The sequence below is a fragment of the Marcopretia estuarina LEGE 06307 genome (assembly GCF_056633115.1).
Genome location: NZ_JBSJOY010000002.1, coordinates 415,489 through 473,159 on the forward strand (window position 1 = coordinate 415,489; position 57,671 = coordinate 473,159).

The following is a 57,671-nucleotide window of genomic DNA, read 5'->3' on the forward strand; positions in this document are numbered from 1 at the left end:
CCTCTAGCGGGGAAGACACTGGTGCTCACGGGCACGTTGCCCAGCCTGACCCGGCACCGTGCCCAGGAGCTGATCGAGGCCGCCGGTGGCAAGGTGACAGGCTCGGTGAGCCGGAAGACGAGCTTCGTGGTGGCTGGCGAGGAGGCGGGAAGCAAGCTCGGCAAGGCCGAGAGCCTGGGTGTGGCCGTGATCGACGAAGCGGGTCTGCAGGCCCTGCTCGCTGCAGAGCCACCACGGTCCTCCGAGTCGGACTGAGCGTCTCACCTCACCGGTCTCCTCAAGCCTTCGGGGCAGGCGACAGGCGCGTCAGCAGCTTCGCTGGGACGGTCACGGCCGTTGCTGTGCGTGACCAGGCTGGCAGGCGCACCGCCCTCCGCAGGACAGGGCGGATGACGCCACGACCTCGCTGACGCAGGGGGACGTTCTCACCCTGTGCCGACATAAGAGTTTTCTTGCCAATTTCCTTCCGTCCTCTTACCGCCGAACTTTTACTGTTCATTCAGTTCAGCCATTCAAACTGAACAGGTGGACAGATGGCTCGTCTGTTGACTGCACGGCTAATCATGCAGTACAGGCAGAGGCGTCGACTGACCATCATTATCCCCGTCCCAAATTCTAACCAGTCAAAGGAGAACATCATGGCAACTGAATCTTCGACCAATGCAGCCCTGTTGGGCCTGAATCTGCTGTCAGGGGCAGATAGCTTCCTCACTGATCTCACCCCAGAGGATGAGGCCTCCATTTCAGGTGGCAATGGCAGGCGCCGTCGCAGCCGCCGCAGCCGCGCCAGCCGTCCCAGCCGCGCCAGCCGTCCCAGCCGCATGAGCGGATTGTCCTGACGTTCCCCTAGGCCGATGATCCAGGGCTTGCAACCCCTGTTGGGGAAACCGACAGTGGCGCATCCCTGAGAACAACTTTGGGACCTGTCGAGGTTTCGAGATTGTCAAGTGGCATTCTCGAAACCTCGACTTGGAGCAAGTCTCAGTCCATGTTGGATGCGCTTGGATTTATCAACGTCTGACGATGGCTCTACGCCTGGAATCTTCTACCATCCTTGATTACTTGGTTCAGCAAGGCCTTTGCGGCCCTGATGATGAAGTACTGAGTGTCAAGGCACTCTCAGGCAAAAATCTCAATCTCCTGGTGCAGCTTTCTACAGGCGGCAGCCACCATGGGATGACAACCAGCCTATTGGTCAAGCAAGCACCGTTTCGGGATGAGGAAGGACCTAGGCAGAGTTTTCTCGAAGAGTGGCGCATCTATCAATTGCTTGATGCCACTAATCAGCTCCGCGAGCTGCAACCCATCATGTCCGAAGGGGTGAATTTTGATGCCACAAATGGCATCCTGGTTCTCCGATTTGTAGAAGGATATTGGGATCTTGGCAAGTTCTACGCGGGTGCCCAGCAGTTTCCCGCGCACATCGCCACCGCACTCGGAATCGGCCTGGCCACGCTTCATCAAGCAACATTTCAACGTCGGGACTATCAGCTCCAACTCGCTCCGGAATGCACCCGTATGGAGGGAGACAGGGGCGACGGGCCTGACTTCTTCAGTGAATTGGAGAATCTGACGCCTGATCTCTTTCGGCGAGTGTCGCTGGATGGCCTCATGTTCTACAAGCTTTACCAGCGCTCTGCCCACCTTTCGGAAGCGCTCTCTCGTCTGCAAGCAGATTACACACCATGCTGCCTGATTCATAACGACCTCAAGTTTGGAAACATCCTGGTTCACCAGGAGTGGCCTCGGTGGGAGCCCTCGCCCCTGCCCACCTCCATGGCGGCTCTGCAACTCCCTGATCAGCAAGGAGTCATCCGGGTGATTGATTGGGAGCAGTGGGCATGGGGCGATCCGGCATTCGATGTAGGGGCGATAATCACTGAGTATCTGAGAGTCTGGCTTCAGAGTCTTGCCCTCAGCAGGGATATTGATCTTGCTGTCTCGCTGCAATTGGCGGCAGTGCCTTTGCAGACACTTCAGCCCTCACTGGCCGCCTTGATCAAGGCCTATCTGGCACAGTTCCCTGCAATTCTTGAGGTTTTTCCTGACTTTCAGGAACGGGTGCTGCGGTTTGCTGGCCTGGGGTTGATCGAGGTGATTCAGGAACGGTTGTTTTACCGAGAACCATTTGGCAATCTGGAGATTTCTATATTGCAGGTTGCAAGGTCGCTGTTGTGTCAACCTGAAGCCGCCATGTCAACGGTGTTTGGTGACCTCGATTCGCACTGCTCAGGCATCGAGCCTCCAGATTCCCCTCCTAGTGAGATGGTTCACGTTGCCTTCAGCAAAGCCCATTGCACCAACAGCCATCCAGCTTCGCGCTCAGAGGTGTTCTTGCCCCGTTGGCTGCAGCACTATTCCCTCGATGCAGCGCTGACCGATTTGACTGAGAATGTTCGTATCGATCCTCCTCTGATTGAACATCCATCTTACGCACTGCTCGATGTCACTCAAATGCGAGGCAGTGCTGCCTCTGAAACGGAGGCAGAACGGTACAATGCTTTGCCAGATGAGCTAAAGCAGGCGGATCTATTGCGTCAGCTCAGGAATTATCTGCATGACATCTACTTCAGCGGTGAGCAAGAATGGCGATTGTCAATGCCTACGCTTAAAACAGAGTACAAGAACAGCACCTATGCAGGCTTGGATCTTGATTTCATTGGCCAGATCCAGGCGGCCAATAGCGGCACAGGGTGCGTCGACCCCAACTGGGTCGTGACCCGAGTGGAGGGAAGTCGTTACCAGGTTCAGAAAGATGGTCTGCATCTTTGGATTGATCCCACTGCCGATCTGGCGTTGGGTTCGTCCGAGGGATCTGTTGGCACTCGATTGTCCTTGCGTCTGCCCAATTCTTCTTTCGTTGGGGAGTACTACATGGCGGTCGGCAATGGTGGACAACCTGCCACTGATCAAGTTTCTTTTCACCTCTTCTTCCATGTCACCGTGGAGGGGGCGATCCTGCTGATGGACATCTTGAGCTGCGAGCTCAATCGCGAATCCTGTCCATTTACCTTGAAGGTCCTCACCGAGCCTTTGTCCTATGGGCGCTTTGATGCTGCAATTCTGACTCTGGAATCCAGGCACTATGTGAATCTGCGGGCCGTCTTGCAGCATCACTACCCCAGGCTCCGCCCTCACTTACAAGATCCGATCCCCCTCTTCACCGCGCCACTTGCCCCTGGCATCGGACTCGCCGAAGCCCCTGGAGATGCACAAGGTTTTGGCCTGGGCCGCTGCCAGATCCTGGCGCGGGCACTGCTGGCTGCTGAGCCCTTCCCCAGGCCTCGGCAGTGGGCCATACAGCAACTCTTTGCTGAGCACAATCTGGATTGGCAGCGTCCCCATCTCAATCCGGGATCCCGTGCTTCCTATCCACCACTGGATCTCCGTGACTGTGGTGAGGTGGCCGCTGCGAGCGATGCTCCGTGCCACCCTCACTGACCCCATCACGCTCTCACGGCCTTCCACTGGAAAGTGGAACAGGCTTTGTGTCGTGGAAGCTCTGGAGATCAGGCTGCAGTGCCATTTCTACGCTGAGGACAGCATGAATGATCATCTCGCGGCGGTACCATGACGGTTAGCCCATGCCCGCCTTTCTGTTGCCATGACTCAGTGGAGGTTCTTTGCCGATCTGCTATGCGCGTGTTAGTAGTTGAAGACGATGCAGGTATCTCCAGGTTCATCCATCAAGGGCTGGGGGAAGCGGGGTACGCCGTTGATCTTGCCTTGAATGGCCGCGATGGCGTGAACTATGCAATGGCAGCTGATTACGATGCTGTTGTTCTCGACGTCATGCTTCCTGTACTGGACGGCCTGAGCGTCCTTAGGGAGCTGCGCAGACAGGGATTAAAAACCCCAGTTCTGTTGTTGACGGCGTTGGACACCGTCCAGGATCGTGTGATGGGTTTGGATGCTGGTGCAGATGATTATTTGGTCAAGCCGTTTGACTTCACGGAGCTGCTGGCCCGGTTACGAGCTCTATTGAGGCGGCCTCCCCTTCAGACAGACGTGTTGCTCAAGGTGGGGACCCTTGAGATGGATACCGCCCAACGGGTGGTGAAGCGTGGCAATCGGCTCATTGATCTGAGTCCACGGGAGTTTGCTCTCTTGGAGTACTTGATGCGTCACTCCAACCAGGTGTTGAGTCGGACGCAAATTGCCCAGCATGTCTGGAATTTTGACCATTATGGAGATTACAAGGTTATTGATGTCTACATTGGCTATCTCCGGCGAAAGCTTGATCAGAATGAGCCATTCTCTTTGATTCAGACTGCTAGAGGAGTGGGTTACTGCATCAGGGCTGATGGTGAGGCTCCGCTTTCTGACCCATAGCCCCAACGTTTAAACCTCCATGAAGCTTTGGAAACCCTGGCAAAATCTCAGGTTTCGCCTGGTCGCCTGGTACAGCCTTCTGGCGGGTCTATCTATGCTGGGCTCCGATCGCTTGATCTATCACGAGTTTCAGCGAACGCTGCTTGAGCAGGTTGATGGCGCCTTGAAGGTGAATGCCCTCCAAGCCTTGAAGTCCCTTGATGACGAAGTTAACACCTTGGTGTTCGATCCACGTAAGGATGCGCCGATCATTGCGTCATTATTGAGTGATGCTGGTGTTGTGATTTTGTTGCTTGGGAATGATGGCGCTGTGATGGAGCGTTTCGGCGATTCGTCCATGCTTCCGGCTCACCAAGTCGTAAAACCTGGCTTTGAGACCGTGCTGACTGGGGAAGGGCGCTGGCGAATGTATACGAAGGAAATCCTTACGAGCCGTGGAAGGCCATCGGGATGGCTGAAGGTGGCTCGCTCTCTTCAGCCCATCGACACCACCCTGCAGAACCTCTCGAATCGCTATCTGCTCAAGCTTCCTATCCTTCTTGGAGTGGTGGGATTGGGAGGTTACTTCCTTGCGAGCCGTGCGCTTAAGCCGGTTGTGCAGATTACGCAGATATCGAAGCAGATCAGGGTTAGCGGAAACCTGGCTCAGCGCATTCATTACCGTGGAACTTCTAATGATGAACTGGCTCGCCTGGCCATGATGTTTGATGAGATGATGGATTCACTGCAGTCGGCTTTTGAGTTCGAAAGGCGGTTTCTGATGGACGCTTCTCATGAGCTTCGAACCCCGCTGACGGCTCTTAAGGGCCGGCTGCAAGTGACGCTGCGTCAACCCCGCAGCGTCGCAGACTATCAAGAATCTCTCCACTTGATTGATCATGATGTTGATCGTCTGATTCGTCTTAGCAGTGATCTTCTGCTGCTATCTCGGCTGGAACAGGGCCACCGGTATGCTGATCAGGATCTCATTGATTTGAGCGATCTGCTGGCTGCAGTTGCTGTGCAGGCTCAACCTTTGGCTGATCTTGCGGGCCTTTCTTTCCGCACATTCATCGTCCCTAGTCTGTTGATCCAAGGCAGTCCAGATCATCTGATTCGCCTCTTTCTCAATCTTATTGAAAATGCCATTAAGTATACACCTGCTCCGGGCCGCGTCAGCGTGGTTGCTGTCATTCAGCAAAGCTGCATTCGTGTTGACATCAGTGACACTGGGGTTGGAATCGCGCCGGAACATCTACCCCATCTGTTTGAGCGTTTCTATCGTGTCGAGAAGTCGCGCTCGCGCGCGACGGGTGGCACAGGCCTCGGGTTGTCCATCGCCCAGGAAATTGTCCATCACCATCACGGCACGATCACAGTCCAAAGCCAACCTGGCCATGGCACCACCTTCACGGTCAGTTTTCCGCTCGACGGCAAACGGGATGGTTTGGCATCAGCCTGATGGATGACCTCGGCGGTTCGCTGGATCTGTCGATCCAGATGCATCCCTTGCCTTCCAGTCGGTCCGATGGGATGCAATGGCTGCGGCAAGCTGGCTTGCACTGTCAAGGTTCTGATCGGTGTGATTGAGCTGTGGCCGGCTATCGATCCGCGGCTGGTGTGGGACACCGAGATGGTCTACTGACACCCCAGCACTTCCTTCGGTCGCAGCTTCCTGCACGCACTGGAGCCGAGGCTTCCAGGTTTGCTCCACGTTGCTGATGGTGGAGATGACTGCCCAGCTGCTTCATGCCGCGGTGGCCACGCTCGCACGTCTGTGGCACCAGCTGGTCTACAGCTTCCATGCGCAGAGGCTCTGCTCAGGACGGACTCAACGGCTGGCGATCGGTGGCTGCAGAGCGGCCACCGGCTCACCCGCAAGGCATGGAGCGAGCGGAAGGCCAGGACCCCGGTAGGGGAGTGCAGGCCGGGCACTACGGGCAGCGCCCTCGCAGGAAGGCCAGGGCCGCTGGGTCCGTGGTGAGGGCGATGGCCCGCCCATAGTTCTCCCGCGCCTCAGGCCAGCGGCCGAGCCGGGTTAGCAACTCGGCCCGCAGCGCCCACCAGGGTTGATAGGTGGCCGTTGCGGGCACGGTGGCGCCGAGCGCCTCCAGTGGCTCCAGCCCTGCGGCAGCACCGCGCAGCTCGGCCAGCACCGCCAGCCGGCTCACCTGCGCCCCCAGGCTGGGGGCCAGGCGGATCAGGCCGTCATAGAGGTGCAGCAGCGCCGGCCAGTCGACCCGGCCGTGCACGGCCCGCTGGGCATGCACCGACTGGATCGCCGCCTCCAGCTGGAAACGCCCCATCCGCCCCTGGGCCGCCGCCAGCCGCAGCTCCGCCTCGGCCTCCGCCTGCAGCGGCCGCGACCAGAGCCGCATGTCCTGCTCCTGGAGCGGAACGTAGACGCCGTGGCGGTCGCGCCGGGCGGGCCGGCGCGCCTGGGCATGCAGCAGCAGTGCCAGCAGCCCCCGCCCCTCCGGTTCCTGCGGCAGCAGCTCAACGCAGAGCCGCGCCAGCTGGACGGCCTCCTCTGCGAGCCCGTCGCTGCCGCCGCCCGCTGCGCCGGGTTCCTCCCAGCCCGTGCCGAAGGCCGCGTAGATCGCCTGATGCACCGCCGCCGCCCGTGCCGGCAGGGCGTGGGCGGGGGGCAGCACGAAGGGAATGCGGGCCTCGCGGATCTTCGCCTTGGCACGCACCAGCCGTTGCCCCATGGCGGCGGGAGCCACCAGGAAGGCGGCCCCGATCCGGGCGGCATTGAGGCCCAGCACCGTCTGCAGCATCAGCGGCGCCTGGATGGCCGCATCGATGGCGGGGTGGGCGCAGAGAAACAGCAGCCGCAGGCGGTCGTCGGGGATGGCCGCCGCTTCGCCCGCGCCGGCACTCGGATCGGTGGGCATGGTGAACGCCTCCTCGAGGAGGAGCGGCAGCAGGCGCTCCTGGGTGCGGGTGCGCCGGTGGCCATCGAGCCAGCGCCGCCGGGCGGTGACCAGCAGCCAGGCCTCCGGACTGCGGGGCACCCCCTGGCGGGGCCAGTCGGCCAGGGCCGCCAGGAAGGCCTCGCTCAGGGCGTCCTCCGCCGCGGCGGGATCGCCGCAGCGGGCCGTGAGCCAGGCCACCAGCTTCCCGTAGGAGCGGCGGGCGGCCTGCTCGGCGCTGCGCGCCGCCTCCACTCAGCTCCCCTCCATCGCGAGCACGGGCCGCACCTCCACGGCGCAGCGGCCGGCGGCGGGACAGCGCGCCGCCCAGGCCAGGGCGGCATCGAGATCGGGAACATCGATCAGGAAGAAGCCGCCCAGTTGCTCCTTGGTGTCGGGGAAGGGACCGTCCTGCACCTGGGCGGTGCCGCCCTGCAGCCGCACGGTGGTGGCGGTGTGGGTGGGATGGAGGCATTCGCCACCGCGATGGGCGCCGGCCTCCGCCAACGCCTGGGCGTAGGCGGCATAGGCGGGCATCAGGCTGGGGCGATCGGCGACATCCTGCTCGGTTTCGTAGATGAGGACCGCGTAGTTCATGGGACGCGAGAAGAAGGGGATGGCCCCGGGTCGGGGTTCACCTCCATGACGGACGGCGGCGTCCCATTTCGACAGGATGGGAGGGATGGAGCGGGTTGGGGAGTGACGGAGCAGGTTGGGGTGGGGTAGGGGACGGGTGATCTGCTGGCTCACACGTAGGTTGTCGGCGACCCTCCGCTGTTCCGTGATGGCCCCGCGCCGCTCCAGTTTCCTGGCCGATTTTCAGGCCTTCATCAACAAGGGCAATGTGGTCGATCTCGCCGTGGCGGTGGTGATCGGTGGCGCCTTCGGCAAGGTGGTGGATGCGGTGGTGAGCCTGGTGATGGGCAGCCTGCTCACGCCTGCCCTGAAGGCGGCCAACGTCGATTCGATCAATGCCTGGCCGGCTGGCGCCGTGATCGTGGCGCTGATCAACTTCCTGGTGATCGCCTTCGTGGTGTTCCTGATCGTCAAGGCCATCGAGGCCACCAAGCGCAAGGAGGAGGCCAAGGCCGAGGCGGCCGCTGTCCCCGATGTGCAGGCCCAGCTGGCCTCAGCGGTGACCCGCCTGGCGGACGCGCTCGATCGCAAGGGGCTCTAGGCCATCGGTGTGAGGGCCGTGGGCAGCCCCAGGCAGATCTGGCCAGCCTGGGGCCAGACTCCCAGGCCCGAGGCTTTACGCAATGGCGAGCAGCAGCAGCGGCGCCCGTGTCAGTGCCCGCAGCGGCGCTCGCAACACCGCCTTCCAGGCACCTGGTGCCACGGTGTTTGTGGGCAGCCAGCGGCGCGAACTGGCCACGATCGAGATCATCCGCTTCAGCGCTGAGGCGATTCAGGAGTGGCAACAGGCGGATGTGGACACCTGCCTCGGCTGCCTGTCTGATTCCGCGGTCACCTGGATCAATGTGAACGGCGTTCATGACACCGCGCTGATCGAACAACTGGGCACGGCCTTCGGGCTGCACCCCCTCACCTGTGAGGACATTGCCAACACGTCCCAGCGGCCGAAATGGGAGGAGTTCCCGGCCTACGGCTTCGTGGCCATGAAGATGCTCGATGACGGCGGCCCAAGGCGGGGCGTGACGATCGAACACGTGAGCGTGATTCTTGGGCCCAACTGGGTTCTTTCCTTCCTGGAGGATGAAGGGGATGTGTTTGAGAGCGTGCGTCAGCGGCTGCGCAACGGCAGTGGTCGTGTGCGCAGGCAGAAATCCGATTACCTGGCCTTCTGCCTGATGGACGCGGTGGTGGACCACTACTTCCTGGCGATGGAGCGGATCGGTGAGGGGGTGGAGTTGATTGATGAGCGGGTGATCAGCCAACCCCGCCCGGATGACCACCAGGAAATGCACCGCTTCAAGCAACAGTTGCTGATCCTGCGCCGGGCCGTGTGGCCGTTGCGGGATGTGGTGGGGGCGATCCAGCGCAGCGAATCACCTCTTCTGGATGAGCACAACAAGATGTTCTGGCGTGATCTGTACGACCACACCGTGCAGGTGATTGACATGGTGGAAACGTCCAGAGATTTTCTCGCCAGCCTGCATGACACCTACCTCTCCAGCCTGAGCCATCGCATGAACGAGGTGATGAAGGTGCTGACCGTGATGTCTTCGATCTTCATCCCGCTCACCTTCCTCGCCGGGATGTATGGCATGAATTTCAAATATATGCCGGAACTCGAATGGAGAGCCGGCTATTTCATCGTGTGGGCGGTGATGCTGGCGATCAGCGGGCTGCTGATCGCGTACTTCCGCAGCCGCCGCTGGATCTGAGCCAAGCCTCGCAGCGTCCGACGGTACTGGCCAGGTTGGGTGGCGCTTTTCCGGCGAAGGGGGGTTGGCCAGGTGCGCGCTGAGGTCCTTGATCTCAGCGTCGGCCTTGGCATCATCGTTTTCCAGCTCGCCGCCCACCGCCCCAATCCACCGAGTGGCCGAGCCGCCCCAGCTGGCCCACGATCGTGCTGCCACCCCCCATGCCACAGGGGCTGGCGTCCCTGGCCGGGGCCCGCCCGGAGCTGACAGTGATGCTGGACGGTTCAGCCCGATCGAGTGATGCTCGGCTTCGGCGGCAGCCGAGGGCCCCTGACAAAAAAGGCCCCTCACAGGAGGGGCCGAGGGCTGGGCTCGCGACGGGCCGATGGGATCAGATCACCGGGTCGGTCTGGACGATCAGATCGATCTGGCCCCCTTCCACCAGGTAGCCGGAACCGTTGATGTTGCCTCCACCGAGGCTGTGGGCCTGGACGTTGGCCAGGAAGACAGTGCCGGGTGCGGCGCCGTAGATCGACGAGACATCGATGATCCCCGAAGATTCCCAGTTGCCGACACCGCTGCTGCTGGGGTCTGTGACCACACCGGGTTGGCTCTGGCCGTAGGCCGTGGGGACGGCGGTGCGGTCGATCTGGGCCCACCGCTCCGAGGGCACGCCCGTGACCGGATCGACAGGCCCGCTGGGGTTCAGCTTCCAGATCGAGGCCTCCTCGGTGCCGAAGTTGCCGTTGGCGATATCGAGTCCACCGCCGTTGGCCCGGTCCTCCTGCAGGTAGAGGGAACCATCAGCGCTCCAGGTGAGGTTGTCGGGGTTCCGCAGGCCCGTGGTGGGGTCAGCGAGGCGATCGGCGTCATAGATCACCCGCAGGCTGCTGGAACCGCTGCTGGCCAGGCGGCCATCGGCGGTGAAGGCGTCGGCGAAGCTCAGGGTGTAGACGTTGCCGTACAGGTCACCGCTGCTGAAGTCCTTCGTGCCCGTGGAGACGAAGGCCACCTGCTGTCCGTTGAGGGGGTTGACCTCCCCGTCCTCGATGCGGCTGAGCTGCAGGGCCCCGAGGTCGGTGGCCAGGGTGCGGATCTCGGCATCGGTGAGGTCGGCGTAGCTGGCCTTACCCGCCGGCTTCTCGATCTTGACCCAGCTGCCGGCCAGGGGAGCCCCAAGGGCCAGGGCCTTGAGGTCATCCGAATCGGGACCGGCGGTGGCGTCGACACCGGATTCCGCCAGGCCCGTGGGCACGAAGGTGTAGAGGGCGCCGTTGGCTTCCGCCAGGCCGTTGCGCTCCAGGAAGCCACCGGCCGTCTTCTCGCCGACCCAGAGTCGCAGGGGAGCCTTGGCGTCATCGAGGAGCAGCACGGCGACCGTGTTGGCGTTGCCGGTGTCGATCAAGGTGGCGGATTCCCAGGTGCCTTTGCCGAAGGCATTCACCTGAATGAGGTCGTTGCTGGCCGTATCGAGGGCATAGAAGGCGCCGCCGCCACCGCCGAACACCTCCTCACCGGTGAGGAAGATCCGATCAGCGAAACCGCGGCCGGCGCCGAAGCTGTTGGCCTCCACCAGGTTGGCGGAGCAGAAGCGATCGAAGCCGTTGGTATCGGTGCCGATCACCCTGTCATAGGCGAGGCCGCCGCTGAGGATCCGTGACTGGAAGCCGTTGGCTGCGTTGTCGTCGGCATCGATGTCAACGATGAAGCGGCTGATGCGGGCACCGGTGACGGAGGAGTTCAGGCCTTCGGCGGTGTAGGCGTAGCCCGCGCTGGCGCCGAGTTCGCTGTTGACGAGCAGGGTGTAGGTGCCATCGCCATTGCTGTAGGCGCCCTGTCCATCGAAGATGCCCGGCGGCACATAGACGCCGCTGCCCGGCGCGGTGCCGTTGGTGAACTCGCCGTTGGTGATCAGGCTGGAGATCGTCAGCTCCGCCCCACCGGCCACGTCCTTGAGCATGGTGGAGGTGAAGCTGCCGCCGCCGGCCACCGGGGGCGCGGCGATCAGGGCGCCGAGATCGAGGATGTTCAAGGTGTTGGACACCTCGTTGGAGACCACCAGCAGGTCCCGCCTGGTGGGGCTGTCCTTCGCGTCGATCACGAGCAGGCCCTCGGGGGACACGCTGCCGGCCAGCACGGTGCTGGTGACGAAGCTGGCCTGGGCTGGGTCGGTGATGTCGAACACCGCCAGCAGGCTGCTGGTGCCGCGTTCGGCACTGACGATCGCGTAGGTGCGGCCGTTCAGCTTCGTGACCACGACACCTTCGGGCTCGACGCCCTTGTCGTCGCTGCGGGTGTCGTCGTAGACGCCGGCGGCGATGGCGATGGTCTGCAGGGTGTTGCCGCTGTCCCAGACGAGGGCACCGGTGGTGGCATCGAAGATGCTGACGCTGCGGCTGCCGAAGGCGGTGAAGGGGGCAGTGGTGTCTTCACTGAGAGTCTTGAGTCGACCCAGGCGCCGGGTTTCGTCGAGGTAGAAGCCCGGGGTTCCGGCGGTGCCGTACTCACGGCCATCCCCCTCATTGGCGGTGATGAAGTAATCCTTGCCCCTGGTGCTGAAGGCGGCGATGCCGTCCGCCATCCTCAAGCCCACCACGTTGTTGCCGAGAACGGGGTTGATCAGGGGCGTTCCGGTGCTGCTGCCAGCGGGGGGGGGGCCGTCCCGATCGCTGATGTCAACGAGCTGGGTGCTGAAGTCGACGCTGCCGAGGGCGAAGATCGCCTCGATCGTGTTGGTCCTGAGGTTGATCTTGGCGACGCCGTTGTTCTCCTGCAGGGTCACGTAGGCGGTGTTCCCCAGGATCGAGACGTACTCGGGCTCGATGTCGGTGGCCTGGGTGGTGCCGGCTGGCCCGGAGATGCGGATCCCGCTGGGCAGGGTCAACCCGGCGAAGCTCAGGTCGGTGTAGCTGAAGGTCTCCTTGCCGGGCCTGCCCTTGATGTCGATGATGCCGATGCTGCCGGGGCGGTCAATCGCGTAGTTCGCGATCGGCTCACCCTCGTTGGCGATCACCAGCTTCTTGCCGTCCTTGCTGAAGGCGATGCCATCGGGCAGGTAGCCCACCTCCACGTCCTTCACCAGGGTGAGGGTGCCGGATCTGTCGATCCGGTAGAAGCGCACCAGCCCCTTGCCGGCACTGGTGCCGTAGTCGTTGGGGGAGAGGGCGACTGCCACGAGGTCGTCGTAGGTCGCCACCGACTGGCTGATGTAAGCGCCGAGGGACACCCGCTGGAGTAAGCCCGGTGCCAGGGGGTTGCTGGCATCGGTGACCTGCAGGGTGCTGCCGCCACCGGAGGAGAGTAGGAAGAGCTTGCCGCCCAGCCTCACGTAGGCGGAGATTTCGGTCTGGAACTGCTCAGTTGGTGCGGCGCCTGGGGCCGGAGGCGTCGGCGAAAGGTTGAGGCTGGCCAGAAGGGGGTCGGCCGGTGCCGGGGGCCTGCCGCGCCCGCCACGCTCGCCGTCACGGCCACGACTACTGCTGCTGCTGCTACTGCTGCTACTGCTGCTGCTGAGGCGATCGTCATCGCCGACGTCATCCTGCACATCGTTGAAGCGGGGCTGCCGGGAGGCGGCGAACCCTGCCGGGGACTCGGCGGGAACCTTGGGCTCCTCCTGCGTCGGGAATGGCGTCAGGGAGGGAAGCTCCGGGTTGGAGGAGCGGTGGAAGGAGCCGGAATCCTCCAGGAAGGGGAACTCGGATCGGGTCGCGGCGGTAGACACGAACGTGATCGGCAAGGGGATCCCTAGAACCCTCAGCCAGCCACGGCCCCAGCTCGTTAACGACGGCTTATGAGGGCATTAGCACGTGCATCAGGCTCCAAGATCCGCCAGCCGCTGCCGGGCCAGGGCGGCCTGGGCTTCGGCTTCGGCCAGGTTGGCCTGGCACTCGGCCACCACCTCGGGCGGCGCCTTGCCGGCGAAGTTGGGGTTGGCCAGGCGGCCGGCCAGGCCCTTGATCTCCTTCTCGGCCTTGGCGATGTCTTTCTCCAGCCGGCCGCGCAGGGCGTCGAGATCCACCAGGCCTTCGATCGGCAGCAGCACCTGCAGCTCGCCGCTCACCGCCGCCAGGCAGCGGGCGCTGGCACCACCGCTGGTTTCGCGCACCTCCACCGACGCCGCCCGGGTGAGGGCGGTAATGTCGCCGCTGCCGGCGCGCAGCACGCTGGCCAGCTCCGGCCGGCCGGTCACGAACACCACCGGCGCGGCCTGGGAGGGCTTGAGCCCGGCCACGGCGCGCAGGTTGCGCACCACCCGGATCGCTTCGATCAGCTCGGCGAACTGGGCTTCCAGGGGGGCGTCGAGGGCGGCGGCGTCCAGCGCCGGCCAGGCCTGCAGCGCCAGGAAGGTGCCCTCAGGGGCGCCGGTGAGCCCGTGCCAGAGCTCCTCGCTCAGGTGCGGCATGAGCGGATGCAGCAGCACCAGCAGCTCGTTCAGCACCTTGGCCAGCACCTGGCGGGCGACGCGCTGATCCGCCAGCACCTCAGCGCTGAGCGGCTCGCCCTCCACGGCGGGGCGGGGGTTGAGGCGCCGCTTGAGCAGCTCGATCGTCCAGTCGCACACCTCGTTCCAGGCGAACTCGTAGAGGCCCTTGGCGGCCTCGCCCAGGGCGTAGCTGCCGTAGCGCTCCGCCGTTTCGCCGTTCACCCGCGCCAGTCGCGACAGGATCCAGCGGTCGGCCAGGGTCAACGCGGCCGGATCCGGTTCCCCCAGGCTGGCGGGCGTTTCGCCGCCCAGGTTGATCAGGGCGAAGCGGGTGGCGTTCCAGAGCTTGTTGGCGAAGTTGCGCGCCCCTTCCACCGTGGCCGAATTGCCGCTGGCGCGGTCGTAGTCGAGGCGGATGTCCTGGCCGGCGCCGGCCACTTCGCGCACCAGGGCGAAGCGCAGGGCATCGGCGCCGTAGCGCTCGATCAACGGCAGCGGATCGATGCCGTTGCCGGCGCTCTTGCTCATCTTGCGGTTGTTCTCATCCCGCACCAGGCCGTGGATCATCACGTCGGCGAAGGGGATCCAGGTGTCGCGGCCGCCCACCGGCACGCCGTCTTCCTGCAGGAAGGCGCCGGCCAGCATCGTCATGCGCGCCACCCAGAAAAAGATGATGTCGAAGCCGGTGACCAGCACGCTGGTGGGATACCAGGTGGCCAGATCGGCGGCGTTCGCATCGGGCCAGCCCAGGGTGGAGAAGGGCCAGAGGCCGCTGGAGAACCAGGTGTCGAGCACGTCGGGATCCTGCTCCAGCTGCAGCTGCCGCCCTGCCGCGCGGCTGGCGGCGCCGAACTGCGCCTCGGCCTTGGCCTGGGCCTCCTCGGCATCGCGGGCCACAACGTAAGGAGTGGCGTCACTGATCACACCACCGGTTTCACTCACCACGAACCAGGCGGGAATGCGGTGGCCCCACCAGAGCTGGCGGCTGATGCACCAGTCGCGGATGTCAGTGAGCCAGTCGCGGTAGACCTTCTCCCAGCGCTGCGGCACGAAGCGGGGTTCGCCCTGATCGAGCGCTGCGCGGCAGCGGGCGGCCAGCGGCTCGGCCCGCGCGAACCACTGCGTGGAGAGCAGCGGCTCCACCGGCACCTTGCCCCGGTCGGAGAAGGGCACGCTGTGGCGGTGCGGCTCCACCTTCACCAGGAACCCTTCCGCCTCCATCGCCGCCACCACCGCCGCGCGCGCCTCGAAGCGATCCAGCCCGGCGAAGCGGCCGGCGGCGGCGTTCATCGAGCCGTCCTTGGCCATCACCGTGATCAGCGGCAGACCGTGGCGGGCGCCGATCGCGAAGTCGTTGGGGTCGTGGGCGGGCGTCACCTTGACGCAACCGGTGCCGAAGGCCGGATCCACGTGCGCATCGGCCACGATCGGGATCTGACGGCCCACCAGCGGCAGGGTGATCGTGCGGCCCACCAGGGCGGCGTAACGGGGGTCGTCCGGGTGAACGGCCACACCGGTGTCGCCCAGCAGGGTTTCGGGGCGGGTGGTGGCCACCACCAGGTGATCCAGGCCGGCGGCGTCACCGGCCGCGTCACCCGCCGCACCATCGGTGAGCGGGTAGCGGAAGTGCCAGAGGTGCCCGTCGAGCTCCTTCATCTCCACCTCCAGATCGCTCACCGCCGATCCCGAGGCCGGGCACCAGTTCACCAGGTATTCGCCCCGGTAGATCAGCCCCTGCTCGTGCAGGCGCACGAAGGCTTCCACCACTGCTTTGTTGAGGCCGGGATCGAGCGTGAAGCGCTCGCGGCGCCAATCCACCGAATAGCCGAGCCGGCGCAGCTGGCCCACGATCGTGCCGCCGCTCTCGGCCTTCCAGGCCCAGGCGCGCTCAAGGAAGGCGTCGCGGCCCAGGTCGTCCTTGCTGCCGCCTTCCGCCTTGATCTGCTTCTCCAGGATCGACTGCACCGCGATCGAGGCGTGGTCGGTGCCGGGCAGGCACAGCACGTTGCGACCGCGCAGCCGCTGGAAGCGCACGATCGTGTCGATCAGGGCCGTCTCGAAGCCGTGACCCATGTGCAGGCTGCCGGTCACGTTCGGCGGCGGGATCACCACAGAAAACGGCTCGCCGGGGGCGTTGGGGTCGGGGTGAAAGGCGCCCGCCGCCTCCCAGGCCGCCTGCCAGCGGGTTTCCGTGCCACTCGGGTCGTAGGTCTTGGGCAGGGCCTCGGCGGCAGCGGCGCCATCAGGGCTGGGTGCGGCGGAGGCCTCGGTCACAGCTGGGGTCAGGGAGATCCGTCCATGCTCTCAAAGGATGGCGAGCCCACCGGCGGCGGTGGCCTGTGGGGGCGCCCGGTGAAGCCGCGCCAATCCGGTGTTGGCTGCCAGCGGTAAGTAGCTCGGGAGCGCAGCCGGGCAAGGCGCGCGCTGCCCACGACCGCCCCTTCCCAGCCTCCTGACGGAGCCTTTCGACCATGACCTCTTCAGCTGCGAAAACCGCCATGAACACAGCCCTCGCGGGCGTGCTGGCCCTCGGCCTGGTGGGTGCCACCGGCGGTGAAGCCCAGGCGGGCAAAGCCGGCATGGAAAAGTGCGCCGGCATCGCCAAGGCGGGCATGAATGACTGCGGCACCAGCAAGCACAGCTGTGCCGGCAAAGCGAGCGTGTCGGGAGATCCCGAGGAGTGGGTGTTCGTGCCCACCGGCACCTGCAACAAGATCGTTGGTGGCAAGCTCAAGACCGCCAGCTGAACCCGAGCGCCGGAGCCAGCCGTGACGACGCTTCAAGGGGTGGGCCTGGGCCTGCGTTCCCAGCACTACGCCACGATCTTGAGCACAACGCCGCCGATCGGCTGGTTCGAGGCGCTTTCCGACAACTACCTCGGCGGGGGGCTGCCGCTGCACCATCTCTGCCTGATCCGGGAGCGCTATCCGCTCACGCTGCATGGCGTGGGCCTGTCGATCGGCTCCGCCGATGGGCTGAATTGGGACTATCTGCAGCGGTTGAAAGCCCTGGCCGAACGGGTCGAGCCTGTGCACGTCTCCGATCATCTGGCCTGGGTGTCGTGCGACGGGCACTACTTCAACGATCTGGCCCCCTTGCCCTACACCGAGCCGGTGCTGATCTACGTGGCTGATCGCATCCAGCAGGTGCAGGAGTTTCTCGGACGGCGACTCCTGATCGAGAACCTTTCGCCCTACCTGCAGTTTGCCGGCAACGACTTCAGCGAATGGCAGTTCCTTGCCGAGCTGGCCAGGCGGGCCGACTGCGACCTGCTGCTGGATGTGAATAATGTGTATGTGAATGCGGCCAATCACGGCTTTGACCCGCTGGACTATCTGGCAGCCCTGCCAGTGGAGCGGGTGAAGGAGATTCACCTGGCGGGTTATGAGCAGCAGGGTTCCTTTCTGTTTGACACGCACGGCCGGCCGGTGCAACCCGGCGTGTGGGCGCTGTATCGCCAGGTCCTTGAACGCTTTGGCCCGGTGCCCACCTTGATCGAATGGGACACCGACATCCCCAGCTTCGATCAACTCCTCGACGAAGCCCATAAAGCTGAGCAGTGCTTATGCCAACGCCAGCTCCAGGCGATCTGATCCAGCTGCAGCTGTTGTTCCACGCAGCGATCAGCGGCGGGGGGGATCCGGCCAGCCTGAAGGCGCTGGCGCCGCGGCTGCTCTGCACCGGCAGCCTCAGTGTGCAGGAGGGAATCGCCGCCTATCAAGGTAGCGTGAAGGGCAAGTTGCTCCGTTGCCTGCAGGAGATCTATCCCGTCAGTGAGCGCCTGGTGGGTGAGCCCTTCTTTGCGGCCATGGCCAGCCGCTACGCGAGCGCGCACGCTTCCACCTCACCGGATCTGGGGGATTACGGCGGCGAGCTGCCGGCCTTTCTGCGTGCCTTCACACCTGCCGATGGGTTGCCCTACCTGGCCGATGTGGCCCAGCTGGAATGGCACTGGCACCGGGTGTTCAACGCCCCCGATGAGCACGGACTCGACCTCACAGCCCTCTCCGGCGTGGCTCCAGAGCAGTGGGAGCACCTGGTGTTCCAGCTGCCTCAAGCCAGTGCGCTGCTGGCCTCGGCCTATCCGGTGGACCGGATCTGGGCCGCCAACCAGCCAGACGCCACGAATTCCGAACCGATTGATCTGGATCTGGGTGGCGCGACGCTCCTCATCTGGAGGGATGGCGTGGACACGCGCATGGAGCGGCTTGATGCTGGAGCGTGGCAGCTGTTGCAGGGTTTTGCCGCCAGAACGACCTTTGGCAAGCTCTGCAGTGAGCTGGATTCAGGCAGGAACCCAGTGGAGGCGGATGGGCAGGGGCGCGTGGATGCCGCTGTGTTGCTGCCGATGGTGGTGGCGCGCGGTTGGGTGAATGGGTTTGAGGTGGGCTGCGGCTGATGACCCGTCGGTGGGGAGTCGCCGGAGTTCATGGTCTGAACGGGTGTCCCTCTGGGGGGGGCGCCCGCTATGTAAGCGAGCACGCTTCCACCTCACCGGATCTGGGGGGTGACGGCGCCGGAACTGCGAGAAAGTTGCCTGCACGCATCCGATTCAATGCAAGAAGTCCGCCATTATGGACATTTGCTCTGGAGAATGTCCATAATGGCTAAATGCCAAGCAAGTCCCCGGTCGTCTTCCCGCAGGAGCAAAGGCTGCTTTCCCAGTTGGGCGAGCGGCTGAGGCTCGCACGCCTGCGGCGCAAGCTGAGCAACGCCGTCGTGGCGCAGAGGGCCGGCATCTCCAGAACGTCGCTCTACAAAGTGGAGGCGGGCGACCCGGGAGCCACCTTGGGCACTTACCTGCGCGTGATGGCGGTCCTCGGCCTTGAAGCCGACTTCAATGCTTTGGCGGCAGACGACAAGGTAGGCCGCAGGTTGCAAGACCTGGTCTTCAAACCGCCCGCATCACTGGCGCGGCGCAGACAAGCCTCCGCCGATGCACCCAAGGCTCCTGGCGGCCGCGCGAACGGCACGGGGAACTCATCATGAGCGGCCAGGACAACGCCGTAGAGGTCTGGCTCGACTGTGACCTGGGGCCGCCATGCCGGGTCGGGACCCTGGCGCATGACCGTGGGCAGATCCGCTTCCAATACGAACAAGCGTGGCTAAACGACGCCCGCGCGTTCTCGATCGACCCGGACCTGACGCTGGACAAAGCACCGTTCTTTCCCAATCCCGAGTTGGGTAACTTCGGCATCTTTCTGGACTCATCGCCGGACCGTTGGGGCCAGACATTGATGAAGCGTCGCGAGGCCCTGCAAGCGAAGGACGAGAAACGTCCTCCGCGGACGCTGTACTCGTGGGACTTCCTGCTCGGAGTCCAGGACTTCACCCGGCAAGGCGGCCTGCGCTTTCGGGGGGTCGGAACGCAGGAGTTCCTGGGCAACGAGACGATGGCCGCACCGCCCGTCACCACGCTGCGGGATCTGGAGGCGGTCGCGTATCAGCTCAGCGACCGGCGCATCGACGACCTGGACGCGCTGCGAAAGTGGTTGGCCGTGCTGGTTGCACCGGGTGCGTCCTTGGGTGGTGCACGCCCGAAAGCCAACTTTAAGGACGCAGACGGTTCGCTTTGGATCGGCAAGTTCCCGGCGCGAAACGACGACCGGGACGTCGGCGCCTGGGAACACGTCGTGCACGACTTGGCGCAGAAAGCCGGCGTGGACGTGCCACAAGCCAAGGTCGTGCGGTTGAGCAACGCGTTCCATACGTTCTGCGTGCAGCGCTTCGACCGCGCCAAGGGCATGCGGCGCTTCTATGCCTCCGCGATGACCTTGCTTCGCAAGGAGCAGAGCGAGGGCGCAAGCTATCTGGAACTGGCCCAGCTCCTTCGGACGCGAGGCGATGGTGCGCATACGAGTGCTGACCTGGAGCAGTTGTTCCGCCGCGTCGCATTCAATGTGGCGATCGGCAATCGCGACGACCATCTACGCAACCACGGATTTGTGCTGGCCGATAACGGCTGGCGTCTCGCACCTGCATTCGACGTGAACCCCAACGTCGATAAGGCCGAACACGTCCTCAACATCGACGACTCGGACAACCGGCCGAGTCTCACAACGGTGCTATCCACCGCGCTGTTCTATGGGCTGGATGAAGAACGCGGAGGGCAGATTGTTGAGGATGTTGTGAGTGCCATCGATGGATGGAAGCTCGCGGCAAAGAAGGCCGGCATCGCGCGTAGCGATATCGAACTCACCGGCAGCGCGTTCTCTGCGCATGCGGAGTACAGGTCAGGCTCTGCAGCTTGACGCGTCAGCCGATCGCTCGCCATCACCTGGCCGGAAGAGGCCTTGGGGCATCCAAGGGCTCCTTTGGAGATCTATCCCATCTGTGAGCGCCTGGTGGGGGAGCCCTTCTTTGCTGCCATGGCCGGCCGCTACGCGAGCGCGCACGCTTCCACCTCACCTTCACCCCAATGGCACCGGGTGTTCAATGCCCCCGATGAGAACGGCCTCGACCTGACGGCCCTCTCCCGCGTGGCTCCAGAGCAGTGGGAGCACCTGGTGTTCCAGCTGTCTCAAGCCAGTGCGCTGCTGGCCTCGGCCTATCCGGTGGACCTGATCTGGGCCGCTAACCAGCCAGACGCCACGGATTCCAAACCAATTGATCTGGATCAGGGCGGCGCGACGCTCCTCATCTGGAGAGATGGCGTGAACACGCGGATGGAGCGGCTTGACGCTGGAGCGTGGCAGCAGTCGCAGGGTTTTGCTGCCCGAACCTGCTTTGGAAAACTCTGCAGCGGGCTGGATTCAGGCAGCAACTCGCTGGAGGCGGATGGGCAAGTGCGAGTGGATGCCGCTGTGTTGCTGCCGATGGTTGTGGCTCGCGGTTGGGTGAGTGGGTTTGAGGTGGGCTGCAGTTGATGACCCATAGGCGGGGAGTTGCTGGGGGTCATGGACTGAGTGGGTGTCCCGTGACCATCAGGTTGATGGGTGGAGGTGAATTCGGGGCGAGGCTGTATTCCATGCACATGGGCAGCATGGAGGCCCGAAACGTTTTTCAGGAGTCTCCCGGCTGTGTAGTGGCGCCTGCTTAATCGATCGTCAATGAGCGGAGCTTGATTCAAGCGGCCTACGGATAATGGAAGATCTTGCTTTGATACCCTGCCCTTGTCGGAGAGGTTCTGGGGTGTCTGAAAGGATTAGGTCTTCTTATGATTTGAGAGAAGGGTGAGCCTGGAGAGCTTGTCAGCGAGAGAATAGCCGCAAGAAAGCGATATAGGCCTCATGGCTCGGTGTCTCCAAACACCAGGGCGATCCAGAGCCACATAGACACTAGAATTGCGATCTTGACAAACAGATCGGGACCAGCCGCAGGAGGCTAAGGCATTGAACAAAGGCAACAACACGGGAAATGGAGTGGCAGTAATCGCTGCATCCCTCGGTGTGGGTCTTCTACTGCTGTCTATCCCGCAAGTAGTGCTGATCTTCATTGGCTTGTTAGCGCTGGTCGGCTTCCTCGTCTATTTATCTTCCAAGCCCAAGAGTAAAGATTCAAGCGGCAGCAAGCCACAAGCCGAGCAAAAACCACTTCCCTCGCCCGAACGAGCAGCGACGCCCCTACCTCCACCGCCCCCACCACCGCCACCTGTTCAGGAGGCTATAAGCAAAACACTTCAGCAGGAGTCACGAATTAATGATGTTGCCGAGCGAACACAAGTAGAGCCTTCCCGAGAGAACTTGCTGAATGGAGATAATCCATTGCCGGCAGAGGCTTTGCTGCTTGAGGAGCCGGCTCTAGTAGAACCACTTGGCGTAAAAGGAACTGGGCCGCTGGCTGTTCAGATAACAGGCACACCCACTCCTTTGCCCCTCAAGCAGGATGACCGTGATGATCCCGTAAGTGTTGGATATGCCCAGCCATCTACTCGGGTCACCTTCAAGGTTCCTAGAGCGCCTGAAAGCCACAGGAAAGGCCGATGGGTCCCTTTTGGAGAGTCAGTGACCATCAAGAGCATAGCCATCCCAGGTGGCATGATCTATGTTGGCAGCAGCTTGAGGAATGATAACGGTCTAATCGACCCCTGTCTTATTGATCCGACGAAGCCTATTGCGCAGGAGGGCGACTACACCGAAAGGCAAATGGGCTATTGGCCCAGTTACTCGGATATCTCTTCTAGTGCTCGTCGCGCTTACCTTGACTGGCTATCGGGTGGCCGCAGTGATCCAGCTGCGGACATTGGATTTGTCTTCCTGTTCTTTTATGGGCTTGAGCGTCGAGCAATCGTCGACGCTTTATGCGATGAGTCTGCAAAAGAAGACTTGCCTATCATTGCTGCTGAACTGAGGCGTCTTCTTGCTATCTACGGCGGCAAGTCAAATTCATTTTATGGATATGCCAGCGAGTTCCTAGATTGGATAACACTGTCCTCATGCACCTCACGTCTCTATGAGCAGCCCCTGCCACAACTAAGGAAATCATTTCATCTGCCTCTTCACATTCGCCTCGCACTTGGACAAGCAGCGAAGGACGGTAAACCAGTACCATCTACCCTGGCTCTGGGTTGGGCGAAATTAGAGCGGAATGTTACTTTGCGAACGCCAGCGATTCGCTGCCCAGAAGAGTTTGATCAGCTTTTCCAAGTGAAGTATGCTGAATTGTTTGATCAAGGCCTTGTTCTTCCTCGCAACAAGACAAGACTGAAGGCTGTATATCGTCCTGCTTCTGCGGGGTTCCGTTCAGGAAGTTCACTCATCAAGGTCTTCGATGATATTCCTGATGTCACGATGCTTGCCGCGCCACTCAAGAAGATTCAAGAAGTTGTGGAAGCATCTACCAAGGATCTTGAGCCATTCAGCAGGCTGATAGCGAGAAACCCATCGGTAAAGAATACGTTTGAAGGGCTGCTTCGGCTTCCATCATCTCTTTGGCCTGAGAGTTCGAAGAAAAGGCTTCTGCAGCTTAAGAATAGAGTTGGAGCAGGATTGCTATCGATCACGTACCAGGAAGCTCTCTGCTCACTGTTTGAAGAGGCATCAGCAAGTAAAGACTCCATAGTGCCTCTGGCACGGATCCTTGAGTCTGCCTGCGTAGGAGTTGAGCCCAATGTGCTTACCGGTGCAAAGCCCCCTAAGCCAGACGAACAAATCGTTCTCTTTGCAATGCCTTCCTCTGAAGTACCTACGCGTTTAGACGGACCATTCTTGCTTGCTGAGCTCACTCTCCAACTCGCATCTGCCGTGGCTGCAGCCGATGGCGACTTCAGCGTGGGAGAGGCAGAGCATCTGCGCGAGCAAGTAAACTCTTGGGGTCATCTTACCCAAGGGCAGAAGTGTAGGCTCTTGGCCCACATCGAGTTGCTCTCAGGGGCGCCGATGCCACTGGCTCCACTCAAGAAGAAAATTGAAAGATTTGCTATCAGTGACAGAGAGATGATCGCCGAGTCAATGGTAACAGTTGCACATGTGGACGGAGAGGTTTCCCCAGATACCATTCGGATTCTTGAAAAGATCTACAAGGTCCTAGGCGTAAGCGCATCGAAGGTGTTTTCTGACTTACACGTTGCTGCTTCTGAGTCAGAAGAGTCCAAGCCACAAGCTACCAAAGCAGTAGAGCAAGACGGTCGCTTTACCCTTAATCGCGAGCGGATTGCTGCTCGGCAAGCGGATACGGAAAAGGTTCAAGTATTGCTCGCTACTATCTTTAACGATTCTGACGAGCCCGAAGCGGAGACTGTTGAAGCCCCCAAGCCGCCTGATCTTCCAACCGATGCAGCATCTGCTGGGACGCTGCTGGGCCTTGACCAAGCTCATTCCTCACTGGCTCTGAGGATGGTGACAAGGCAAGAGTGGAGCCGCGAAGAACTGCTCCAGGTGGCTGCAGAGCTTGACCTAATGCTTGACGGCGCGTTGGAGCATATCAATGATGCAGCATTTGAAACCTTTGACATGCCGCTTATCGAAAGCGATGATCCCATAGTGCTCAATGCTGAGCTTCTGGGTATACTCATCAAATGAATCCAGTCATTAGGCCCAAGGACCGTGGCACGGTTCTTCAAGCATTGCGCGCAGGCGTTGTCCCTAGAACTGGCCAACACCTCATACAGGTCGGGCGCAACAGCGAGATACAGTCGCTCGTCGCCGATATCGACCGCACTGCTGATGGTGGATCAACATTTCGCCTAGTTATCGGCGAGTACGGCTCAGGAAAGACTTTCTTCCTGAACCTCGTGCGTTCCGTGGCAATGGAGAAGAAGCTGGTTGTTGCGAGCGCCGACCTTAATCCTGATCGGCGTCTCCAAGCAAGCGGGGGCCAAGCCCGATCGTTGTATGCCGAGCTCATGCGGAGCCTCTCCACACGCACAAAGCCAGATGGTGGAGCACTTGGCGGGATCGTGGAGAAGTTCATTTCAACAGCGAGGCTGGAGGCCAAGGCCAGTGGACAGAGCACTGAAGCTATCTTGAGCCAGAAGCTCGATCAGTTAATTGAACTGGTCAACGGGTATGACTTTGCCAGTGTGATTGCTGCCTACTGTCGTGGATTTGAAGAAGGTGACGAGCAACTCAAGTCTGACGCGATTAGGTGGCTTCGAGGGGAGTTCTCTACCAAGACCGACGCGAAGAAGGCGCTCGGTGTTCGAGCAATTGTTGATGACGCTACGATTTATGATCAGCTAAAGTTGATGGCCCGTTTCATTCGCCTTGCAGGCTTTTCTGGCTTGTTGGTTGGCTTAGATGAAATGGTCAATCTGTACAAGCTCGCGAATACACAGGCTCGTAACTCAAATTACGAGCAGATACTGCGCATCCTTAACGACTCCCTCCAAGGCGACTCGGTTGGACTGGGTTTCATCTTGAGTGGCACACCTGAGTTCCTATTGGATCCGCGACGGGGGCTTTATAGCTACCCGGCGCTTCAGAGCCGACTGGCGCAGAATACATTCGCGACCAATGGCTTGGTTGATTTCAGTGGCCCAGTTCTTCGGCTCTCCAGCCTTACCCAAGAAGACTTCTTTATCCTGCTTCAGAAGATTCTTGACCTCTATGCTTCTGGCGACAAGGAGAAATACTTGCTTCCCGAGCAAGGAGTGGAGCGCTTTATGGAGCATTGCCACAAGCGTATAGGTGAAGCTTATTTCCGAACACCAAGAACAACAATAACGGCATTTCTCAGTCTCCTTGCAGTCTTGGAACAGAATCCTGAAGCTTCCTGGGAGCAACTGGTCGGTTCAGTTGAAGTTCTTTCTGACCCAGGTGGAGCGGCCGATCATGAGGTGATTCCTGATGCTGGCGATGAGTTTGCCTCATTTAAGCTCTCGCCTGCTACACCAAGCGCTGATTTAAGTGTCTGAGTCCAGTTCCTTTCTGAAGCTTGATGAACGCATCCAACAGTTCATCTGGGCTGAAGGGTGGGAGGAGCTTCGCGATGCCCAGGAACTGGCTATTCCACCCATCATCAACTGTGATCGCGATGTAATTGTGGCGGCAGCTACTGCAGCTGGCAAGACAGAAGCAGCCTTTTTGCCAGCGCTGTCTGTTTTGCTAAAGAGTAGCAAACCTGGTTTAGTTGTTTATATCAGTCCGCTTAAGGCCCTGATCAATGATCAGTTTGCGCGGCTTGATCGACTGTGTGAGCAGCTAGAGATTCCTGTGTGGCCATGGCATGGCGACATCTCCTCATCTACCAAAATGCGCTTTCTGGATAAGCGAGAAGGCGTCCTCCTAATCACTCCAGAGTCCCTGGAAGCGCTGCTGTGCAATAGAGGAACCTCAGTCTCGGCAATATTTGAGCACTTGCGTTTCCTTGTCATTGATGAGCTCCATGCCTTCATCGGTTCCGAGCGAGGCAAGCAGCTTCAGTCGCTCATGCATCGAGTAGAGAGCGTCATTCACAGATCAGTTCCCCGGATCGGCCTGTCCGCGACGCTGGGGGACATGCGGTTGGCCTCTGACTTCTTGCGGCCATGCAAAGGTGATGACGTGGTCTTAGTGCAGTCGAAGACCGCAACTGGAGAGATCAAAATCCTAGTGAAGGGCTTTGAAGAACCCCTGGTTGTTGAGCAAGAAGATGGCGATGAACAGCCAGAGCCAATTACACCCGGCCAAGTTGCAGCCCACTTGTTTAGGGCGCTCCGAGGCTCTAACAATCTCGTGTTTCCCAATTCACGATCCGGGGTTGAAGAATATACTCACCTGCTGAATGAGATGTGTGACGAAAACTTGGTGCCGATGGAGTTCTGGCCTCATCACGGCAACCTAGCAAAGGAAATTCGTTTAGAGGCAGAGACTGCACTTAAGCAGAAGGAAATGCCAGCCACTGGCATTTGTACAAATACCCTTGAACTTGGTATTGATATTGGTGCTGTAAAGAGTGTGGCTCAGATTGGTCCTCCACCGTCGGTGGCAAGTCTTCGTCAGAGGCTTGGACGATCAGGGCGCAGAAAGGGTGAGCCGGCCATCCTGCGTGGCTATTGCATTGAAGAGGCTATTGGGGGGGGATCGTCGATTTGTACTGAATTGAGGCTTCAGTTCCTCCAAATGACCGCAATGATCTCTTTGCTGTTGGAAGGTTGGTTTGAACCTCCAATTTCTCATGGAGCTCACCTCTCTACACTGATCCAGCAGATATTGTCGTTTATCGCTCAAAATGGTGGTTCGACGATTCAAGGGCTCTACGCTTTGTACTGTGCTCCTTCTGCCCCATTCACGGGTTTGTCCAAGGACGACTTTATTGGGCTAATTCGTAACTTAGGTGATAAGGGGCTTTTGATCCAAGATTCCGCTGGGACACTGCTTCATGGCCCCGCAGGTGAAAAGCGTGTTAACCACTATACATTCTATTCGGCCTTTGTTAGTCAAGAAGAGTTTCGAATTGTCAGTGGTGGACGTACCTTGGGGACCCTGCCCGTTTCCCAGGCTCTAGGCATTGGCCAAAGAATTCTGTTCGCGGGTAAAACTTGGATAGTTGAAGAGGTAGATGAGGAGCAACATACTATCTTCGTTGTGCCTGCTCGTGGAGGTGCTCCGCCATTGTTTTCTGGCGGTTTTGGTCGAACCCATACAAATGTACGGCTTCGCATGCGGCAGCTGCTGGAGTCTACCGAGATCCCGCTTTATCTCGATGATGCCGCCAAGCGGTTTCTAGCGGAAGCGCGGAGAAATTATGCGAGGCGGAATCTATCGCATGAAGTAATGGTGGACCAAGGGGATACACTTCTCCTGTTGACATGGCTCGGTGATGCTGCCAATGAGGCTATTGCATGCCTGCTTAGCTGCCATGGCTTTCCTGCGAATGCTGCCGGACCTGGTGTTGAAGTCCGCAAGGGCCAGCGATCAATTCCAGAAATCTTTCAAGCTCTACGCGATATAGCGGATGAGCAGGTGCCGGACCTCGACATTCTTCTGGCTGATGCAAAGAACTTGCAGCGAGAGAAGTGGGATTGGGCTCTTCCTGCCTGGCTACTGCGAAAGGCATATGCGAGTCTCTATCTTGATCTTGGTGAAGCTGTGGCCTGGATTAAGGCCGTAAAGAATGTTATTTCCTGAACCTCTGGCTGAAGTTGTGCGACAGGTCAGCGGTCTGTATCCTGCGGCATTATTGACACCCTGAGAGCTGCCAGATTGGCTGAGACCTAACGGATCCTTTGAATGATCCAGATCAGCGGCGGGCAGTTACCGAGGTCTTGCAGATTAAGTTAAGGTTCCCGTCCGCTGCATCTGGTTGTTCGACAGCTAAACAGCCTGCAGAGGGGGGAACAGGATCAACTTTAAGATGGCTTAAGGCTTACCAGAGTGAGCCCGTCACCATCAAGCCCTGGTGCCACGAATAACTCAGGTGTGTTCTCCTCCGGGATTCCCTCCAGCATCATCGCCGCACGCGCTTGCTGGAACGCTCGTGTGATCGAGTGCCCGAACCCGATAGCCGAATAGAACTGCGCTGCGAAGACTCGTGCTGCATTATCACCGATCGCTGCATTCATCCCGATTGCAGCAGGGATATGAGTAACGACCGCTTCAGCCTGTCCTCGAGAATAGCAAGCATTGAAGAAGACAAGCTGTATATCGTCGGACGCAGCAGCAAGCGTCTGAACAATCGCCTTCTTGGATACAGGTTTGGAATTCCCAGAATTATCTTGAAAAATGATCTCGTCCTGATTTGAGCCATGGCCGCTGAAGTGAACAATGCCAGGGCGGCATTCATTGATTGCTTGAAGTACATCCAAGGGACGTACAGCCCAACGCTACTCCAACCGCACAGAGTCACGATGCTCTGCCTTTCTAATCATTTCTCCAATCGATCGAACTTCTTCATCAAGCCTAAGCTCCGCTTGATCTAGTGGATTTGCAGCTAAGAACAGCACTGTTATAGTCTCAGGTGGTTGCTGCAGCTTCTCAAGCGTCGAAAGGGCTATGTTGTGGAGTCGTGTATGTTGATCCAACTTGCTTCGTATCGTCGTTAATGCTCGCTGATTTTCGCGTGCGGCACGCTGCTGGTCCTCTGTGCGTCGCTTGTCGAGCTGTCTCTCCGCGTCGCTGAGCCGACGATGAGCATCATTGAGTTTCCCCTGCTTCTGGGCAATCCGGTTTTCAATATCAGCAACGTTTTGCTGAGATCGAACGGCGTTAGCTTCGTATCTTTGCGCCTCGCGGATTTTGGACTGGACAGTGGAAATGCTTGTTGATCTACGAGCCGCATCTGCCGCTGTACCAGCTTTTTTAGTCTCTGACGCCGCCTTGGCCACCTCACGAGCCTTCATCTGTTGAAGCTGTGCAATCTCCTTCTGATATCGCTGAACTTCGCGTCGGTAGCTGTCTGGATTCATGGAGAAATGAGTTGCATACTTTCAGAATACAAGTGGCGTGTGAGGTCCGGCGAACGCTCGCCATCACCGGGCCGCAAGGGGATCCGAATTTAGACAAGACCTCATATGGTGGGAGCTTAGGTGAATGGCGATGTTCGACAGCACGTCAATGTGTGCAAATCTGTTTAACGCATCAGCTTAGGTGAGGCTTGAAATGGCATGCAGGCTATTGCTCACAACTTATGCCAAATGTTTGCCGCCCTTCGCCAAGCCCTGTGTCGTAATATTCACTGATTCATTCTGAGGTGATCAGTGACCGACGAGGAACTGCAACGTCGAAGTGAGGCTGCATATTCTGAGCTTTACATCTCCCTTGGTAGATGTGCTGTCCGACTTCAGTTTGTCGAACTTGCGCTCACTCAGCTGCTGGCAGTCATTGCGATTACAGATAAGCCTGGCATGGATCACACGCCTAGAGGATTACGACTAGACACCGTGCAACAAGGATTCAGAAGAAAGACACTTGGGCAATTAGTAGGCGAGATACAGAACCTATCGGCTAGTCCCTCCTCACCGCTGACCGATGAATTCCGTGAGCAAGTGAGACACCTAAACAAGAAACGCATATGGGCTATCCATTCGTGCACTGACGAGATTGATGAGGAGATTGTTGATGATGACACCCGGCATGCCTTTTGCAACAGAATCGACGAAGTCACTTTCGATGCGGGCCAACTACAGGAGCGCATCGCCACTTTATTGGCTGACTTCCTTGCTCGCCAAGGAGTTGACGTGGATGGCGCAAGGGAACGCGCCAACGCTAGAATTAAGAATGCAATGGGAGTCAGCTTCGAAACATAGACGAAGAAGGCAATGGCGCGAGGCCATCCATTCTTGATGAGGCTTGCTCCTTGATAATTGCAGCAGACCATCAAGGCTGGTTGTTCTCTATATCCTTTGAGCTGTTATTCTATCGCGTTACTCCCTGAGCAGCCTGTCGAACGCTGCCCCTGAGTGGCAGGCGGGGTGGCTTTGGTGGCGAAGCAGAGAGCTGTTGGCTGCCTGTCCACTCAAGGGGCCTGTTAGATCATCCTTTTGCAATAGTCCTCATCAAGCTTGTGAAGAATAGCCTCTGAGTAAAACCACTTTTTGCTGCTCTTCGGATTGCCTGGATCAAGAAACCGCATCTTGGCATACTTTAAATCCGCCTCAAGAGCTTTCTTGGTTGCAAAGAACTTCTTGTCAAGCTTAAAGTCTGAGTATCGTTTCTTGCACTCGTTAACAAGCTCGTCGTACGTCAGTCGGTATTTCTGCCTAATCTGCTCTTCTGTCAGGGTTATCGGAGTAGCTCCTGGATCGCCTGACAGCTGAACCTGCAGTGCATCCTTAACTTTTGATCTACTAAAGGTTACGTTGACGTTGACTGCAACGCTATATCGCTCCTTCGGGTCATTGGCTGAGTCGGCTGAATCAATATACTTGACAAGATTTGCTTCTTCCTTGGAGAGGACAATCCCATCTACAGATGAGGGAGGCGCCACAAAGGAAAGGGGCATTAGAAAAAAGTTAAACTCTGTTAGATCCTCGTCAAACCAGTCTTTGATAGCAGAGACATAGTTTTTGACCGATGCAGACCCTACCTCCTGAAGCCTCCTAGAGAACAGGTAACTCTTATTGTAAAAGTGAACTGCATTGTCGCGTATCTCAATCACAGCAAGTATGTTCTGCCATGCAGCCTTGTTCATCAAGCCCTGCGAAAGCAATTGCGATCCGAGATACTCAAGGCTGTGAGTAAATGGATTTCCGCTCCGAGTAAGCTTGATTCTTTCCTGCTTGCCTTTGGTCCCATCCTTCTTGGTAATCTTCTCGTAGACATATAGGCTCTTGATCTTGTTTGAGTTCTGCTTCAGCCAATACGCCTTGATCAGGAGCTCCCATGAATTAACGCTAAGCACGCTGAATGTTTCTTCGCGATACTTGAAATCTGGCTTGTTATAGATTTCGATTGCGGCAATCATTGCTAAAACACTTTTGTCAACCAATTCAAGGCATCGTGCTCTCATGGTGAATTCTGAGTAGTTCTAACGCTCACGATCAGAAGCATGCAGGTATCTTGAGAAGTGATGGTATCCTCTTGCTCCCACCCTCTGCATCTTGATGTTAGATTTCTAAGCGGAGTGCAATAAACTCGCTCTCATCCCATTGAGGATTCCTCCGCAGGTTCTCAATCGTAGACCTAAGAAACTTCTTTCTCGTGTCAGGATTATCATTACTTGTTTCGAGGTAGCCAATGAAGCAAGTTATGGCATCCAACAAGACTGTTGCATCGCCAACAAGGTTTTGGATCGAATCAAATCCAAGAAATCGCCAGTATACGTTTGTCCCAAAATACTTTCCAAAGAACTCGCCTAAAACGGAATTCCATACTGCTTGTATCCCTATCTCAACCAAGCCTTCTAAGGGAAAGCTAGTCAGATACGATTGTAGACTAGGTGGTGCACTTGGCTGGAACATCAATGAGGACCAGTCAAGGCTGGAGAGCCTTTCCCTGTTTGCTTGGAGAAACGGTAGAAGCTCCAGGGCATTGCTCGTAGGAATATCCAAATCAATCTCAAGTTCTTTAATGAATAGATAAACAGCTCCGCCCGTACCACGCAGTAGTTGCAGGACTGCTTGCCGAAGTGCTTTGAACTGAAGTATGGCCCGCCTCAGCTCCTGTTCTGCAACTACTGATGGCTCCTTTTCAAGGACAGTCAAGACTGGTGACTTGAATACTTTGACGCCTGATTCATAGTCTTTGATTAGCTTGACGATGTAGTCTTCTAGCTCGGGGTATCGTAGGGGTGAGTATTCCATGGTATAAAATGTAGAAATGTCAAAAATGCGACTATTATCTGATGACTGTTCTCGAAATAAAATCACAGGCTTTGATGTAGTGGATAGGCGAATACCGAGCTCGAACATTACATTCGGATTCCCGTGCTCGCCAGACAGGTCGCATAAAACAATATCGGCAGCATATACAGAGCGAATGATCTGAGAATTGATATCAAAGCTATCATCTGACCTGCTCACCCTGTACTGATGCCTAAGATCTCCGCATTCTTCAATCGCCTTTTTCAGGTTGCATGCATAGAAAATGTCAAGTTCTTCCTTCCTTCGTGTTGGGGTTTTGCTGAATGGCATGATCACAAAGACGTCTCGAACACGCATCGCTATCTAGGGATTGATTTCGTAAATCTAACGCTTAATGGGCGGGTCCGGTATCCAGGACTGGCAGTTATCTTTGACAGTATAAGCGCCCTCGCATTCCCTTCCTCTTGTCGTTAAATCCGCTGCGGAGCAACGGTTTTGCCCCTTGAAGCGAATGCGTGATGGGATCTTATGCGGATCCGTTAACCACCAGTTCGCTTTCATCCATTGGGAATGCTTGCCCCGCCGTTGCTTGGCTCGGTCCATCCCAAACGGCTGATCGGATGCCCACAGCTCAGCTCACACGTGGGTAGCCGGTCTTGGGCTGTTGGGTCACACCCCTCCCACCCATGCCAAAGCCTTCCCATCCCCCACCAACTCACCCTGCCGCAAGCCGAGCGATGTGATCCTCCCGCCGGCCAGCGTTGATCCAACCCGTGGCGATCGTTTTGGTGAGCTCGTTGCTCACCCGGCCGCGGTGGATGTGGGAGATGCCCGCCGGGAGGATCGCCAGGGTGCCTTTCCCGGGTTCCACGTGGTGGTCTTGCCAGTGGAATTCGGTGCCGCCGTCGGGCACGTCGTTGCAGTAGAGGATCCAGGCGAGCATGCGGCGGATCGGCTCGGTGGCTTCGTCGCTGGTGGTCCAGTCGCAGTGCCAGGCGTGGAAGGCTTCGCCGGGGGCGTAGTGCTGCAGGTTGAAGATCGGCAGCACGAACAGCGACTCGCTGCGGTCGATCGCCACCATGCTGATGGCGGTCGACACCTTGGCGGCCGCTGCAGGTCGGTGCGGCGCTTGTAGGAGGCGCAGATGCCCTCGGCGAGGGACTCAGCGGACCCGTCGGGGATGGGGACAGGGCAATTAGCCCATGGTCTGAAAGGGACTCAACTCAGCAGGGCCAGCTCCTCCGGGAACGGGGTCGCCGCCAGAAGCTCGACCAGCCCGAGCCGCTGACGCCAGGCGGCGATCGGCAGCGCCCAGCCTTCTTCCCAGCGCATCGCCAGCAGGGTGGGCCCCAGCCGGGCCACCTCCAGGCCGAAGCGAATGCCATTCCAGAGGCGCTCGTTCTCCTCGGGCACCTCGAAGCCGTGGAAGATCCAGGCTGTCAACACGGCGGCAGAGGCCGGCTGGCGCAGGGCCGAGGCGTAGTACGCCGAACCCGCGGCCTCACCGGGCACGTCCACGGGAATGGCCAGCACGGTGTGATGGATGTCATGGGTGAAGCGCAGCCGCTGTTGCAGGTAGGCGCCGGGGCCGTCCATGCCGGAGGTGTCCGGTGGTGGTGGCGCATGCAGCCCAAGCCGATCGAACCGCGCCTGGTAAAGCTGGCCGAGGCTGCCGTTCGGCAGGGAACGCAACTCCGGGGCCGAGGGCCAGGGACCCCAGTAGCGCTCGGCGGCGAGCGCGCTGAGGGCGGGATCCTCCAGCAACTGGGCCCGGCCCAGATCCCCCAGAGCCGAGCTGCCGAGGGCATCCAGCAGGGGCACCGCGTGGGGGAACACATGCTCCGGATCATGGGCCGTTTCGAGCAGGGCGATGGCGGCCCGCAGGGTGCGGCGGCGGAGGTCGGGATCGATCTTCATCGTGCGGGTGGAGCAGGGGCAGGGGACGACGCCAGCGGCCCCAGGTCATCCTCCTGGCTGCCGGTGTTGACCCAACCCGCAGCGATCGTTTTGGTGTGCTCGTGGCTGACGCGGCCGCGGTGCATGCGGGAGTTCCCCGCCGGGAAGATCACCAGGGTGCCTTTCACGGCTTCCACGTGGTGCTCCTGCCAGTGGAATCGGTGCCGCCGTGGGCATGTCGTTGCAGGTGAGGATCCAGGCCAGCAGGCGGCGGATCGGCTCGGTATGGATCCTTGGAATCTTGCAATCGAATCGCATGCATCGATGATGTCGTGGAGAGAAGCCGTTGGCTCACCCGGCATAGATCATCGTTTTTGTTTTCTCAATCTCGCGCGCAATGATTGGATTGCGCACGGCGCCGCTCATGACAAGATCTACCTTGGTGCCGAGTACTCTCTGCAGCTCTTCAAGCATCTCAAAATAAGCGTGGAATTGAGCGTGCCCACCCATTGGGGCAAATTCGACGAGAAGATCCACATCGCTTTCGCCTGATCGAAAATCGTCCCTAATGGCTGATCCAAACGCAAAAAGTTTCTGAACGCTGTACTTGCGACACAGCTCGGCGATGGCTTCTTCGTGATTGTCGAGAAGAGTTGTCATGTGCCGTCTCCTCAGCCATTCTATCTCAGGCAACAGGTTGGAGAGATTCTGGGTGGTTGGAGATCGGCTTCCCTGGTGTGGCGATCGCTGAGTCGGCAGGTCTGATCACCACTCCTTCGGCGCCTTCACGCCGATTCCATCAGCGTCTTCAACTCAGCAAGCTCCTTGTCCACAAGGGCTACCTGCTCTTCAAAGAACTGACGTGAGAAGGAAGGCGGCTGAAAGAAGGTGATCATGAATTCACAGCCACTGCCGTTGGCGACCAAGCGTGCTGGAACCGTCCAGCTTGCATCGGGAGAGTTGAAGTCATGATCGAGGGTGCCGAGGTCCTCATTGGGGCGGATACGCAGTTTGGCCATGCCAGCGGGGGTCTCCATGTCCCACCACGGGCTATCTGAGGGCTTCACAGACTTCAGGTTCACGATGGCCCATTTCGGCCAGTTGGCGGCATCTGCGAGGAAGGCGAAGACCTGCTCCTGCGGCGCGTCTATCGAAATGGTTTTCGTAATGGCGTATGCAATCATCAGTGAAACATACGTGGATCCGTCGTTACAGCCTAACGCCCGGCATTGGCTGATGGTTCATCGTGCCGTCCGTTGCCTGACGTTGTCAGGCGTCGTCAGCGTCCAAACTCCCGTTCGGGCTTGTTGTCGCTTGTGCCGAGTGCTTGACGCGTTGAGGCCCTGCGTTGGCTCCTTCAAAGTCGCTCTCCAGGTCATCCAGGGCGTCTATCACTTTGCGGAACTTGTTTCCGAATTCGGTAAGGGTGTATTCAACTCGCGGCGGCATCTCCGGGTACGACTGCTTGTCCAAGACATTGAACTCGACGAGTCGACGCAGGCAGTCGTTGAGCACCTTCGCCGAGAGCCCTTCGATGCTGCGCTCCATCTCGCCTGGGCGGTTCACTCCGAGCACCACGAGCTGCAGCACCGTTAGCGACCATTTGCAGCCGATGACAGTTTCAACCATCCTGCCAACGTGGCGAGGGGCCACGCGACGAGGCAGTTTCTTATCGCCTGATTTCATCGCCTGATTTCAACGTATGACACCACTTTGTTCCCACCCTACCAAATTGTGCCTGCTTGCTGGATGACGGCGTGGGCATCAGAGTTTTGCCAGCCAACATCCTTTTCACAATGAGCGATGCAGTGATGGACTTCTCAGGCAAGAAGCTCTTGGTCATCGGGGGAACGAGTGGTATTGGGAAGAAGGTCGCTCAGCTCGTTCTGCAGCGAGGGGGATCGGTGGTTGTGGTTGGGCACAGAGAGGATCACATCGATGCGGTCGTCAAGGAACTCGGCCCATTCGGGGTGATCAACACAGAAAAGGCCGATCTCACCAACGTTGCTGAAACGGACGACCTGCGCTCCCGGATCGAGAGCAAGCATGCAGACACGGACCTCCTTGTGAATGCTGCCGGGGTGTTCCTCCCCAGGACATTCCTTGAACACTCAGAAGCCGACTATGACAGCTACTTCAGCATCAATAAGTCGCTGTTCTTTATCACGCAGACAGTTGCGAAGACCATGGTGGTACGGAACCTCGGCGGCAGCATTGTGAACATTGGATCAATGTGGGCCAAACAGGCCATAGCCGCAACTCCATCCTCGGCCTACTCCATGGCAAAAGCTGGCCTTCACTCGCTGACCCAGCATCTCGCCATGGAGCTGGCTGGTGCTCATATCAGGGTCAATGCGGTGTCCCCCGCCGTTGTTGAGACAGCCATCTACGAGGCGTTCATTGACAAGGAGAAGGTCCACTCGACGCTTCAGGGGTTCAACGACTTCCACCCAATCGGACGTATCGGTAGTCCGAAGGACGTCGCTGAAACCATCTGCTTCCTGCTATCCGATCGAGCCTCTTGGGTGACAGGCGCGATCTGGGATGTGGACGGTGGAGTGATGGCCGGGAGAAATTCCTATCAGTGAGCCTGGTGGTGTCCGTTATGACGAAAGCCCCTGGCGGCGAACGGTTGTGAGTGGCACGCAGCCTCGCTCAAGAAGCAGCCGCCTAACGTTCCAGATCAGCGGCGGGCCATGACTTTTGCATAGCCGGCATCATTCGATCCCGTCTTCTGTATCTTGATGTTAGGCCCCCTTCGCATCGCCAGTAGAGTGAGCTTCGACATAATCCTTAAGCACAGCATCCATGCGAGCTTGCCAGCCAGCTCCTGAGGCTCTGAAATAGTCAATAACCTCAGGACTATATCGGATTGAAACAAGCTTCTTTTTATTCGCCAACTTTGGACGACCGCGCAGCACCCGAATAGGGACCATCGCGCTCATCTGCTCGTCTGTAAGCGGAAGGGCGTCAGGATCTGACTCCGCTGCCGCTGTAATCAACTTATCTTCCTCAAGTGTCGGCATCTTCAGGCTGATCTTCTTTAATGGCTTTGACATAGTGGCGGACCTCGCGGCGATTAGCTCTGCGTAGACTAATGATTCTCCTTGCCGGCTCGCGATCTACAAAGGCTACAAAAAAGAGTATGTCTCCAATTGGAGCCAAGGCAATCATCCTTGCTTCACCATAGTCAGCCCGATTATCAATCCAGACGAGTGCTGCATCCCAGTCGAGCTCAGCTGCGGCCGCCAAGGAGAGGCCGTGCTTGCTCAGATTGGTCGCGTCCTTGCCAGGGTCGAAATCAAACCGCACGCTTTATCGTAGCTACGAAAACACTACCCGTCAACTTTGGCTCAACGGGCGGCCTTCAGGCGGGCCTCATCCTGAATGGGAGGGTCCGGTATCCACGACAAAGCCTTCCCATCCCCCAGCCCCTCAGCCAGCCGCAAGCCGAGCGATGTAATCCTCCCGTTTACCGGCGTTGATCCAGCCGGTGGCGATCGTTTTGGTGTGCTCGTGGCTCACCCGGCCGCGGTGGATGTGGGAGATGCCCGCCGGGAAGATTGCCAGGGTGCCTTTCACGGCTTCCACGTGGTGGTCCTGCCAGTGGAATTCGGTGCCGCCGTCGGGCACGTCGTTGCAGTAGAGGATCCAGGCGAGCATGCGGCGGATCGGCTCGGTGGCTTCGTCGCTGGTGGTCCAGTCGCAGTGCCAGGCGTGGAAGGCTTCGCCGGGGGCGTAGCGCTGCAGGTTGAAGATCGGCAGCACGAACAGCGACTGCTCTGGCGCGCACTGGCGCAGCAGCGGACGCTCCTGCAGGTAACGCTCCAGCCCGGCGTTCACGCCGCGCACGATCACCTCAGCCAGGGCGAAGGCCTCTGGATCGCTGCGGTCGATCGCCACCAGGCTGATGTCGGTCGACACCTTGGCGGGGGTGGCGGCCGCACAGGTGGCAGCGGCAGCATCGGCGCCGGACTGCGGTTCGCCGAAGGCGACGCCGCGGCGTTGCAGGTCGGTGCGGCGCTCGTAGAAGGCGCAGATGCCGTCGGCGAGGGCCGCATAGCCGGCGTTGCGGTAGGTGCCGATCAGGTTCATGAGTGGGCAGCCTCGCTGGCTTGGGCCCAGGGCACGGCCACCAGGCCCTCCAGCTGCTGCCAGCCGGCTGGATCCGCCACCACCAGCGCGCTGAGCCCGACGCGGGCCAGCGCCTCGGCCACCCGCTCGGGCGGCAGCGCGCCAGCGCCGGGCAGGGGCAGCAGCACCACCTGCGGGTCGGCGGGATCGGCCAGCAGGCGCAGCTCCAGGTCCTCCAGCGTGCGCTCGAAGAAGGTCTGGCGCAGGGTGCGGGCCAGGGCGGGCCCCAGCGACGCCGCGAACTGGCGCAGGCCTGCGTCATCGCCGCTGCAGCCGCAGTTGAGTGCCAGCCAGATCATCAGCTTGGCCCAGCTTTCGGTGGTCCACAGCGGCGGAAAGCTGCTGCGGTGCTGGCGCACCAGCTCGCCGATCGCGAAGTGAAACAGCGCCGCCTGCAGCTGTTCAGGAGCGGATGCGGTGGGAGGGGCTGACATTCAGGGTGCAGCGGGACCTGCCGCCAACACTGCCACCGCCAGCGGCCGGCTCGCCTGGTACACCTCCTGGCCGAACACGTTCTGCACCACGAACAGCAGCACGAAACCGATCACCGCCGCGATCAGGGGCGTGGTGATCCAGCCGGAGGCGATGCCGCCCAGCACGCCCCAGCGGATCTGGCGCACCCCCTTCATGCCCTGCAGCAGGCCGATGCCCAGCACCGAGCCGATCACCGCCTGCGAGCCCGACACCGGCAGCAGCGGAATCGTGGGCAGCCCCCAGCCCGCCAGCAGGCTCTCCAGCGCCGTTGAGGAAAACAGAAACAGCACCAGCGAATGCGACACCACCACCACCAGCGCCGCCAGCGGCGAGAGGGTGAGCAGGCTGTCGCCCACGGTCATCATCACGCGGCGGGAATAGGTGTACACACCCACCGCCACGGCGATGGCGCCGATCAGAAACAACTGCTCCACCGACGACACCTCGAACGGCCCGAAGCTGAGATTGCGGAACGGCGACGCCTCCACGAAGAAGCCCATCACATTGCCGATGCCGTTGGCGCCGATTGCATAGGAGCCGAAGATCCCCGCCAGCAGCAGGCCGCTGCGGGTGTTGCGATCGAGCGAGAGCAGGTGGGGGCGGGTGAGGCTGATCCAGGCCACCAGCAGCTTGTACATCACCATCGCGAAGATCGCCCCGAGCACCGGCGACACCACCCAGGTGGCTGCAATCCGGCCCAGCGTGCCCAGGTCGGTGGGGGAACCGCTGAACAGGTTCCAGCCGATGATCGAGCCCACCACCGCCTGGCCGGTGGAAGCCGGCAGCCCCACGGCGCTCATCCAGGCCACCGTGAGTGCGGCCGCCAGGGCGGCGGTGAAAGCCCCCGGCAGGGCGTTGATCGCCCCCAGCTGGCTGAGCCCCTCGGCGGCGCCGCTGCCGCTCGTGACCGCCCCGATGATCACGAACGTGCTGCAGAGGAAGGCGGCGGTGGGGAAGCGGATCATCCGCGTGGCCACCGCGGTGCCGAAGGCGTTGGAGGCGTCGTTCGCGCCCATCGACCAGCCGAGAAACAGGCCGCTGGAGAGAAAGATGAGCGTGACGATCAGGGCCATGGTCAAGGCGGCGGCTCAGAGGGATCGCTTGATCGCGAAGATGGAGAGGTCGTCGCCGATGTTCTCCGCCTTGTCGGCCAGGCCATCGAGCATGGCCGCCGTTTCCCGCAGCAGCGTGCGCTGCTCGAAACTCAGATCGGCCGCCACGATCCGGCGCTTGAGCTTGTAGGCCAGTCGGTCGGTTTGGTCCTCGAACACCCGCACCTCGTTGAGGTGGTCGCGCACCGCCGCCGGTGTGCGGAAGAAGGTGCGCGCCGCCACCAGCACGGCCTGCACGCCGCGGACCGCCATCGCCGTGAGTTCGGCGAAATCGGCGCCGAATTCCGGCAGCCGCTGCGGTTGCACGATCATCAGCTCCTCGAAGTCGTCGCCCATGTCATCGAGCAGGGCGAACAGGCTGCCGAGCAGCCGCAGCACATCGCCGCGGGCATCAGGCAGCAGCATCTCGGTGTAGAGCATGGTCACGATCGTGCGGCGCAGTTCGCTGCAACGCCGTTTGATCTCGGTGAGCTGGTTGAGCTTCTCCAGGCAGATCGCTTCTTCTTCACTGCCGCAGAGATAGGCCTTCAGGCCCAGCTCCCCCACAATCACCCCCTCGGCGATCTTGTCGAGGAACTCGTCGATCAGGCCTTCCAGGAAGCGGGTCTTGCCGAACAGGGGTGGAGTTTCATTCGCCACCTGTCACCCTCTCCCCGATCCAGCCGTGCCTGCACCGTACCCGCTGCCGCCGAGCCCGACCACGGCGCCGTTCAGTCGTCGAGGGCCACCAGGTCGCGCAGCTGGCCGGGGTCGAGCCCGCCGAGCCATTCCTCGCCGCTGCCGATGATGTCTTCCGCCAGGCGGGATTTCTCGCGGATCATGCGGTCGATCTTTTCCTCCACCGAGCCGCTGGTGATGAACTTGTGCACCATCACCCGGTTGGTCTGGCCGATGCGGTAGGCACGGTCGGTGGCCTGGTTCTCCACCGCCGGGTTCCACCAGCGGTCGATGTGGAACACATGGCTGGCGCGCGTGAGGTTGAGGCCCACCCCACCGGCCTTCAACGACAGCAAAAACAGCTGCGGGCCGCGCGGATCCTCCTGGAAGCGATCCACCATTGCCTGCCGCTCGCTCTTGCTGCTGCTGCCATACAGGAACGGCACCTCCTGGCGGAAGCGCTGCTGCAGGTGGGCCTGCAGCAGGTGGCCCCATTCGGCGAACTGGGTGAACAGCAGCGCCCTATCGCCCGCTTCGATCACCTCCTCCACGATCTCGTCGAGGCGTTGCACCTTGGCGGAGCGGCTGGCGAAGCCGTTGCCCACGCCGGCTTCCTTCAGCGCCAGCGCCGGGTGGTTGCAGATCTGCTTCAGCCTGGTGAGCAGCGCCAGCACCTGGCCGTGCTTCTGGCCCAGCGGCGCCCGGGCGATGGTGTCGAGGCTGTCGTCCACCGTCTTGCGGTAGAGCGTCACCTGCTCCGGCGAGAGCCCCACCCACTCGTTCAGCTCCACCTTCTCGGGCAGGTCGGAGATGATCGATTTATCGGTCTTGAGGCGCCGCAGGATGAACGGCCCCACGCGCGCCTTGAGGTCGCGCAGGGAGGCGGTGTCGCCATAGCGCTCGATCGGCAGTCGGTAGCGCTGGCGGAAGAATTCCTCCTCGCCCAGCACGCGCGGGTTGAGGAAATCCATCAGCGCCCACAGCTCACTCACCCGGTTCTCCACCGGCGTGCCGGTGAGGGCGATGCGGAAGCGGCTCTGCTTGCCCGCCCGCGCCAGATCCCGCGCCGACTGGCTCTGCTTTGAGCTGGGGTTCTTGATCGCCTGCGCTTCATCGATCACCATCCCCTGCCAGTCGATCGCCGCCAGCAGTTCGTTGTCGCGTTGGAGCAGGCCGTAGCTGGTGAGCAGCAGATCCACCCCCTTGAGCGCCTTCTTCAGGGCGGCGTCGGTGGCGGGGCGGCGCGGCCCGTAGTGCTCGCGCACCTCCAGTTCGGGCGTGAAGGCCGCCGCCTCCCGCTTCCAGTTGGTGAGCACGGAGGTGGGCGCCACCAGCAGCACCGGCCGCTTCAGCTCCTGCTCCGCCTTGAGGTGCTGCAGGAAGGCCAGCAGCTGGATCGTCTTGCCCAGGCCCATGTCGTCGGCCAGGCAGGCGCCCTGGTCGAAGCGGTGCAGGAAGGCCAGCCAGCCCAGGCCCCGTTCCTGATACGGGCGCAGCTGGCCGGCGAATCCTTCCGGGGCGGGCAGCGGATCGGGGGCCTTCTGCTGGTGGTACTGCTCCAGCACCGCCTGCAGCCGTGGCCCCGCCGTGAAGCGGTGCACCGGCAGCCGCTGCAGCGTTTCCCCTTCGTTGCCCGTCACCCGCAGGGCGTCGTCGAGGCTGAGCGGTGGATCGAGGGCGCAGAACTTCTCGGCGTTGCGCAGATCGCCGGGCCGCAGCTCGATCCAGGCCCCCTTGTGCTGCACCAGCGGGCTGCGCTTGCCCGCCAGCCGCTCCAGATCGCGCAGGCTCAAGGTGACGCCGCCGATCATCAGCTCCCAAGTCCATTCGAGCGATTCGCCCAGGCTGAAACCGCGCGAACTGGGCGGCAGATCCGCCGTGATCGAGAGCCCCAGGCGGCTGGCCAGGCCGCCGCTCAGGCTCGGCGGCAGCACCACGCCCACGCCCACGTCGCGCAGGCGGGCGGCGGCGGTGCGCACCAGCACGAAGGCTTCGGCGGGGGTCAGCGCCATCTGCTCCGGCGTGGCCGTGTCGAGACCGCGCTCGATCGGCTCAAACACCTGCAGGGCCCGCCCCAGGCCTTCCAGCAACAGCTCACCCGGCTGCTGCACGGCAATTTCGCCCAGCTGCACGGTGCCGGCTCCGGCCGACCACACCGCTGTCGCCGCCATTTTCAGGCTCGGATCGGCTTCCCCCTGCAGGCTGAAGCGCAGCGGCCAGAGCTCGTCGCCTTCCGCCGGAATCTCCAGCTCCAGGCAGGTGTGGGCCGGCGCCACACGGCCGGCCACCGCTTCCCGCCAGTGGTGGGTGGCGGTGGCGAGCCGTTCCGCGTCCTCCGCCGACAGGTCGAGCCGCCCATCGCCGGGGCCGAGTGCCCGCTGCCAGGCCGCCAGCAGTGGATCGAGCCCCTCGGTGGCGGGGGTGAAGCTCTCGCGCATCTGGCCATCGAGCAGATCGGCGAGGATCGCCACCACCCGCAGCCGGCCGGATCCCGGCCGCCAGCAGGCCAGCGGCGCGGCGCCATTCCCGACGCCCATGCCGGCACCCAGACCACCGCCAGCACCTCCGCCACCGCCAGGGCCGTTGCCGGAGGGGGCCAGCGCCGCCACCGCCACCTGGGGCAGCTGCGCGGCCAGATCTTCCAGCCGGCGGCGATCCTCCTCCCGGTTCAGCAGCGGCACCCAGCGGGCCCGGCCACCTGCGCCGCCGGCGCTGGGCTCCACCTGGGGCAGCCAGCGGCCGCGGGCGATCAGGCTGAGCGCCCAGCGCTGCAGGTGGCTCCACCAGCGCAGTTCATCGGCCAGATCGGGGTGATGGCCGGAAAGGGGCAGCTGCCCCAGCCAGTCGGCGGCGGCGGCGGGCTTGAGCCAGAGGCCCTCCACCTGCCACGGCCACCAGCTGAGCGCTTTCGGGATCGGCTCACCGGCCTGCAGCGGCAGGCCACTCCAGGGGCCGCTGGCGCTGCTCTTGCTGCCGCGGGCGTTCTGGCTGCGGCTCGGCAGGGTGAGCGTGGCCACGGCGGGGCGGAAGGCCTCCGACCAGAGCTCGTGCTCCTCCAGCCAGGCGCCCAGGTCGTCCTGGTCGAGGCTGAGCGGGTGGGGCTCCGGCGTGCGTTTCGGCGTCACCGGCGCCGCCACCCGCCAGGTGTCGGCCCAGATCAGCAGACCGGGCCGGTCGAAGCTGCCCACCGTCGCCCCTGCGGCGATACCGGAAGTCAGCCAGGTGGCATGCAGCAGGCTCATGGCCGGGGGGTCAGGGCCTGATCAAGGCCGAAGTGCGGGCAGCAGACGCTGGGCACCTTGCAGCAGCAGGGCAGCGCCCGCGACAGGCAGCCAGAGGGGCAGCCAGGCACGGATCAGCGCCATCATCAACGACGACAGCCCCGGCGCCAGGCCCTGGCCCCACGCCAGCGGCCCGAACGGGGGCAGATCCAAGGCGGCGCCAAGGCTGAGGATGCCGCACACCGCCCCCACCAGCCCCGCCTGCAGGTGGCCGTCATCCGGGTCGACGCGCTGCAGGTGAAAGGCCAGCAGGCCATAGAAGAAGCCGCAGCCCCCGGCCCGCAGGGCCGGCTCCAGGCCCCCGCCCAGGCCGAGCGCCGCCGCCGCGCCCCCGGCCAGCAGCGCCCAGCTGATCGATTGCAGCCGCAGGCGTGCGCGGGGCTGTGGCGTTGGCCTGGGCTGCGCCGGAGGCTGGGGCTGGTCGGAGGCGGGCAGCACAGCGACGGCGGGGCGGGCGCAGCGTAAGGTGCCGCCCCGGATCCGGTCAGGGGGGCGCTCGCCGAAGATGGGCGCTTCGCATTGTTTCGTCGCGACGGGCCATGGCTGCCGCACCTTCTTCCAGCGCCTCCTTGGCGGGCCAGCCGCGCCCCCGCAGCGGCGCCGAGATCCGCGAGGCATTCCTGGCCTTCTATGCCGCCCGCGACCACCGGCGCCTGCCCAGCGCCTCGCTGGTGCCCGACGACCCCACCGTGCTGCTCACGATCGCGGGCATGCTGCCCTTCAAGCCGGTGTTCCTGGGGCAGGCGCCGCGGCCGGCGGCGCGGGCCACCACCAGCCAGAAGTGCATCCGCACCAACGACATCGAGAACGTGGGTCGCACGGCGCGGCACCACACCTTCTTCGAGATGCTGGGCAACTTCTCCTTCGGCGATTACTTCAAGGCCGAGGCGATCGCCTGGGCCTGGGAGCTGAGCACCGAGGTGTTCGGCCTGGATCCCCGCCACCTGGTAGTGAGCGTGTTCCGCGAAGACGACGAAGCCGAAGCGATCTGGCGCGAGGTCGTGGGGGTGAACCCGAAGCGGATCATCCGCATGGATGAAGCCGACAACTTCTGGGTGTCCGGCCCCACCGGCCCCTGCGGCCCCTGCTCGGAGATCTACTACGACTTCCACCCCGAACGCGGCGATGACGCCATCGATCTGGAGGACGACAGCCGCTTCATCGAGTTCTACAACCTGGTGTTCATGCAGTTCAACCGCGATGCGGAAGGAACGCTCACCCCCCTGGCGAACCGCAACATCGACACCGGCATGGGTCTGGAGCGCATGGCCCAGATCCTGCAGGGCGTACCGAACAACTACGAAACCGATCTGATCGTTCCGCTGATTCACACCGCTGCCTCTCTGGCTGGCGTGGATTACAGCCAGCTTGAGGAGAAGGGCCGCACCTCGCTCAAGGTGATCGGTGACCACAGCCGCGCCATCACCCAGTTGATCTGCGATGGGGTCACGGCGTCGAACCTGGGCCGCGGCTACATCCTGCGGCGCCTGCTGCGGCGGGTGGTGCGCCACGGCCGCCTGCTCGGTATCGATCAGCCCTTCCTGCGCACCATGGGTGAAGCGGCGATCGCGCTGATGGCGCCGGCCTTCCCGCAGCTGCTGGAGCGGCGTGAGGCGATCCTAGCCGAGCTGGGCCGCGAGGAGGCCCGCTTCCTGGACACGCTCGAGCGCGGCGAGAAGCTGCTGGCGGAGGTGCTGGCCTCCCGCCCTGCCGCCATCAGCGGTGCCCAGGCCTTCGAGCTCTACGACACCTACGGTTTCCCGCTGGAGCTCACCGAAGAGATCGCCGAGGAGCACGGGCTCACGGTCGACCGTGACGGCTTCGAGGCGGCGATGGAGGCCCAGCGGCAGCGGGCCAAGGCGGCGGCCGTGAGTGTGGACCTCACCGTGCAGGGGGCGGTGGCGGCCGCGGCGGCCGACCTCCCCGACACCCGCTTCGAGGGCTATGGCGCCCTGGAGCATCCCAGCCAGGTGCTGGCGCTGGTGGTGAACGGCAGTCCCGCCGAGCGGGCAGTGGCGGGAGAGGCGGTGCAGGTGGTGCTGGATGCCACGCCCTTCTATGGCGAATCCGGCGGCCAGATCGGCGACCGGGGCCTGCTGCTGGGCGGTGTGCTCGGCAGCGAAGGCGCCGGTGACGCGGGCGTGATCGTGCGGGTGGAGGCGGTGAGCCGCCTGCGCAAGCAGTTCGTGCACCAGGGCCGGGTGGAGCGCGGCAGCCTGGGCCTCGGTGATCGGGTGATCGCCCGGGTCGATCGGGCCTGCCGCCGCCGCGCCCAGGCGCATCACACCGCCACCCACCTGCTGCAGGCGGCGCTCAAGCAGCTGGTGGATCCCGCGATCGCCCAGGCGGGTTCGCTGGTGGATTTCGATCGCCTGCGCTTCGACTTCCACTGCCCCCGAGCCGTGAGCCGTGAGGAGCTGGAGCGGGTCGAGGAACTGATCAACGGCTGGATCGCCGATGCCCACGAGCTGGAGGTGCAGGAGATGGAGCTGGAGCGGGCCCGCGCGGCCGGGGCGGTGGCGATGTTCGGCGAGAAATACGACGCCCAGGTGCGGGTGGTGGATGTGCCGGGGGTGTCGATGGAGCTGTGCGGCGGCACCCACGTGGCCAACACCGCCGAGATCGGCCTGTTCAAGATCGTCAGCGAAACCGGCGTGGCGGCCGGCATCCGCCGCATCGAGGCGGTGGCGGGTCCGGCGGTGCTGGCCTACCTGAACGAACGTGAGGCGGTGGTGCGCGAACTGGGCGACCGCTTCAAGGCCCAGCCCGCGGACATCGTGGAGCGGGTGAGCGCCATGGCCGAGGAGCTCAAGGCCACCGGCAAGGCCCTGGTCGCCGCCCGCGCCGAACTGGCGCTGGCGAAGGCGGCGGCGCTGGCGGCCCAGGCGGAACCGCTCGGCTCCTTCCAGCTGCTGGTGGCCCGCCTCGATGGCGTGGAAGGTGCCGGTCTGCAGGGGGCGGCCCAGCAGCTGCAGCAGCAGCTGGGCGAGGGGGGCGCGGTGGTGCTGGGCGGCCTGCCCGATCCCGCCGACCTCACCAAGGTGATCCTGGTGGCCGCCTTCGGCGCGGCGGTGGTGCAGGCGGGCGCCAAGGCGGGCGCCTTCATCGGCACCATCGCCAAACGCTGCGGCGGCGGCGGTGGCGGCCGTCCGGCCCTGGCCCAGGCCGGCGGCCGCGACGGCGCCGCCCTGCCGGCGGCGCTTGATGAGGCGCGCGCCGCCCTGGCCGCCGCCCTTGGCTGAGCGGGCGACTTGAAATGCATCGAGCTGCTTCCCGGTCTTTCCCAAGGCGCTGAGGTAGCGGCGCTCCTGATCCGACCGCATTGCTTCGCCTCTAAACACCTTCATCCGACGCAGACGCCCGCTTCTGGATGGCAGCTCCGCTGTGTCTCAGGGGCGATCGGCCGCTCCACCTCCTGGTCCATCGGCAGTTCCACCGCGATCGCCCACTGTTGCTTGGCCGCGGCCCGCTTCGGCATGGTCTGCGGCTGCATCACCGGCAGCCGCTTCCGGGCGTTCCGCGGTGAAGCCCAGCGTGGTGAAGAGCTGCTGCATCGCGCGCAGCAACTGGTTCTGCTGGGCCAGCCGGCTTGCCAGCTCCAGCCCCTCCAGCTCGGCCCGGCGGCCGCTCACCAGTTGTGCCAGGCGCTCCATCAGCTCTGGGTTGTCCTGCAGCAGCGGACCGATGTGCTCGCGGTTCACCTCCAGCAGCAGGCATTCGTCCTGAGCCTGCACCGTGGCGCTGCGCGTGCTGTCGGTGAGCATCGCCATTTCGCCGAACAGGGCCCCCGCCTCCAGGCTGGCCACGTGAATCGGCGCTTCCCCAGGTTTTTGCTTCCACACATCCACACTCCCCTTCACCACCTGATACATCGCCCCACCCCGATCCCCTTCGCGCACGATCACCTCTGCCGCGGCATAGCGCACGCAGCGGATGTGGCTGGCGAGGCGATCAATCTCTTCCTCATTGAGTGCTTTGAACAGTGGATTGAGTGCCAGCAGGCGCCTGCGCTCCGCCTCGGCGCTGCTCACCGGCTGGCTCGTCTTCCCCTGCGGAGCCTGGCGTCGCAGCTCGCGCACGGGATAGGGAATGCTCTGCCCTGCGCGCTCGAGCCGGTACCAGATCTGTTCGAGCAGATCGCTCCGCAGCGACAGCTGAGCGGCCAGACCACCGGGAGCCTGATACACCACGATGTCGTAGAGAATCGCGCTGTCGGCGAACTCCTTCACCCACACGATCGGCTCCGGCTCCGCCAGCACGCGCGGATGCTGACGCACGCTCTCCAGCAGCAGCTGCCTGGCCTGGGTGGTGGGGAAGGCGTAATCGAGGCCGATGCTGAAACGGTTGCCCATGAAGCCGAAGGCGCCATGGTTGCGCACCACCTCGGAGGTGATCTTGGTGTTGGGAACGATCACCAGGGTGCCGGTGAGATCCCGCAGGCAGGTGTCCCGCCAGTTGATCTCCACGATCACGCCGGCGGTGCCATCTTCGAGCCAGACGAAATCCCCTTGCTGGAAGTGCTCATCGAGCTGCAGTTCCAGGCCGGCGAACAGATCCTTGAGCGGTTCCTGGGCCGCCAGGCCGATCATGGCGGTGAGCACGGCCGAGGTGGTCACCAGGCCGAGCAGGTCGAAGCGGGCCAGTTCCTTGAACACCACCACGGTGGCCACCGTGCCGCTGGTCAGCATCAGCAGCTGCAGCAGGATTTCCGGTGGCCGGTTCCACAGCTTCAGGGCCGCCGGCACCTCCAGGCCCACCCACAGCAGGAGCCGGATCGCGGCATAGATCAACACCAGCTCATCGAGCAGGGCGAACCAGGGCCGGTATCCCAGCGGCATCACCAGCGGCGACAGCGAGCGGCTGATCGCCCACACCACAGTGGCCACCGCCGGCAGCTGCAGGGGAAATGCCGGCCAGCGCCCCGCTCTGCAGAGATTGCGGGCCAACAGCAGCAGGGCCAGGCTGCTGAGGGCGATCAGCCACACCTGCAGCGGATGCATGGGGAGAGGGCGGTGGCGGAGGGTGCAGCCCCGCGAGGAGAGGGCCTGCCGGCAGCACCCTAGGGGTCATGCCGACGGGGAACCACGAAGATCTGACCCCATGCGTCTGGAGGCGGCAAACAGCCGTTCAGGCCCCAAGCTTCAGAGGGGCGTGACCGCCCTGCCCCACTGAAAGCCCTGCGATGCGTCGCGCCCTCCCCGCTCTCACCACCGCTGCCTGCCTGCCGGCCTGCCTGCTGCCTGCCTGCCTGTTGCTGGCGCGGCCGGCCCTGGCGCAGGCGCAGCCGCTTCGCTGCGACGGCACCACGCTGGAGGTGCGGGGCAGCGCCGAGCTGAAGCGGGCTGCCGACCGCTTGCGCTTCTCCCTGGAGCTGCAGGCCGAAGCTCCCGGCAACGACGCCGCCCTGGCGCAGCTCCAGACGCGGCTGGCGGCCGTGCGCACCGCCCTGCAGGCGTTGCAGGTGAGCGAGCTGGAGGTCGCTTCGCCCACCACCTGGTCACGGCCGGCCACCAAGCAGCAGCCGGCCGCGATCCAGGCCCGGCTGCAGGTGAGTGGCGAGCTCGCCCCGGCCCGGCTGCAGGCGCTGATCCGCCAGGTGGGCGGGCTGCCGGGGGTGCAGCTGGCGCCGGTGAGCACCCAGCCGTCGGCGGGCGGTGATGCGGCCGCCCGGCGCCAGCTGCTCAAGGGGGCTTACCAGGACGCCCTCACCCAGGCGCGGGATCTGGCTGACGCGATCGGCCTGCGCACGGTCACCCCCTTGGGCGTGGTGCTCGAAGGCGGCATGCGCCCCATGCTGATGAAGGCCGTTGCCGCCGAGAGCGTGGGCTTTGACCCGGCGGAACTGCCCGGACCCGTGGATCGGCTGGCGCTGCAGGCCACCTTCTGCGCCCGTTGAACGTGCCAGGGTCTGCGCTTGCTGAGCCGTCTGAAGGGCGTGCCGTCATGCTGATTTTCTGTAGCGATGACGGAGCCAGCCATGCTGTCGGGCCTTGCGCACAGCCTCTCGGGTCTGGAGCTGTTTCTGTTGCTGGCGATGGGGCACTTCGTCGGTGATTTCGCCCTCCAGAGCGATCGCATGGCAGTGGAGAAATGCAGGGGCCGCGATCACACCCTCCCCTGGTCGTGGTGGCTCACCGCCCACGCCGGCGTCCATGGCTTTCTGGTCGCCCTCCTCACTGGAATCGTCTGGCTGGGTGTGGCCGAGTGGCTGGTGCATGCCCTGATCGACTGGGGGAAATGCGCGGGCTACTACAGGCTTGGCCTCGACCAGACCCTTCACTTGCTCTGCAAGTTGCTCTGGGCGTTCAGCGCCGTGCATATCGCTGCCAGGTTGGCGCTCTCCTGAACCGGCCAGTGCCTGATTCGCTGAGAGACAGCGCAGCCGGCCGCAACACGCGCAGGCGCTGGTGGAAATCCTGCCCATCGACTCAGATCCCGATCGGGTCGCCGTGCTCCTGCGCTCCGGGGTGCCTCTCACCGACGCCGAGGCCTTCCTCAAGCCCGAGCAGCTTGATGACGTGAGCATTGAGCGCGGCCTCGGCCCCGCCGCCTGCTGAGCGGGCGGCTCAGCGGGCCTGCAGGTAGGTGGTCTGCCGCAGGCTGGTTTCCAGGTGATCCATCAGGCGGCGGGCATCGCCGATGCCCAGCTGCCCCTGGGCGATCGCCGTCTCGCTGGCCATGCGCAGCCGCTCCAGCAGCAGCTGGGGGTCGTGCTCCATCGCCTGCAGCACCTCGGCATTGGTGTCGCCGCGCACCACGTGATCCACCCGGTAGCCGCCGCCAGGCGCCAGGCGGATGTGCACGGCATCGGTGCTGCCGAACAGGTTGTGCAGGTTGCCCATCACCTCCTGGTAGGCACCGGCCAGGAACAGGCCGATCCAGTAGGGCTCACCGGGCCGCAGCGGGTGCAGTTCCAGCAGGGTCTTCACCTGGCCCCGGTCGATGAAGCGGGCCAGCTTGCCGTCGGAATCGCAGGTGAGATCGGCGAAGCTGCCCAGCCGGCCCGGCCGCTCGTTCAGCCGTTGCAGCGGCATCACGGGGAACAGCTGATCGATCGCCCAGGTGTCAGGCGCCGAGCGGAACACCGAGAGGTTGGCGTAATAGGTGGAGGCCAGGGCCGCCGGCAGGGTGCGCAGCTCCTGGGGAATCGGCGTTTCCGGCGGCAGCAGGGCCAGCCGTTCGGCGATCGCCTGGCAGCAGGCCCAGGTGAGCTGCTCGGCCAGGCCCCGCTCCGGCAGGCCCAGGTAGCCGAGGCGGAAGGCCGCCATCGCGTCGTCCTTGAACTTGAGGGCGTCGTTCCAGGCCTCCTGCAACCGCTCCAGGGCCAGGGCGATCGCCGCGGGGTCCGCGGCCGCCACCGCCTCGATCCCCGCATGGGTGTCACGCAGGTTGCGCAGGATCAGGGCCTCCTCGCCGCTGGCCGCCGGCACGGCGCCGGGAAGGCCGCTGGCCCCCAGCACGTCGAACACCAACACCGAGAAGTGGCTGGCGAGGGCCCGGCCGCTCTCGCTCACCAGCGTCGGCACGGCGATGCCCGCGCTGTCGCAGCACTCCCGCACGGTGGCCACCACGTCGTTGGCGTAGTTCTGCAGCGAGTAGTTCTTGGAGGCGGCCGTGGCGGTACGGCTGCCGTCGTAGTCGACGCCCAGGCCGCCGCCCACATCCAGGTAGCCCATCGGTGCCCCCAGCCGGGTGAGCGCGGCATAGATCTGCCCCGCCTCCTGGAGGGCGTCCTTGAGCACGGCGATGTCGTTGATCTGGCTGCCCACGTGGAAGTGCAGCAGGCGCAGCTCGCCCAGCAGGCCGGCGGCGCGCAGGGCCTCCACCGTGGCCAGCAGGTCGGGCACCGACAGGCCGAACTTGGCCTTCTCGCCCACCGAACTGCCCCAGCGGCCGGTGCTGCGGGTGGCCAGCTTGGCGCGGATGCCGATCAGCGGCGCCGCCCCCAGGTCGCGGCTGGCGCTGATGATCCGCTCCACCTCATCGGCCTGCTCGATCACCACCACCGGCTGCCGGCCGAGCCGCCGGGCCAGGATCGCCGTCTCGATGTAGCGCTGATCCTTGTAGCCGTTGCAGATCAGCAGCGCCTGGGGATCGTTCACCAGCGAGAGCGCGATCAGCAGCTCCGCCTTGCTGCCGGCCTCCAGGCCGAAATGCCACTGCCGGCCGCTTTCCACCAGCTGCTCCACCACGTGGCGCTGCTGGTTGCACTTCACCGGAAACACGCCCTGATAGCGGCCGGCATAGTCGTACTGGGCGATGGCGCGCTCGAAGGCGCCGTGCAGCCGCTCGAGGCGGTCCTCGAGGATGTCGTCGAAGCGGATCAGCAGCGGCAGGCTGAGGTTGCGCCCCCGCAGCTCCTGCACCAGCTCCACCAGATCGAGCGAGCCGCCGCGCTCGCCGCGGGGCTGCACGATCACGTGGCCGCGGGCGCTCACCGTGAAATAGGGATCCCCCCAGGCTTCTAGGCCGTACAGGCGGCTGCTGTCGGCCACGCTCCAGGCCAGGCCCGACGGAGCGGCGGCAACGGTTTCAGCAGGCATGGGCACGGGGCTGGAAAGAAGCGGCCCAAGGCAGCTTAGTCAGCGGAAACAGGCCAGGTTCAGGGCGTCGCAGGCGTCAGCTCCCAGCCGAGGACGCTGCCACGCCCCCGTCCCGGGCGCCTCCTCTGCCCACCACCCGCTGCAGGCCGAGCGCCGGCCCCGCTGGGGCTCGGTAGCTCAGCAGAAACGGGTCCAGCCGATGGCATGGCGCCCGCCCGCATCGGGGTTGCTTGCCAAGCGGCAGCCCCAGCGCGGACGATGGCCCCATCCCCCAGAGCAACTGCCATGGCCACCGAACGCACCTTCCTCGCGATCAAACCGGACGGGGTGCAGCGCGGGCTGGTGGGCGAGATCCTGGGGCGCTTCGAGCGCAAGGGCTTCAAGCTGGTGGGCCTCAAGCAGCTGGTGCCCAGCCGGGAACTGGCAGAGAGCCATTACGGCGTGCACCGGGAACGGCCCTTCTTCGCCGGCCTGGTGGCTTTCATCACCAGCGGCCCTGTGGTGGCGATGGTATGGGAGGGCGATGGTGTGATCGCCAGTGCCCGCAAGTTGATCGGCGCCACCAAGCCCCTGGAGGCGGAGCCGGGCACGATCCGCGGCGATCTGGCCGTGAACATCGGCCGCAACGTGATCCACGGCTCCGATGCGGCGGAAACCGCCGATTTCGAGATCGGCCTCTGGTTCGAAGCCTCCGAGCTCAGCGATTGGACCCCGGCCGATCAGGTGTGGCGCGTCGAGCCCTGAGCCTTCATCCTGAGGGCCGTAACAGCGAGCTTGATGCCGCGCTCCGCCAGCCGGGCTTACGCCGCAATTGTTTTCACCGGTGTGTCGCTGGTGGCGGTGTTAGGCCTTTCCGGCGGGGCCCCGGCCACCCTGCAATTGCCCCGGGTGATCGATGTGGCGGAGCGACCCGCCTTCATCAAGCCTCCCGGCCGAACGGAGCAGAAGGCCAACGCGGGCCAGGTGCTGACGTCCCGCACGGAGATCCGCACCCAGCGCCCGGGTCGGATGCAGGTGCAGCTGGCGGATGGCAGCAGTTTCCGCCTCGGCGGTGATGCCCTGCTGCGGCTCGATCCGGGCGGCCCCTCCCTGAAGCGCGGCCAGATCATTGCCTGGATCGATCCGGACGGGACCCGCCTCCTTCCCCTCAGGGTTCGCACCCGGGTGGGAACGGCCTCGATTCAGGGCACCACGGTGTTCATCGAGGATTTTCCCAGCGAAGTTCATTTTCTGAGCTGGGAAGGAACCGTGCAGGTGAGCGCCAGCGATGGCCGCCGCTTCACTCTCAATAGTGGAGAGATCCTCACCGCCACCACCACAGGCACTTGGGTGGGCCCCCGCCGGCTCAGTGTTGAGGAGGCGCGCGTGCGCCGCCGCACCAGTGTGCTGATGAATGGCTTCTCCGCCCCGATGGCAACCTTGCCGGTGATCGAGCGCGAGCTAGGCCTCGACCGTTGAGGCTGCTAGGGCCGGGTCGGTGGCGGAGGCTCTGGTGGCTCGCCTTGGCCTTGCCCCTGCTGGCTGGGCTGGATCATGAGCCGGCCACACCCGCAGGCCAGGCCCTGCAGCTGGCCGATGGCCAGATCGCCGCGCTCTGGTTCCGGTTGCGCGGCACCCGCCCGGCTCCTCCGGATCCAGTGCTGCTGGCCATCGATGCTGAATCGCTCCAACTCGCGGCCCTGCTCAGGCCGGCCGACCGGGCTGCGTCGCCGCTGTGGCGGGAGATGGGCCCCTGGCCCTGGCGAAGGGCCCTGCAGGCGCAGGTGATCGCCAGGGTGCTGGAGCAGGGGGCGGCCAGAGTGCTCGTCAACATTGAATACAGCCAGCCCAGCCCGTTCGGGCCGGCCGATGACGCGGCCTTCCAGGCGGCTCTGGCGCCCTGGCGCGAACGGGTGCATCTGGCCGTCCGCTACGGGCGCACTGAACGGCAGGGGGTGGCGCAGGTGGTCCTGGCAAAGCCGCTGCATGGCCTCGGGGCACCCGGGCTGACGATCCTGCTCCAGTCCCCGCAGGGGATGGCGGAGGCTGTGCCGGGGCAGGCCTGGCTCGACCAGCACCTGGCCGGTTTCCCGCTGCCCCACCCGCGCCCGATGGCCTTTCTGGTCAACGACCGGCAGCTGCCTCGGGCCCCGATGGGCCTGAATTACATCGGCCCCTCCGGCAGCCTGGCTCGGGTGCCCGCCTGGCAGGTGCTTGACACCCCCCCCGGCTTCTGGCGCGGCCGCACGGTGCTGTTCGGCGCCACCACCCCGGAGTTGGGTGATCAGCAGGAAACTCCCTTCGGTCCCCAGAGCGGCACCGAGGTCCTGGGAGTGGCGATCGCCAACGCCCTGTCAGGCCAGGGGCTGCACACGCTCCCATTGCCGATTGAGGCGGGGCTGCTGCTGTTCTGGGGGATCGGCGCCTGGTGGTGGCTCAGCCGCAGCAGCTCCGCTGGTCACACCCTGCTGATCACGTTGGTGCTGATCGCGATGGCGCTGCTGGCCGGCTGGGGGCTCTGGGCAGGGGCGCTGCTGCGGTTGCCCCTGGCTGCCCTGCTGCTGGCCACGGTGGCGGGAGGGGGACTACTGGCGGTGGGGCAGGTGCTGGTGGAGGGCCGCGAACGGGCCTACCTCCACCAGTTGCTGTCGCGGCGTGTGTCGCCCGCCCTGCTGCACGACATCCTTCGCAACCCCGGGCCGATCTGGACCCAGGTCGGCGGCAGCCGCGCCCGCTGCGTGGTGCTGTTCAGCGATCTGGTGGGATTCACCTCGCTGAGTGTCGACATGCCCGCCACCGAGCTCTTCACCCTGCTCAACCGCTACTTCGAAGTGATGGCCAGCGCCGTGCTGGCGGAGCAGGGCCTGCTCGACAAGTTCATTGGTGATGCGGTGATGGCGGAATTCGGCGTGCCCCGCAGCCGCGGCGATCGCGAGGAGGCCCGCGCGGCGGTGCGGGCGGCGCTGGCGATGCAGAGCGGCCTGCAGGCGCTCAACCGGGAGCTGGCGGCGGTGGGCCGGCAGCCGCTGCGCCATGGCATCGGTCTGCACGTGGGCGAGGTGACCGCCGGCAATCTCGGTGCGGCCCAGCGGCTGGAGTTCACCGTGGTGGGGGCCACCGTCAACGTGGCCAGCCGGCTGGAGGGGCTCACCCGCCGCTATCCCGAGCAGCCGATCCTGATCAGTGGGGAGCTGCTGGCCCTGCTGCCCGGTGAGCTGGATGTGGTGCCTCTGGGGTCGCACACGCTCAAGGGCTGGCCCCAGCCGCTCGAGGTGTTCGGCCTGCGGGGTGTGTGCGGGCGGATAAACGGTCCAGAATGTCTGGATGGCCCTTTTCCGTTGCCTGTTCCGGGCGCGGGAGATTGACGGCGCCGTTCGCTTCGCCTGATTCAGGATTCGCCATGCCCGCTCTTGCTGCTTCCGCCGGTGATCTCCTGGCCGCTCGGCTGAGCCTGAATGCTCTGCTGCGCCCAGCCGCCCTGCTGAGCCTGGCAGCCGGGGCGGGTCTGGCTCTGTCGAGCTCCCCTGTGCGCGCCAACGAGAAGGCCACGGTGCGGGAGATTCTTGATGGCAAGGAGCTCTACATCGACGACCGTCAGGCAAAGGTGAAGCAGACGGCCATCACGCCGCAGGAGATCAGCACGAAGAACAGCCGCGCCCAGCTCGGTTTCGCCTCCGGCGCCGCCGGACGGCTCAACCGCTTCTCCCAGCTGCGGCTTGGCAGCACCTGCTTCCTGCTCAGCAAGGGCCAGGTGCTCGTCTCCGGCCCGCAGAGCGGCTGCACCCGCTCCTCACGGCTGAGCGTGCGCGGCACCAACTATGTGCTTCAGGTCGACGACGACGGCATCGCAGAGCTCTCGGTGCTGGAGGGCTCTGTGGAGGTGGAAGCGCTCCGGGATGGCACGCCGACCGGCGCCCCACCCACCACCGTGAACGCGGGTGAACGCCTGCGCCTCTCGCCCGCCGGTGTGGTGCTCGCCCTGCTGCGGCTCACCAGCGGTGATTACGGCTCCCTGATCAACGGACCACTCTTTCAGGGCTTCACCACACCCCTGCCGGCGATCGGGTCACTCGAGAGCTACATCCGCTCGTACGTGCCTGGGGTGTCGCTGCCCTCCGCGCCAGTGTCGGTCCCGTCGATTCCGAGTTTCGGCCTGCCGCGGTTGTTCTAGTGGGGACCCGGCCGGCTGCCGCGACTGCCCGCCCCACCATGCCGGCCGGCACCGCTAGGCCGGCCGGCATGGTGGGGCGATGAAGCTGAGCACCCGGCGGCTGCCGTTGCTGTCGCTGGCGCTCGTGCTGGCGGTGGGGGCCTTGGGGGGGTGGCCACCGGGCCGCTGGCGCGCCTGGGAGCGCTCGATCGAGCAACAGCTGGTGCTGTGGCGCGGTCCGCGCCAGCCACCGGCGGCGGTGGTGGTGGTGGCGATCGATGACGCCACCCTGCAGCAGGGTGGCTGGTTCGTGAGCCAGAACCGCGCCACCATTCCCCCCTGGGCCCGCGGCATCGGCACCCTGCCCTGGCCCCGCACCGCCTATGGCCTGTTGGCCGAGCGGCTTTTGGAGGCAGGCGCGGCCGGTGTGGCGATCAATGTGGTGTTCGCCGGCCCCAGCAGCCAGGGGACCAGCGACGACCGGGCCATGAGCCGCCTGCTGGAGAAGCAGCGCGGGCGCGTGGCACTCGCGGCGGAGATGCTCGAACCGCAGGACCCCGAAGCAGGCAGCGGCCTCACCCTGGTGCGCCCGGAAGCCTTCATGGCTGCGATCGGCGGCCCCGCCCAGCTTGGGCTCACCAATGTTCTGCCCCAGCAGGAAGGGGCGCCGGCCTTCCACCCCGAGGCCTACGGCCGCGGCCTGCTGCCGGCCAATGGGGTGGAGCCGTTTCCCTCTTTGGCCGGCACCGCGCTTCGGCTGCTGGGGCGGCCGAGCCTGCAACCCGACCAGCACCGCGCCCTCAACGTCTACGGCCCGGAAGGCACCTTCCTGCGCCTTTCCGCCTGGGAGGTGCTGGACCCGGAGCGCTGGCGCCGCCATCCTCGCCGCGCTGCCGTGCAGGGCGCCCTGGTGCTGGTGGGGCCGGTGGTGTCGCAAGGGGAAGGAGGCAATGCCACCCCGTTCGGCAACCTGTCGGGGTTGGAGCTGCTGGCTACCGCCACGGCCAACTCCCTGCAGGGCGATGGGCTGGCTCCGTGGCCGGAAGCCCCCCTGGCCCGGGCGTTGCTGGCGGCCTTGCCGGTGCTGCTGGTGGCGCTGGCGGCGTTGCGGGTGGCGGCGCTGCGCTGGCGGCTCCTGGCCCTGGGTGTGGTGCTGGTGGTGCAGCTGACGGCGGGGGCGGTGCTGCTCGCCCGCGCTCACCGCTGGCTGCCGCTGCTGGCACCGGTGAGCGGCCTGGTGCTGCTGGGCCTGCTCTACGGCGGCGACGCCTACCTGCGCGAGGAGCGGGAACGGCGGCGCCTGAGGCGCACCTTCGAGCGCTACGTGGCTCCCAGTGTGGTGGCCGAGATCCTGGCCGATCCGGCGGCGGCCGATGGCATGCTGCGCGGCCGGCTGCGGCCGGTCACCGTGCTGTTCTCCGACCTCAAGGGCTTCACCCAGCTGACCCGCCTGCGCAGCAGCAACGGCGAGATCGAGCTGCATGTCCAGCAGCTCAACCGCTACCTCGGCGCCATGGTGGAGGTGATCACCGCCCACGGCGGCACCATCGACAAATTCATCGGTGATGCGGTGATGGCGGTGTTCGGCGCTCCGCTCAGCCGGGGCCAGCAGGCAGAGGCTCTGGCGGCGCTGCGCTGTGCCACCGCCATGAAGGCCGAACTGGCGCAGCTCAACGCCCGCTGGGCCGAAGAGGGCCTGCCGCCCTTCGCCAGTGGCATCGGCCTCGCCAGCGGCGCGGTGATCGTGGGCCAGATCGGCAGCCCCCAGCGGCTCGAATTCACCGTGATCGGCGACACGGTCAACCTGGCCAGCCGCCTGGAGGGGCTCACCCGCCAAGTGGACGCCGGCCTGTTGTTCGATCAGGCCACC

Annotated in this window: 50 protein-coding genes (2 of these 50 only partly in view); 26 read left to right on the forward strand and 24 right to left on the reverse strand. The window is 63.2% G+C overall.

Annotated features, from left to right (window positions below; translation table 11 throughout):
• The 4 genes from ligA to ACWJI3_RS06375 all read left to right on the forward strand — a co-directional run.
• Positions 1 to 255, forward strand: partial view of an NAD-dependent DNA ligase LigA gene (ligA, locus tag ACWJI3_RS06360; protein WP_480203224.1) — the 3' portion only. It extends 1,863 nt beyond the left edge of the window; the window shows 255 of its 2,118 coding nt (coding positions 1,864–2,118); its start codon lies off the left edge, out of view; it ends in the stop codon at positions 253 to 255.
• A 768-nt stretch (positions 256 to 1,023) separates the two neighbouring features.
• On the forward strand, positions 1,024 to 3,441 hold the full coding sequence (locus ACWJI3_RS06365; protein ID WP_480203225.1) for a T3SS effector HopA1 family protein: 2,418 nt from the start codon (positions 1,024 to 1,026) through the stop codon (positions 3,439 to 3,441).
• A 195-nt stretch (positions 3,442 to 3,636) separates the two neighbouring features.
• Positions 3,637 to 4,332 carry a response regulator transcription factor gene (locus tag ACWJI3_RS06370; RefSeq protein WP_480203226.1) on the forward strand — a complete coding sequence of 232 codons (696 nt, stop codon included), beginning with the start codon at positions 3,637 to 3,639 and terminating at the stop codon, positions 4,330 to 4,332.
• A gap of 19 nt (positions 4,333 to 4,351) precedes the next feature.
• Complete coding sequence (locus tag ACWJI3_RS06375) at positions 4,352 to 5,773, forward strand: sensor histidine kinase (protein ID WP_480203227.1); 1,422 nt, start codon at positions 4,352 to 4,354, stop codon at positions 5,771 to 5,773.
• Positions 5,774 to 6,245: 472 nt separating this feature from the next.
• Here ACWJI3_RS06375 and ACWJI3_RS06380 read toward each other — a convergent pair whose 3' ends face one another.
• Entirely contained in the window at positions 6,246 to 7,481 is a 1,236-nt protein-coding gene (locus ACWJI3_RS06380) for an RNA polymerase sigma factor (protein WP_480203228.1), read from the reverse strand.
• On the reverse strand, positions 7,482 to 7,823 hold the full coding sequence (locus ACWJI3_RS06385; protein WP_094512211.1) for a YciI family protein: 342 nt from the start codon (positions 7,821 to 7,823) through the stop codon (positions 7,482 to 7,484).
• Between the two features lie 187 nt (positions 7,824 to 8,010).
• On the opposite strand from ACWJI3_RS06385, the gene mscL reads away from it, so the two are divergent.
• Both mscL and corA read left to right on the forward strand, forming a co-directional pair.
• Positions 8,011 to 8,403: a large conductance mechanosensitive channel protein MscL gene (mscL, locus tag ACWJI3_RS06390; protein WP_255100236.1), complete on the forward strand. Its 393-nt coding sequence runs from the start codon at positions 8,011 to 8,013 to the stop codon at positions 8,401 to 8,403.
• Between the two features lie 82 nt (positions 8,404 to 8,485).
• The gene (corA, locus tag ACWJI3_RS06395) at positions 8,486 to 9,574 is read left to right on the forward strand and encodes a magnesium/cobalt transporter CorA (RefSeq protein WP_480203229.1); all 1,089 of its coding nucleotides are present in this window, start codon (positions 8,486 to 8,488) and stop codon (positions 9,572 to 9,574) included.
• A gap of 370 nt (positions 9,575 to 9,944) precedes the next feature.
• Here the strand turns inward: corA and ACWJI3_RS06400 are convergent, their stop codons facing one another.
• A complete protein-coding gene (locus tag ACWJI3_RS06400; RefSeq protein WP_480203230.1) occupies positions 9,945 to 13,289 on the reverse strand; it encodes a choice-of-anchor I family protein in 3,345 nt (1,114 codons plus the stop codon).
• Between the two features lie 75 nt (positions 13,290 to 13,364).
• Complete coding sequence (locus tag ACWJI3_RS06405) at positions 13,365 to 16,250, reverse strand: valine--tRNA ligase (protein WP_480203231.1); 2,886 nt, start codon at positions 16,248 to 16,250, stop codon at positions 13,365 to 13,367.
• Between the two features lie 224 nt (positions 16,251 to 16,474).
• Here ACWJI3_RS06405 and ACWJI3_RS06410 point away from each other — a divergent pair, with 224 nt between their 5' ends.
• The 9 genes from ACWJI3_RS06410 (at position 16,475) to ACWJI3_RS06450 (ending at position 27,463) form a co-directional block, all read left to right on the forward strand.
• Positions 16,475 to 16,723 carry a BufA1 family periplasmic bufferin-type metallophore gene (locus tag ACWJI3_RS06410; protein WP_255141241.1) on the forward strand — a complete coding sequence of 83 codons (249 nt, stop codon included), beginning with the start codon at positions 16,475 to 16,477 and terminating at the stop codon, positions 16,721 to 16,723.
• A gap of 21 nt (positions 16,724 to 16,744) precedes the next feature.
• Positions 16,745 to 17,569 carry an MNIO family bufferin maturase gene (bufB, locus tag ACWJI3_RS06415; RefSeq protein WP_480203232.1) on the forward strand — a complete coding sequence of 275 codons (825 nt, stop codon included), beginning with the start codon at positions 16,745 to 16,747 and terminating at the stop codon, positions 17,567 to 17,569.
• Positions 17,542 to 18,375, forward strand: a complete 834-nt coding sequence (locus tag ACWJI3_RS06420) for an HvfC/BufC N-terminal domain-containing protein (protein ID WP_480203233.1) — start codon at positions 17,542 to 17,544, stop codon at positions 18,373 to 18,375. The genes bufB and ACWJI3_RS06420 overlap by 28 nt, the downstream gene beginning before the upstream one ends.
• 212 nt (positions 18,376 to 18,587) lie before the next feature.
• A complete protein-coding gene (locus ACWJI3_RS06425; protein WP_480203234.1) occupies positions 18,588 to 18,965 on the forward strand; it encodes a helix-turn-helix domain-containing protein in 378 nt (125 codons plus the stop codon).
• On the forward strand, positions 18,962 to 20,227 hold the full coding sequence (locus tag ACWJI3_RS06430) for a type II toxin-antitoxin system HipA family toxin (protein WP_480203235.1): 1,266 nt from the start codon (positions 18,962 to 18,964) through the stop codon (positions 20,225 to 20,227). Before ACWJI3_RS06425 ends, ACWJI3_RS06430 begins: the two co-directional genes overlap by 4 nt.
• Before the next feature lie 63 nt (positions 20,228 to 20,290).
• A complete protein-coding gene (locus ACWJI3_RS06435) occupies positions 20,291 to 20,842 on the forward strand; it encodes a hypothetical protein (protein ID WP_480203236.1) in 552 nt (183 codons plus the stop codon).
• A gap of 465 nt (positions 20,843 to 21,307) precedes the next feature.
• Positions 21,308 to 23,935, forward strand: a complete 2,628-nt coding sequence (locus tag ACWJI3_RS06440) for a tellurite resistance TerB family protein (protein WP_480203237.1) — start codon at positions 21,308 to 21,310, stop codon at positions 23,933 to 23,935.
• On the forward strand, positions 23,932 to 25,269 hold the full coding sequence (locus tag ACWJI3_RS06445) for an ATP-binding protein (RefSeq protein ID WP_480203238.1): 1,338 nt from the start codon (positions 23,932 to 23,934) through the stop codon (positions 25,267 to 25,269). Before ACWJI3_RS06440 ends, ACWJI3_RS06445 begins: the two co-directional genes overlap by 4 nt.
• Complete coding sequence (locus ACWJI3_RS06450; RefSeq protein WP_480203239.1) at positions 25,262 to 27,463, forward strand: DEAD/DEAH box helicase; 2,202 nt, start codon at positions 25,262 to 25,264, stop codon at positions 27,461 to 27,463. Before ACWJI3_RS06445 ends, ACWJI3_RS06450 begins: the two co-directional genes overlap by 8 nt.
• A 221-nt stretch (positions 27,464 to 27,684) precedes the next feature.
• On the opposite strand, the gene ACWJI3_RS06455 is transcribed toward ACWJI3_RS06450, so the two are convergent.
• Together ACWJI3_RS06455 and ACWJI3_RS06460 are read right to left on the reverse strand one after the other, a co-directional pair.
• On the reverse strand, positions 27,685 to 28,140 hold the full coding sequence (locus ACWJI3_RS06455) for a CHAT domain-containing protein (protein WP_480203240.1): 456 nt from the start codon (positions 28,138 to 28,140) through the stop codon (positions 27,685 to 27,687).
• An 18-nt stretch (positions 28,141 to 28,158) separates the two neighbouring features.
• On the reverse strand, positions 28,159 to 28,740 hold the full coding sequence (locus ACWJI3_RS06460) for a hypothetical protein (RefSeq protein ID WP_480203241.1): 582 nt from the start codon (positions 28,738 to 28,740) through the stop codon (positions 28,159 to 28,161).
• A gap of 291 nt (positions 28,741 to 29,031) precedes the next feature.
• On the opposite strand from ACWJI3_RS06460, the gene ACWJI3_RS06465 reads away from it, so the two are divergent.
• Complete coding sequence (locus ACWJI3_RS06465; protein WP_480203242.1) at positions 29,032 to 29,580, forward strand: hypothetical protein; 549 nt, start codon at positions 29,032 to 29,034, stop codon at positions 29,578 to 29,580.
• Between the two features lie 221 nt (positions 29,581 to 29,801).
• On the opposite strand, the gene ACWJI3_RS06470 is transcribed toward ACWJI3_RS06465, so the two are convergent.
• The 8 genes from ACWJI3_RS06470 to ACWJI3_RS06505 form a co-directional block, all read right to left on the reverse strand.
• Positions 29,802 to 30,782, reverse strand: a complete 981-nt coding sequence (locus tag ACWJI3_RS06470; RefSeq protein WP_480203243.1) for a DUF3644 domain-containing protein — start codon at positions 30,780 to 30,782, stop codon at positions 29,802 to 29,804.
• Between the two features lie 97 nt (positions 30,783 to 30,879).
• Positions 30,880 to 31,905 carry a hypothetical protein gene (locus ACWJI3_RS06475; RefSeq protein WP_480203244.1) on the reverse strand — a complete coding sequence of 342 codons (1,026 nt, stop codon included), beginning with the start codon at positions 31,903 to 31,905 and terminating at the stop codon, positions 30,880 to 30,882.
• A 385-nt stretch (positions 31,906 to 32,290) separates the two neighbouring features.
• Positions 32,291 to 32,674 carry a 2OG-Fe(II) oxygenase gene (locus tag ACWJI3_RS06480; RefSeq protein ID WP_480203245.1) on the reverse strand — a complete coding sequence of 128 codons (384 nt, stop codon included), beginning with the start codon at positions 32,672 to 32,674 and terminating at the stop codon, positions 32,291 to 32,293.
• A 119-nt stretch (positions 32,675 to 32,793) separates the two neighbouring features.
• Positions 32,794 to 33,492, reverse strand: a complete 699-nt coding sequence (locus ACWJI3_RS06485; RefSeq protein ID WP_480203246.1) for a Coq4 family protein — start codon at positions 33,490 to 33,492, stop codon at positions 32,794 to 32,796.
• Positions 33,489 to 33,659: a hypothetical protein gene (locus ACWJI3_RS06490; protein WP_480203247.1), complete on the reverse strand. Its 171-nt coding sequence runs from the start codon at positions 33,657 to 33,659 to the stop codon at positions 33,489 to 33,491. The genes ACWJI3_RS06485 and ACWJI3_RS06490 overlap by 4 nt, the downstream gene beginning before the upstream one ends.
• Positions 33,660 to 33,822: 163 nt before the next feature.
• Positions 33,823 to 34,131: a nucleotidyltransferase family protein gene (locus ACWJI3_RS06495; RefSeq protein WP_480203248.1), complete on the reverse strand. Its 309-nt coding sequence runs from the start codon at positions 34,129 to 34,131 to the stop codon at positions 33,823 to 33,825.
• 125 nt (positions 34,132 to 34,256) lie between these two features.
• Positions 34,257 to 34,655 carry an SRPBCC family protein gene (locus tag ACWJI3_RS06500; RefSeq protein ID WP_480203249.1) on the reverse strand — a complete coding sequence of 133 codons (399 nt, stop codon included), beginning with the start codon at positions 34,653 to 34,655 and terminating at the stop codon, positions 34,257 to 34,259.
• Positions 34,656 to 34,740: 85 nt separating this feature from the next.
• Positions 34,741 to 35,100 carry a winged helix-turn-helix transcriptional regulator gene (locus tag ACWJI3_RS06505; protein ID WP_480203250.1) on the reverse strand — a complete coding sequence of 120 codons (360 nt, stop codon included), beginning with the start codon at positions 35,098 to 35,100 and terminating at the stop codon, positions 34,741 to 34,743.
• Positions 35,101 to 35,213: 113 nt separating this feature from the next.
• On the opposite strand from ACWJI3_RS06505, the gene ACWJI3_RS06510 reads away from it, so the two are divergent.
• Positions 35,214 to 36,059 carry an SDR family NAD(P)-dependent oxidoreductase gene (locus ACWJI3_RS06510; RefSeq protein WP_255100214.1) on the forward strand — a complete coding sequence of 282 codons (846 nt, stop codon included), beginning with the start codon at positions 35,214 to 35,216 and terminating at the stop codon, positions 36,057 to 36,059.
• Between the two features lie 159 nt (positions 36,060 to 36,218).
• Here ACWJI3_RS06510 and ACWJI3_RS06515 read toward each other — a convergent pair whose 3' ends face one another.
• From ACWJI3_RS06515 to ACWJI3_RS06550, 8 genes are all read right to left on the reverse strand, one after another.
• Complete coding sequence (locus ACWJI3_RS06515; RefSeq protein WP_399220106.1) at positions 36,219 to 36,497, reverse strand: BrnA antitoxin family protein; 279 nt, start codon at positions 36,495 to 36,497, stop codon at positions 36,219 to 36,221.
• Positions 36,484 to 36,783, reverse strand: a complete 300-nt coding sequence (locus ACWJI3_RS06520) for a BrnT family toxin (RefSeq protein ID WP_255100213.1) — start codon at positions 36,781 to 36,783, stop codon at positions 36,484 to 36,486. The genes ACWJI3_RS06515 and ACWJI3_RS06520 overlap by 14 nt, the downstream gene beginning before the upstream one ends.
• Positions 36,784 to 36,906: 123 nt before the next feature.
• Entirely contained in the window at positions 36,907 to 37,566 is a 660-nt protein-coding gene (locus tag ACWJI3_RS06525; protein WP_480203251.1) for a 2OG-Fe(II) oxygenase, read from the reverse strand.
• On the reverse strand, positions 37,563 to 38,039 hold the full coding sequence (locus ACWJI3_RS06530) for a protein phosphatase (protein ID WP_480203252.1): 477 nt from the start codon (positions 38,037 to 38,039) through the stop codon (positions 37,563 to 37,565). The genes ACWJI3_RS06525 and ACWJI3_RS06530 overlap by 4 nt, the downstream gene beginning before the upstream one ends.
• A complete protein-coding gene (locus tag ACWJI3_RS06535) occupies positions 38,040 to 39,152 on the reverse strand; it encodes an inorganic phosphate transporter (RefSeq protein WP_480203253.1) in 1,113 nt (370 codons plus the stop codon). It abuts the gene before it with no gap.
• 15 nt (positions 39,153 to 39,167) lie between these two features.
• Positions 39,168 to 39,830, reverse strand: coding sequence for a DUF47 domain-containing protein (locus ACWJI3_RS06540; protein ID WP_094512167.1), 663 nt, complete (start codon positions 39,828 to 39,830; stop codon positions 39,168 to 39,170).
• 71 nt (positions 39,831 to 39,901) lie between these two features.
• On the reverse strand, positions 39,902 to 43,090 hold the full coding sequence (locus ACWJI3_RS06545) for an SNF2-related protein (protein WP_480203254.1): 3,189 nt from the start codon (positions 43,088 to 43,090) through the stop codon (positions 39,902 to 39,904).
• Between the two features lie 21 nt (positions 43,091 to 43,111).
• Entirely contained in the window at positions 43,112 to 43,564 is a 453-nt protein-coding gene (locus ACWJI3_RS06550; RefSeq protein WP_261346351.1) for a hypothetical protein, read from the reverse strand.
• Between the two features lie 104 nt (positions 43,565 to 43,668).
• Between ACWJI3_RS06550 and alaS the strand changes: the two genes are divergently transcribed.
• Positions 43,669 to 46,371, forward strand: coding sequence for an alanine--tRNA ligase (alaS, locus tag ACWJI3_RS06555; RefSeq protein ID WP_480203255.1), 2,703 nt, complete (start codon positions 43,669 to 43,671; stop codon positions 46,369 to 46,371).
• Positions 46,372 to 46,518: 147 nt separating this feature from the next.
• Here alaS and ACWJI3_RS06560 read toward each other — a convergent pair whose 3' ends face one another.
• Positions 46,519 to 48,129, reverse strand: coding sequence for a cyclic nucleotide-binding domain-containing protein (locus ACWJI3_RS06560; RefSeq protein WP_480203256.1), 1,611 nt, complete (start codon positions 48,127 to 48,129; stop codon positions 46,519 to 46,521).
• A 182-nt stretch (positions 48,130 to 48,311) separates the two neighbouring features.
• On the opposite strand from ACWJI3_RS06560, the gene ACWJI3_RS06565 reads away from it, so the two are divergent.
• From ACWJI3_RS06565 to ACWJI3_RS06575, 3 genes are all read left to right on the forward strand, one after another.
• Entirely contained in the window at positions 48,312 to 49,025 is a 714-nt protein-coding gene (locus ACWJI3_RS06565; protein ID WP_480203257.1) for an SIMPL domain-containing protein, read from the forward strand.
• Between the two features lie 81 nt (positions 49,026 to 49,106).
• A complete protein-coding gene (locus ACWJI3_RS06570) occupies positions 49,107 to 49,475 on the forward strand; it encodes a DUF3307 domain-containing protein (protein ID WP_255100691.1) in 369 nt (122 codons plus the stop codon).
• A gap of 61 nt (positions 49,476 to 49,536) precedes the next feature.
• Positions 49,537 to 49,686, forward strand: a complete 150-nt coding sequence (locus ACWJI3_RS06575; protein ID WP_480203258.1) for a hypothetical protein — start codon at positions 49,537 to 49,539, stop codon at positions 49,684 to 49,686.
• 9 nt (positions 49,687 to 49,695) lie between these two features.
• Here ACWJI3_RS06575 and speA read toward each other — a convergent pair whose 3' ends face one another.
• Positions 49,696 to 51,672 carry a biosynthetic arginine decarboxylase gene (speA, locus tag ACWJI3_RS06580; protein ID WP_480203259.1) on the reverse strand — a complete coding sequence of 659 codons (1,977 nt, stop codon included), beginning with the start codon at positions 51,670 to 51,672 and terminating at the stop codon, positions 49,696 to 49,698.
• A 285-nt stretch (positions 51,673 to 51,957) separates the two neighbouring features.
• Between speA and ndk the strand changes: the two genes are divergently transcribed.
• From ndk to ACWJI3_RS06605, 5 genes are all read left to right on the forward strand, one after another.
• A complete protein-coding gene (gene ndk / locus ACWJI3_RS06585; RefSeq protein WP_094512141.1) occupies positions 51,958 to 52,416 on the forward strand; it encodes a nucleoside-diphosphate kinase in 459 nt (152 codons plus the stop codon).
• A gap of 33 nt (positions 52,417 to 52,449) precedes the next feature.
• A complete protein-coding gene (locus ACWJI3_RS06590; RefSeq protein WP_480203260.1) occupies positions 52,450 to 53,130 on the forward strand; it encodes a FecR domain-containing protein in 681 nt (226 codons plus the stop codon).
• Positions 53,131 to 53,174: 44 nt separating this feature from the next.
• Positions 53,175 to 55,016: a CHASE2 domain-containing protein gene (locus tag ACWJI3_RS06595; RefSeq protein WP_480203261.1), complete on the forward strand. Its 1,842-nt coding sequence runs from the start codon at positions 53,175 to 53,177 to the stop codon at positions 55,014 to 55,016.
• A 35-nt stretch (positions 55,017 to 55,051) separates the two neighbouring features.
• Complete coding sequence (locus ACWJI3_RS06600) at positions 55,052 to 55,822, forward strand: FecR family protein (RefSeq protein WP_480203262.1); 771 nt, start codon at positions 55,052 to 55,054, stop codon at positions 55,820 to 55,822.
• A gap of 79 nt (positions 55,823 to 55,901) precedes the next feature.
• On the forward strand, positions 55,902 to 57,671 hold the 5' portion of the coding sequence (locus ACWJI3_RS06605) for an adenylate/guanylate cyclase domain-containing protein (RefSeq protein ID WP_255100197.1). It continues 123 nt past the right edge of the window; the window shows 1,770 of its 1,893 coding nt (coding positions 1–1,770); its start codon is at positions 55,902 to 55,904; the stop codon falls past the right edge of the window.

Coding starts and splice junctions, on each gene's coding strand:
- ACWJI3_RS06365 (WP_480203225.1), top strand. CDS start 1,024: ATGGCTCTACGCCTGGAATCTTCTACCATCCTTGATTACTTGGTTCAG.
- ACWJI3_RS06370 (WP_480203226.1), top strand. CDS start 3,637: ATGCGCGTGTTAGTAGTTGAAGACGATGCAGGTATCTCCAGGTTCATC.
- ACWJI3_RS06375 (WP_480203227.1), top strand. CDS start 4,352: ATGAAGCTTTGGAAACCCTGGCAAAATCTCAGGTTTCGCCTGGTCGCC.
- ACWJI3_RS06385 (WP_094512211.1), bottom strand. CDS start 7,823: ATGAACTACGCGGTCCTCATCTACGAAACCGAGCAGGATGTCGCCGAT.
- mscL (WP_255100236.1), top strand. CDS start 8,011: ATGGCCCCGCGCCGCTCCAGTTTCCTGGCCGATTTTCAGGCCTTCATC.
- corA (WP_480203229.1), top strand. CDS start 8,486: ATGGCGAGCAGCAGCAGCGGCGCCCGTGTCAGTGCCCGCAGCGGCGCT.
- ACWJI3_RS06410 (WP_255141241.1), top strand. CDS start 16,475: ATGAACACAGCCCTCGCGGGCGTGCTGGCCCTCGGCCTGGTGGGTGCC.
- ACWJI3_RS06420 (WP_480203233.1), top strand. CDS start 17,542: ATGCCAACGCCAGCTCCAGGCGATCTGATCCAGCTGCAGCTGTTGTTC.
- ACWJI3_RS06425 (WP_480203234.1), top strand. CDS start 18,588: ATGCCAAGCAAGTCCCCGGTCGTCTTCCCGCAGGAGCAAAGGCTGCTT.
- ACWJI3_RS06430 (WP_480203235.1), top strand. CDS start 18,962: ATGAGCGGCCAGGACAACGCCGTAGAGGTCTGGCTCGACTGTGACCTG.
- ACWJI3_RS06445 (WP_480203238.1), top strand. CDS start 23,932: ATGAATCCAGTCATTAGGCCCAAGGACCGTGGCACGGTTCTTCAAGCA.
- ACWJI3_RS06460 (WP_480203241.1), bottom strand. CDS start 28,740: ATGAATCCAGACAGCTACCGACGCGAAGTTCAGCGATATCAGAAGGAG.
- ACWJI3_RS06470 (WP_480203243.1), bottom strand. CDS start 30,782: ATGAGAGCACGATGCCTTGAATTGGTTGACAAAAGTGTTTTAGCAATG.
- ACWJI3_RS06475 (WP_480203244.1), bottom strand. CDS start 31,905: ATGCCATTCAGCAAAACCCCAACACGAAGGAAGGAAGAACTTGACATT.
- ACWJI3_RS06485 (WP_480203246.1), bottom strand. CDS start 33,492: ATGAAGATCGATCCCGACCTCCGCCGCCGCACCCTGCGGGCCGCCATC.
- ACWJI3_RS06495 (WP_480203248.1), bottom strand. CDS start 34,131: ATGACAACTCTTCTCGACAATCACGAAGAAGCCATCGCCGAGCTGTGT.
- ACWJI3_RS06500 (WP_480203249.1), bottom strand. CDS start 34,655: ATGATTGCATACGCCATTACGAAAACCATTTCGATAGACGCGCCGCAG.
- ACWJI3_RS06505 (WP_480203250.1), bottom strand. CDS start 35,100: ATGGTTGAAACTGTCATCGGCTGCAAATGGTCGCTAACGGTGCTGCAG.
- ACWJI3_RS06515 (WP_399220106.1), bottom strand. CDS start 36,497: ATGCCGACACTTGAGGAAGATAAGTTGATTACAGCGGCAGCGGAGTCA.
- ACWJI3_RS06525 (WP_480203251.1), bottom strand. CDS start 37,566: ATGAACCTGATCGGCACCTACCGCAACGCCGGCTATGCGGCCCTCGCC.
- ACWJI3_RS06530 (WP_480203252.1), bottom strand. CDS start 38,039: ATGTCAGCCCCTCCCACCGCATCCGCTCCTGAACAGCTGCAGGCGGCG.
- ACWJI3_RS06535 (WP_480203253.1), bottom strand. CDS start 39,152: ATGGCCCTGATCGTCACGCTCATCTTTCTCTCCAGCGGCCTGTTTCTC.
- ACWJI3_RS06545 (WP_480203254.1), bottom strand. CDS start 43,090: ATGAGCCTGCTGCATGCCACCTGGCTGACTTCCGGTATCGCCGCAGGG.
- alaS (WP_480203255.1), top strand. CDS start 43,669: ATGGCTGCCGCACCTTCTTCCAGCGCCTCCTTGGCGGGCCAGCCGCGC.
- ACWJI3_RS06560 (WP_480203256.1), bottom strand. CDS start 48,129: ATGCATCCGCTGCAGGTGTGGCTGATCGCCCTCAGCAGCCTGGCCCTG.
- ACWJI3_RS06565 (WP_480203257.1), top strand. CDS start 48,312: ATGCGTCGCGCCCTCCCCGCTCTCACCACCGCTGCCTGCCTGCCGGCC.
- ACWJI3_RS06570 (WP_255100691.1), top strand. CDS start 49,107: ATGCTGTCGGGCCTTGCGCACAGCCTCTCGGGTCTGGAGCTGTTTCTG.
- speA (WP_480203259.1), bottom strand. CDS start 51,672: ATGCCTGCTGAAACCGTTGCCGCCGCTCCGTCGGGCCTGGCCTGGAGC.
- ndk (WP_094512141.1), top strand. CDS start 51,958: ATGGCCACCGAACGCACCTTCCTCGCGATCAAACCGGACGGGGTGCAG.
- ACWJI3_RS06590 (WP_480203260.1), top strand. CDS start 52,450: ATGCCGCGCTCCGCCAGCCGGGCTTACGCCGCAATTGTTTTCACCGGT.
- ACWJI3_RS06600 (WP_480203262.1), top strand. CDS start 55,052: ATGCCCGCTCTTGCTGCTTCCGCCGGTGATCTCCTGGCCGCTCGGCTG.